Source organism: Streptomyces sp. NPDC048257 (genome assembly GCF_043201855.1).
Classification (GTDB): Bacteria; Actinomycetota; Actinomycetes; order Streptomycetales; family Streptomycetaceae; genus Streptomyces.
Genome location: NZ_JBICZI010000022.1, coordinates 1 through 57,671 on the forward strand (window position 1 = coordinate 1; position 57,671 = coordinate 57,671).

Sequence of the window (57,671 nt, forward strand, 5' to 3'; positions counted from 1 at the left end):
GAGACCCGCGAGGTGCTCGTCAGCGCCCTCGCCATGCTCCGCAACAAGCACGCCGATCTGCCGTCCCGCAAGCACGGCAACCCGCCGCAGTAACCCCGCCGAGTCCGCTCGCACCCCCACGTATCCGGGCCGCCTGAGCGGGTCCGGCGTACCTGATCGCCCCTCTGTGGTCCGGCCCGGCCGCCGGGCCGCCGTACCCATGGAAAGGCACTGATCGCACCATGACCGCGCACCCCAACGGAGTGACCCCGCCGCTGCCGCCGACGGAGACCGACCGGACGCTGCACTTCGCGGGCCCCGCGACGTTCGGCCGCGTCCCGCGGCTCGACCAGGTGGAGAAGGCGGACATCGCCGTGGTCGGCGTGCCTTTCGACAGCGGCGTCACCTATCGGCCGGGGGCCCGCTTCGGCGGCAACGCCATCCGGGAGGCGTCCCGCACCCTGCGCCCCTACAACCCGGCGCAGAACGTCTACCCGTTCCACTACAGCCAGGTCGCGGACGCCGGCGACATCAGCGCCAATCCCTTCGACCTGAACGACGCCGTGGAGACGATCGAGGCGGCCGCCGACGACCTGCTCTCCAGCGGCGCCCGTCTGATGACCCTGGGCGGCGACCACACCATCGCCCTGCCGATGCTGCGTGCCGTGGCGAAGAAGCACGGTCCCGTCGCCGTCCTGCACTTCGACGCCCACCTGGACACCTGGGACGACTACTTCGGGCAGCAGTACACCCACGGCATGCCCTTCCGGCGCGCCGTGGAGGAGGGCATCCTCGACACCTCTGCTCTCTCCCACGTCGGCACGCGCGGCCCGATCTATGGCAAGAAGGATCTCGACGACGACGAGAAGCTGGGCTTCGGCATCGTCACCTCGGCCGATGTGATGCGGCGCGGTGTGGACGAGGTGGCCCAGCAGTTGCGCGAGCGCGTCGGCGACCGTCCCCTCTACATCTCCATCGACATCGACGTCCTGGACCCGGCGCACGCCCCGGGCACCGGCACTCCGGAGGCGGGCGGCCTGACCTCCCGCGAGCTGCTGGAGATCCTGCGGGGGCTCGCCGACTGCCACCTGGTCTCCGCCGACATCGTGGAGGTCGCTCCGGCCTACGACCACGCTGACATCACCTCGGTGGCGGCGTCCCACGCGGCCTATGAGCTGATCAGCATCATGTCCAAGCAGATAGCCCCGATCCGCTGGGGTGCGGCGCAGTAACCCCTGTCGTGCCGAAAGCCGGAACCCGGCCCCGCGGACTGCGGTGCCGGGTTCCGTCGTACGCACAGGTCGAGGCCGTGACCGCGCGGCAGGACCCGGCGTGGGGCGTGCGGTCCTCGCAGGTCACGGCGATCGCAGCCGGCCGGCACAGGTTGTCCCACCCTCCACAGACGGCCAGACCGTACCCGCCGACCTCATGGCCCGGACGCCGGATGCCGTAGCGGGGTACCCGATCGGCTACCCCGCCTGGAGATGCCGATTCGGTGCGCCATTCCGGCGGGCCGAACGTACTCACACCCCGCCCCTCCACGCGAACAGAATGGAAACCGAGCCCGGACCAGTGGATCGCTCTCCGGGAGCAGGAATTGAAAGGGAGAATGTTGTGACCTCGCAGGATCATTGGTGGAGCGCAAGCGACAGTTACGCCTCGGACATCCTTTCGGTGTTTGCGGCGGCGCCGGATCGCCCCGCTGTGAATTGGCGAGGCGAGACGGTCTCCCGCGGTGAACTGCTTCGGTCGGTGACCGAGGCATTCCACGCACTGCACGACAGTGGCGTGCGCGCGGGCGATGTCGTGGCCATTTTGGTGGCGCCCAACAGCCCGGAGATGCTCACGGCACGGTATGCGGCGCACCTGCTCGGCGGCGCCGTGTGCTATTTGCGGTCCACCAACCCGGGAAGCAGCCAGGTGGCCCTTCCGCTGGACCAGCAGATCAAGATCCTGCGGGACACCGAGGCCGTGACCGTCTACACGGACGCCGAGAACGCGCCGCGCGCGGCTGAACTCGCCGAAGGCGCCGGGGGACTGCCCGTGACGCGCGTGGCGGGTGACGCGCGGAGGACGGACAGTGCGGATGTTGCTGCGCGCACTGCGCCGTGGGCCCCGGACGCGCTGGCCGTCATCACGTTCACCAGCGGCAGCACCGGACAGCCCAAGGGCATCCGGCTGGCGGGCCGGGCGTGGAACGGCCTGGTCCGGGGGCAGGTGGCCGCCGGTGGCGAAGCCGAGGGCGTCAAGCTCCTGGTGACCACGCCGCTGAGCCACACCGTCGGCACCATGGCGGACACCTCCCTGGCGCTGGGCGGCGAGGTCTACCTGCACGAGAACTTCAACGCCGAACAGTTCGTGAACGCCGTGGCCGACGAGGGCATCGCGTGGACCTTCATGGCGACGGTCCATCTGTTCCAGCTGCTCGACTACTTGGAGGAGCGCGGACTCAGGGATGTCGAGGACGGGCGCCTGGCCCCGCTGCAGCGGCTCATCTACAGCGGCAGCGCGGCGGCACCCGCCAGGATCGCCCAGGCCGCGAAGACCTTCGGTCTCATCATCGTGCAGGCGTACGGCACAGGAGAGACCGGCCGGCTCACCACTCTCTTCCCCCATGAGCACCTCGACCCGTGGCTCTCGACCACGGTCGGGCGGCCCTTTCCCGACGTGGAGGTCGTGGTCGGCGACCAGGAGTCGGGGGCGCCGCTCACCACCGGAGAGGTGGGTGAAGTCCGCGTGCGCTCCCCGCACATGATGGACGGCTACACCGGGGACCCGGCGGCGACCGCGAAGGTCCTGCGTGACGGCTGGTACTACACCGGCGACATCGGCTACACCGACGAACACGGCTATCTGCACCTCCTGGGCAGGGTGGCCGACGTGGTCAAGGTCAACGGCGTCAAGGTCCACCCGACGGTTGTCGAACGGGAGATCCTCTCGCTCGCGGGTGTCCGGCACGCCGCGGTGTACGGCATGCGCGACCAGGACGGCGTGGAACACCTGCAGGCCACGATCGTGTGTGACCCGGCGGTGCCGGTGGAGACCGACGCCATCCGCGCCCACCTCGCCCAATCCCTCTCCGTGCTGCACGTGCCCGAGACGATCAGCGTCGTCGACGATCTGCCGCTGAACGACAACGGAAAGCCCGACAAACTGCGGCTGCAGCTGCTCGACGCCTGATCCAGGCGTCCAGACTCTTCGCTTCCCCTCCCCTCCCCTTTGTTCTCCGCATTGAGAAGGTAAGCCTGATGAACCTGCACCTGGATTCGTACTCAACCGGCGTGACCGCCAAGGAACTTGCCGAACGGCGGCGTGAATTCCTGGAGATCGGACGCCGCTCCGGACACTTCCCCAGTGCCAGCGCGCGCCAGGACGGCGTGGACTCCCAGATCAGCGTCTGGTGCAGCAACGACTACCTCGGTATGGGGCAGAACCCCCATGTCATCGAGGCGATGAAGAAGGCCATCGATACCCACGGTGTGGGCTCCGGCGGCTCGCGGAACATCGGCGGCACCAACCACTACCACGTGCTGCTCGAACAGGAGCTGGCGGACCTCCACGGCAAGGAGGCGGCGCTCCTCTTCACATCCGGCTACACGGCCAACGACGGCGCCCTCACCGTCCTGGCCGGGACGCCCGGGGACACGGTCGTCTTCTCGGACGAGAAGAACCACGCCTCGATCATCGACGGGCTGCGGCACAGCGGCGCACAGAAGCACATCTTCCGGCACAACGACGTCGCCCACCTGGAAGAGCTGCTCGCGGCCGCCCCTGCCGACCGTCCGAAGCTGATCGTCCTCGAGTCGGTCTACTCGATGTCGGGCGACATCGCGCCGCTGGCCGAGATCGCCGAGCTCGCACGCAGGTACGACGCCACCACCTACATCGACGAGGTGCACGCGGTCGGCATGTACGGCCCGCAGGGCGCCGGCATCGCCGCCCGGGACGGCATAGCCGACCAGTTCACCGTCGTGATGGGTACATTGGCCAAGGGCTATGGCACCGTCGGCGGCTACATCGCCGGTCCTGCGGCCCTCGTCGACGCCGTGCGCACCCTGTCGCGCGCATTTGTCTTCACCACCTCGCTGCCGCCGGCCGTCGCGGCAGGGGCGTTGGAGGCGGTGCGCTACCTTCGGTCGTCCGACGTCGAGCGGAAGACCCTGGCGGAGAACGCCCAGCTGCTGCACCGGCTGCTCGATGAGGCCGACATCCCGTTCATCTCGGCGGACTCACACATCGTCTCCGCCTTCATCGGGGACGACGAGACCTGCAAGCAGGCGTCGCGGCTGCTCTTCGAGCGCCACGGGATCTACGTCCAGTCCATCAACGCCCCCAGTGTGCGCGTCGGCGAGGAGATCCTGCGGATCGCGCCGTCCACCGTGCACGAGCGCGCGGACGTCGAGAACTTCGCCGAGGCTCTCCGGGAGATCTGGAAAGAGCTGAACATCCCGACGGCCACGGACAGGAACTGGCTTTCGTGACCCGGTCGGTGGCCGCCGTCCTCGCCGAGTCCGCAAGGCGGCGGCCATCCCACCCCGCCCTGGTGTGCGGGGCGGAGCGGATCTCCTACGCGCAGCTGTGGGACCGGGCCCGCCGGTACGCCGCCGCCCTGCGCGGCCAGGGCATCGGGCCCGACGACAAGGTCGCCCTGCTACTGCCGAACACACCGGAGTTCGCGGCGCTGTACTTCGCGGTTCTCGCGCTCGGCGCCGTCGTCGTCCCGGTCCACACCCTGCTGAAGCCCGCGGAGATCTCCCATCTCCTGCGGGACTCGGGAGCGCGGGCCCTCGTATGGGCGGGGATGCTCCCGGAGGAGACCGCACGGGACGCCGAGGCGGCCGGGGCCCTGCTCCTGACCGTGGGGGAGGCTCCCCACGGCTCTGTCCTCCTCGACGAGGGTGTCGAGCCCATCGACACGTATGCCGAGCGGGGACCGGACGACCTCGCGCTGGTGCTGTACACCTCCGGTACGACGGGCAGGCCGAAGGGCGCGATGCTCACGCACGGCAACGTCGCGACGAACATCGCCGTGACCGCCGTGTCCCCCTTCGCCTTCGGCGAGGACGACGTGCTGCTCGGCTCGCTGCCGCTGTCGCACACCTTCGGCCAGATCTGCGGGATGGCCGTCACCTTCTACGCCGGCGCCACGCTGGTGGTCATGGAGCGCTTCGAGGCGCACGACGCCCTGCGGCTGATGCACGAGCACGGCTGCACGGTCTTCATGGGCGTACCGACCATGTACCACGCGCTGCTCGAAGCGGTCGCGGCCGGGGCGCCGGCGCCGCGTCTCACCCGCGTGTACAGCGGTGGGTCGGCTCTTCCGGTGCCGGTGCTCGACCGGGTGCGGTCGGAGTTCGGCTGCGAGGTGTACGAGGGGTACGGGCTCACCGAGACCTCCCCCTGCGTGGCGTACAACCAGCCGGGCATCCCCTGCAAGCCGGGCACGGTGGGGCTGCCCATCGAAGGCGTACGGGTGGCCGTCGCCGACCCGGAGGTGGAAGGGCGCATCGAGCTGCTGAAGCAGGGCGACACCGGCGAGATCGTCGTGCGCGGGCACAACGTGATGGCGGGCTATCTCGGCCGGCCGCAGGAGACCGCCGAGGTACTGGTCGATGGCTGGTTCCGGACCGGGGACATGGGCGTGCAGGACGAGGACGGCTATCTGTCCATCGTCGACCGGAAGAAGGACATGATCGTCCGCGGTGGCTACAACGTCTACCCCCGTGAGGTGGAGGACGTACTGCTGGGCCATCCCGCCGTGGCTTCCGCCGCCGTGGTCGGCGTGCCGAGCGCGAGGCACGGCGAGGAGGTGTGCGCCGTGGTCGTGGTGAAGCCCGGTCAGCCTGCGAGCGGTGTGCTCGGGGACGAGATCGTGGCGTGGAGCAAGGCGCACATGGCGGCCTACAAGTACCCGCGTCGCGTCGAGTTCGTGGAGAGCTTCCCGCTGGGATCGAGCGGCAAGGTCCTCAAGCGGGAGCTGGCACGCCGCTACGCGTGACGCCGCTGCGGGGGTGAGTCCTTATGAACTCGCCCCCGCAGCGGCGCTTGGTGTGTCCTTGGGCCCGGGCACGGGTGTGCGTGGCCTTCTCGCGGGCCCAGGTCCCGTGTGTGGGGCGGACGGGCGGCACGAACGGCAGGCGGGCCTCGCGCAGCGTGGCGCGGAAGTTGTCGATGTCGCCCTCAGCGCAGCCGCCGGTGACGGCCCGGAAGGCGAAGCCGTCCTCCGCGGTGCGCAGGGCGAGATCGGTGGACACCCACCACTTGGTGTGGAGGGCCGCGTCCTTCGTGCCGCCTTCCAGCCGCGGCGCCGGGCAGTACAGCCGGGCGTGCACCGGGTAGTACACCGGCTCATCGGCGCACACCGCGGTGACCGTGACGCTCCCGTTACCGGTCTTGCCGTGGCGGGCGGTCGCGCAGACGCTGCGGCGTCATGACCCCGCCGATCTGATGCGGGGCCTCCGCCACGGCCTCCGCCACGTCCAGTACCGCAGCGACATCATCGACGGACGTCTCACCGCGACCGGACTCACACTCACGACACCACGCCCATAACCTCAGTAATCACCAGCCGCGAAAGCCGCCTACCCACCCAATCTTTGACCTAACGGACGACCGCTAGGGGGGGACGTACAGAGATTAGGGGTGGTCGGCGGTGTCGGGCCCATCCCCCGGCCGCTTGAATGACTGGGTGTGGGCCTTCGGCGCACACGGAATCGCAGAGTCGCCCGTACCACCGGGCCGGGGTGGGGATGGTGCATGTCGACGATCCAGGAGAGTGCGTGGAGTCGTGCAACGAGGGCGTAGTGCCCGGGAACCGGCTGCACACAAGGTGGTCGACGGCATGCCATTGAGCGCGTACGGCCCGGCTCAACTCCCCGCGGTGGTCGTGCCGCACGGCCTTGAGGACTCCACGACCGCCAACTGCGTTCTGCAGTTGCCGGCTTCGGGCGGTCAGCGAGAACTCGACGCCGCCCGGTCGTTGTCACCCTGCCGCCGCACGATGGGCACCTCCGTCGGAGGAACCGCTGGCCCTCTTCGGTCTCGACGAATTCTGCGAGATCAATTCAATTCAACGATCGGCATGAGTGTGACGGTCGCTGCAGGGAAGTGAGGTACCGTGCCGACCCGCACTCTCGAGGAAGACATCGAGATAGTCCTGATCATCCGCGACGACATGCGGCGCTACGGCGTCGAGGGAATGTTCCGTTCGCTCGACACCCCCCTTGAGGCGCAGTCCTACGCGGAATTCGATGGTCTCGCCCCCTTCTCTGGAGGCCAGCTGGTCATCCTCTCCAGTGATACCGTGGGTCCCCTCTCCGCCGAGACCGCCGAAAATTTCCGCACGCATGAGATACGCGTGTTGATCCTGGTCGACTCGGCCGCCCCGGTCGAGCAGTCCTGGGCCGATCACGCGGGCGGCTTCCTCGACTGGGCGGATCTGCGCCCCGATACCTTGCGCGACGCGATCGCCGATGTGGCGGCCGGGCGCTTCTACGCGTCGGAGACCTTGGCGCGCCGGTCCGTGACGGCAGCGGAGCAGACGGACGGCAGCGCGACTCCGGCGCGGGCCCCGATCACGCTGACGGCACGCGAACTCCAGGTCCTGCGTCTGATCGCAGGCGGTCTGAGTAACCGACAGATCGCGCGTTCACTGAACATCTCCGAGCATGGAGTCAAACGCTTGGTCGGCATCGTCCTGGCCAAGCTCAACTGCCCGAACCGCACGCTCGCCGTGGTTCGTGCCATTGACGCCGGGCTCCTCACCTTGTGAACTGCCCCCGATCGGTCGGACGTCATAGCGTCGGCGTCGAGGGATGCTTCGCATTCCGGTCGGTGTTCGGCATGGTCACAGTGCCGCGGGCGCACCCGTAAAGCCAAGGGCTGTCCCGCAATCCCGGGCGGACGCGCGCGAGATGCACCGCATTTGAGGCCGCGCTGATCCACCCGGGATGACGGGACAGCCCTTAGCTTGACGTTTACTACGGGGCATCGAACTTGGGGGATCGTGGGGCTGGTCGAGCACAGCACCCACCGAGACTCGTTCACGACGGTGGCGGAGTTCCGAACGCAGCTCTACGCGTGACTGGTTTCCCGGAGCGACGCGCTCTTCGAGCTGTGCGACGCGCTGTTGTGCACCGAGAGCCCGGTTCGCACACTCGTGGACTTGGCACTCGCGCGGCGCGGCCACGGGGTCCTGTACGCCGGGATCAACCGGGGCAGGACCGGCGTCGCCCGGCTGCGGCGGGCCCCGGCTGGCGTGCCGCTGCCGCGGGCCGCCGATGGCCGGCTGGTGAGGGCAGTGGACGTCTCCCCATGCTTGCGGCCCGATGCCGACACTTCCTCGGACCGCTCGTTCTGCCATACGTTCGGCCGGGGCCTGGGTAAGCACCAGATGGTGCCCGGCCGGTCGTACTCGATCGTCGCCGCGCTGGAGACAGGCCGGACGTCGTGGACGGCACTGTTGGACGCGATCCGGCTGGAGCCCGGTGCGGACGTCGCCGCGGTCACCCCTGGCCAGGTCCGTGACGTGGTCGAACGCCTCGTGGACGCCGGACAATGGCGGGACGGGGACGCGAACATCCTGGTTGTGCTGGACGCGGGCTACGACGCGCCCCGCATTGCCCGCCTCCTGGCCGACCTCCCCGTGGAGATCCTGGGACGGCTCCGCTCGGATCGGGTGATGCGCAAGCCGGTCCCGGTGCCGTGGATCTGCCCGCCACAGGGCGGCCGTCCGCCCAAGCACGGCGGCGAGTTCGTCTTCGGCGATCCAGCCACGTGGGGCGCGGCCACCCACGGGGCGGCGACCGCACAAGGCTGGGACCGGCTCCACCCCCGGCTGACGCGCCGAGCCGCGTGCCTCGACCGCGAGGGCCCGTTGCCGATCATCGAGGGGACCGTGATCCGGTTGACGGTCGAGAAGCTGCCCGGTGGTGGAGTGAACAAGCCCGTCTGGCCCTGGTGGTCTCGCATGGGCGCCACCACGCAGGACGTCGACCGATGCCGGCAGTCCTTCCTGCGGCGTTTCGACCTGGAGCACGCGTTCCGGCTGCTCAAGCGGATCCTCGGATGGACCCGGCCGCGACTGCGGGGCTCCGGGGCGGCTGACCGCTGGACCTGGCTCATCCTGGCCGCACACGCCCAGCTCCGTCTCGCCCGCACCCTCGCGTGTTGCGTTCGCAGCTGGATCTACAGGGCGCAGCGGCAGTGGCCGTGGCCGGGGCACCGTCCGATCGGCCTACGCCGCAATATTCGGCATGGCCAACAGGACCTGAGCTCTTCGCTGCCCGCCCCTCCACCGAGGCCGGAGGTTAAACGTCAAGCTCAGAGGTTGTCTCACGTGGCAGGTTTCGCGAGCTAGCAGGTCAGGGCGGCGGCCATGGCCAGGCCTCGGCTCTGCCTGTCGTTGCGGACCACGTACGGGATCTTGAGACCACGAGCAGCCCATGGCAGGCTCATGCCGCATGATCGATGAATTCGCGAAGGACAACCTGTACGGGAGACTGCGGCGGGACCGCAAGGCGCTGCTCTGGAAACTCGACGGCTTGTCCGAATACGACGCCCGCCGGCCTTTGACAGCGACCGGGACCAACCTCCTCGGCCTGGTCAAACACGTGGCCACCGTCGAGGCCAGGTACTTCGGCGAGGTCTTCGACCGCCCTTCCCCGGAACCGCTGCCCCGGTGGCAGGACTCCAACGGCAGCGATCTGTGGGCGACCGAGGACGAGACCCGCGCTCAGATCATCGGGTTCTACCGGCGCACGTGGGAACACTCGGACGCGACGATCAACGAGCTTCCCCTCGACGCCCCCGGCCACGTGCCGTGGTGGCCGGAGCCTTATGCCGACACGAACCTGTTCGCCATCATGGTCCATGTCCTCGGCGAGTCCATCCGGCATGCCGGGCAGGCCGATGTCCTGCGCGAGGGCCTCGACGGCCGGACCGGGTTGCGCGCCGAACTCGAGATGCAGATCGACGAGGAGGCCCGTGCAGCCTACTGCGCGAAGATCGAGCAGGCCGCCAGGTCGGCCGCACCCATCACGGCTTAGAGGTTGTCTCACGTGACGTGATGTTCGTGAGGCATGATGCCGGTCGTGGGTGCTGATCTATCGAAGCGTCTGGTTCCTGATGAACTCTGGGAGCTGGACGCCCGTTGCTGCCGTCGTTCGCTGCTCGCCCGCAGGTGGTGGGACCGCTCCTTGTGACGAGCGGGCGGTGTTCACGGCAGTGGTGTACGCGCTGACCAGCGGCTGTGCCTGGCGGCATCTGCCGCCGACGTTGGGCACGTCGCCCGCCACCGCGCATCGCCGCTTCACGGTATGGACCGAGGCCGGCCTGTGGCGTCGGCTGCACCGGGCGGTGCTGGACGAACTCGGGGCCCGGGGCGAAGTGGACTGGACCTCGGCGATCGTCGACGCGTCCTCCGTTCGCGCCAAAGGAGGGATCGCTGACCGGGCCGGACCCGGTCGATCACGGCAAGAAGGGCAGCAAGTTGCATGTGCTGTCCGATGCCCAGGGCATCCCAGTCGCCCTCGCCGTGTCCGGCGCGAACATGCACGACAGCCCCGCCCTCAAGCCGCTCATCCGCGGCATACCCGCCGTCCGGTCCCGCCGGGAACCACGGCGGCGCCGACCCGTCAAACTCCGCGCGGACAAGGCGTACCTCTCCGCCGAACACCTGGTGTCGACGTATGACCCAAACTGGCTCTGGCAAGTTTTTCGTAGGCGGAGATCATCTCGGTGACACGGTCGGCCGACCCGCAGCGTGGGCAGCCTCTGACTGTGCTCTGTTGAACTGGTCAGCCTGTTACCGCAGTTGTCTGATGTGCTGGTGATCTCGGTCGAGGTCTCCGATGCTGTGGTGGCGGTCCGTGCCTGCACGAGATCCACTGTTCCTGCGGGCTGTACCGGGTGCGGACATCTCAGCACGTGGTGCCACAGCCGCTATGCACGGCGCCTCTCCGACGTCACGCTCGCGGGCCGGCCTCTGCACATCGACTTGTCCGTACGCCGTCTGTACTGCGAGAACACGACCTGCCCGAAGGTGACCTTCGCCGAACAGGTGCCGGGGCTGACCGTCCGCTACCAGCGGCGCACACCTCAGCTGCAGCACGTGGTGGAGGACGTCGGTGTGGTGCTGGCCGGCCGCGGCGGTTCCCGGATCCTGCGGATCTTGAACATCAGGCTCTCGAGGGTCGCCGTCCTGTCCCAGCTGATGCGAGTGCCGTTGCCGCCACTGGTTACGCCCCGGGTGCTGGGGGTGGACGACTTCGCTCTCTACGGCGACACCTACGGAACTCTCCTGGTCGACGCCACCACCCGGCTCCCGCTCACGCTCTGGGAAGGACGCGACGCAGAACAGCTCGGCCGCTGGCTCCGCGAGCACCCAGGAGTTGAGGTCGCCTGCCGCGACGGTTCCCTCGCCTACCGGCAGGGCATCACCTCCGGTGCCCCTGATGCCGTGCAGGTCAGCGACCGTTTTCACCTTTGGCAGGGGCTCTCCCGCCGAGTCCAGGACATCGCCTCCACCCACCGCGGCTGCCTGCCCGCAGCACTGCCTCCGATCAGCGACACAGCTCCCGCAACGGTCCAGGAGTCCGTCGAGAACACCACCGAGGACACGCCGGCCGAGCATCACGCTCGAAGGCTTTTCGAAGCCGTTCAGGCTTTGACCCGCTCTGGTCGGAGCCACAGCTCCGTGGCCCGGGAGCTCGGCCTGAACCGCCGCACCGTCAGCAAGTACGCCCGAGCCCGCACCTGGCAGGAGGTCGTGCGGCGCCCTCCACGCAAGTTCTCCACCCTGGATCCCTACCTCGACTACCTGCAGCAACGCTGGGACGAAGGACAGCACAGCGCGAAGATCCTGCACGAAGAACTGCAGATCAAGGGCTACCTCGGCCACTACCAGCGCGTGAAAATGGCCGTCGCACCGCTCAGGCGGGGCCTGCCCATCGACGAGCCCCGCGAGCGGCCGCCCTCACCACGCGAAGCCGCCCGATGGATCACGACCCACCCTCACCGGCGCAGCCCGCACATCAACGACCGCCTGCCCCGCATCCTCGACCATTGCCCTGAACTCAGGACCGCCCACGACATGGTCCGCCGGTTCGCCGCCATGCTCGACAACCGCGACGCGACATCCCTGCCTGAGTGGCTGGACGACCTCGCGAACACCGGACTCGCACCGCTGACCGGCCTGGCCAGAGCCCTGCGCGAAGACCGAGATGCCGTCACCCAGGGCATCACCACCCCCTACAACTCCGGGGTCAACGAGGGCCGCATCACCGACGTCAAGCTGCAGAAACGCATCATGGCCGGACGCGCCGGCGTCCGTCTCCTCAGACACCGCGTCGTCCTCATCGCCCACCTCCGACGACGCTATGCCGACCAGCCGACCATCTCACCGAGATGATCTCCGCCTACGAAAATCTTGCCAGAGCCCCCAATCTGCCCAGTCGCGTACGAGCGAACGTGCTCAGGCTCTGCTGCTCTGAACCCATGGCCACATAGACACAGAAGGTGTCATGATGGCATCGTGGGTGTCGATGAGCATACGAAGGATGTGCCCCCGTTGGGGCCTCTGCTGTACGAAGTGATCCGCAGCCTGTGGCCGCTGCACCGCACGGTCGTGCGTTCCGTGGAGCGGGAGCTGATGGGCACGGGGATGACAGCTGGTCAGCATGCGGTGATGGACGAACTGCGCAGGGGCGGCCCTCGAACGGTTCCTCAACTGGCCCGCCTGCTGGGCCTGGACCGGCAGCCGGTCCAGCGTCTGGTGAACGATGCGACAGCCCTGGGGCTGGCTGAGAGCGCCCCGAACCCGGAGCACCGGCGCTCGCGCTTGATCCGGCTCACCCCGAAAGGGGAAGCCATCATCAGGGGCGTCCAGGAAGCCGAGGAAACCGAACTGCGGCGCCGGCTGTCCGATCTGACCGCCGGTGACGTCACGACGGCTCTGCACGTGCTCCGTCGCCTTGGCGAGGAGTTCAAGGACCTTGCACAGGATTCCCCGCCGCACCCCACGGATCGAGGAGGCGATCCACGATGACGCATGCGCGGACACACGCGGTCACAGCCACCACCGTACCGTCGACGCGGGCGAGCTCTTTTGCGAGTCGGCCGGCGAAGGACCCCCCGTCGTACTGCTCCACGGCGGCATGCTCGACCTGAACATGTGGAACGAGCAGTTCTCGTGGCTCGCGAGCCTGGGGTACCGCGTCATCCGCTACGACTCCCGCGGCCACGGGCGTTCCTCCACCGTGGCTGGGGACTACGCCAACCAAGACGATCTGCACGCTCTGCTCACCCACCTCGATGTCCCGTGCGCCACGCTCGTAGGGCTTTCCCTCGGGGCGCGGACCGCCGTCGATACGGCGATAGCTCATCCGGAGTCCGTGTCGGCACTGGTCCTTGCCTCGCCGGGAGTGAGCGGCCGGCCCTTCGCCGACCCCTACGTCGCGCACCACACCGCACAGCAGGGTTCGTGGAGCACTTTCTCCGGATGTGGGTGGACGGGCCGTACCGTGAACCGTCCCAGGTCAGCCGTAAACTGCGCGAGCGGCTGCTTGCGTCGGCGTCCGCCAACGTCATGCGGCACGCCCGCGGGCTCGGGGCGGGGATGCCGAGAGAAATCGGTGCAGCGGACCGGCTGGCCTCCATCGGCGTGCCCACCCTGGTTCTCGATGGAGAACTCGACAGCAGTGACATCTCGTCAAACGCTCAGGCCATCGCCCAAACCGTTCCCGATGCCAGGCACCAACGGTTCGCCTCGGCAGCCCACATGGTCAACCTCGAGAGCACGGCACTCTTCAACCTCGCGGTCAAATCCTTCCTCGTGTCCACGACCGACCTCAACTGAGCACGTTCACCTGTACCGGCGTGAGCACATCCGGGGTCCGCCGACACCTGGCCTGGCTGCGCACGAGCGCGGGCTCGTCGCGCGCATCGTGCGGCCCGGCATCGAGTCCGGCGAACGCCCCGGTCGGCACCGCTGGAAGATCGAACGGTCGATCGCTTGGCTCTTCGGCTACCGCCGCCTCGCCGTCCGATACGAACGAAAGGGCTCGCACTTCCTCGCCTTCCTCGGCCTGGCCGCCGCTCTGACCTGCTACAAGAAGCTCGCGAAACCTGCCACATGAGACACCCTCTGAGTCTTCGTCGGCTTCCGCGCCCGCCGAGAATCGCCCGATAGGGGCTTCCGGCCGGATTCTTCGTCCGGGAGCGTCCCGCCGCCTGGAGGACATGACACGACACGCGCGCACCGGGAGGGACTCCAGCGCGATCTTCAGGAACGGCCCGACGCTGCTCAAAACCAGGATGGGTCACCAACCGGGGCTTGCGAGTGGAGAAGCCGGCCGCTCCGGGCTCACCGGCCTGACGTCGACCTCACCCGCCGCCACCTCGGCCTGGACCTGGGCCGGCTCAACCTGATTGCGCATCAGCGCGAGGAGCGGGGAGACGATCACGGTGGGGGCAGGCGCCGGCGGCCCGCAGCAGCGAGGTCGCGGCGAAGTACGCCGCGGACCTGCCCCAGCCCGTGTGCTGCACCACCGGGCCCGCCGCCTGCGCGCCACGAGGATCTCGATCGCCCGCCACTGGTCCGCGCGCAGCCTGGCGGCGCCCGTGGGGTCGTCGCCCACGAGACGGGCTGGTACGGAGTCGGCCTGGGACCTCAGGTCTGCGTTCATACCCCCATGAAACCCGATGCCTCTGACAGCACGCCCAGGCCGCTCCGGCCCTGTGGACAGTGGTTCCGGGAGTTATCCACAGGGCTTTCGGGATCGGATCATGCGCGGGACCTTCGTGGCATGACGAACAACCACGAATCACGCACCCCGTCCGACCGGCCTTCCATCAGCCCGGCCGGAGCCGCCACCGGACCCCAGATCACCCTGCGCAGCCCGGCCGAACTGGCCGACGCGCTGCCCTACATGCTCGGCTTCCACCCGACCGACTCGCTCGTGATGGTCGCCGTGCACGGCGAGGGCGGACGTTTCGGCGGCCGGCTCCGGGTCGGCATCCCGAGCACGCCCGCGGAATGGGAGGACACCGCCCGACAGGTCGCCGACTGCCTGATCCGTGGCAGTGAACGGCGCGGGGGCAAGCCGGACGGCATCGTCGTCTACCTCTGCCAGGAGCCGAGCGGGGAGGAGACCGCCCGGCGGGTGATGACCCGGCTGCGGCCGCTCGCCCAGCGGATCCGGCTGGCCTGCGGCGCCCTCGACGTGCCCGTACTGGAGGCCCTGTGCCTGTCCGCGGGACGGTTCTGGTCCTACGTCTGCCCCGACGAGCGGTGCTGCCCTGCCGAGGGCAGTCGGCTCGCCGCGGTCGGCACCTCGGTGCTGGCCGCTACGGCCACCTTCGCGGGGCTCCAGGTCCGGGGCTCCCTCAAGGAGATCGAGGGCAGGCTGGCACCGCTGCGCGGGGCCGTGGCGGAGGAGGCGGAGCGGGCCCTGGACCGGGCCGCCGCCTCCCTGGTGCCGAGGATCCTCGACGGCGCCACCCGCGAGGAGGTCGGCGCCGAGACCATCGCCCTGGCGCGGGCCTTGATGCGGCGCATGACCCTGGCCCCGCCCGTCGAGGGCGGTCCCCACGCAGACGACTGGGACGACGCGCTGCTCGGCCACGACGAAGCAGCCTCGCTGATCCTCGGCCTCCAGGACCGGGAGATCCGGGACATCGCGGCCGAGTGGATGGAGGACGAGGAGGCGGCCCCGGCCCTGCGGCTGTGGCGGGCCCTGGCCCGGCGCTGCGTCGGGGCCTACGGCGAGCACGCCGCGGCCCCGCTCACCCTCGCCGGCTGGGTCTCCTGGTCCACGGGGGACGAGCCCACGGCCCGGATCGCCTTCGGCCTGGCCCTGCGGGCGGACACCGCGTACCGCTTCGCCCAGCTGCTTCACCACGCCTGCAACGAAGGGATCGACCCCGAGGGGCTGCGGCAGTGCCTGAGGGAGGAGCGCTCGCGCCGGGAACCCCGGCGCGAGCGCTCCGCGGGCGGTACCCGACCTCCCGGCCGACGGGGCCGCACGGCACCCCGCCGCCGGTCCCGCCGCACCGCGGGGAGCGAACAGTGAACGCGCACCCGCCTTCGCGCAGGGGTCCCGGAGGGCTCCTCCGGTGCGCCTCGGTCCTGCCCCGGCAGCGCGGGCATCGCCCCGGGCACGCCCGGTCGGAGCCGCGGCCCGTGACCCGGGCGGGGGTGGGGACGTTCAGCTGGGGGGTGGTGGGGGCCCGGCCACGCCGCCACCCAGCTGAACCGACCGGAGCGCAGACAAGGCGACACATGTCTCACCCCGCACCTCCCCGCCCGTCCGGCGTGCCCGCCGCCCGCAGGTCCGAACTGCCGCCCGTGCACGGCGCGGTCATCTGCGTCGCCGCGCCCTGTCTGGTCATCTCTCCGGAGCACGGCCAGCTGACCGGGCAGGGGATCGACGGGATCTACCGTTCCGGGCGCCGGCTGCTCTCCCGCTGTGTGCTGCGGGTCGGCGGCCGGGATCCGGTCGCCGTGCTGGGGCGCAGCCTCGGCGCCGACCGGGCGGCCTTCACCGCGACCGTGCGCACCGGGGCCGAGCCCGGACCCGACCCCGACATCGGAGTGGAGCGGGTCCGGCACGCGGACGGCACCGAGCGGATCACCTTGCGCAGTTTCACAGCCCGGCCGGTACGCCTGCCCGTGGAGGTGCTGCTCGGTACCGACCTGGCGGAGCTGGCCGCGGTGGCCGCCGGCCGGGCCGGGCCGGAGCTGCCCGCGGGGGTGCACGCGGCCGGGCTGCGCTGGAGCACCGGCGAGGCGCAGGCCGTGACCGCCGCCGAGCCGCCGCCCGACGACGCGCTGGCCTCGGCGGGGCTGCTGCGCTGGCAGCTCGACCTGGCCCCCGGCGAATCCCGCACCATCGAGCTGCGGACCACGCATCACCGGGTGGGGCGGGCTCCCGCCGGACAGGTGGCCAACCCGCTCGCCGACGCCCGGGCCGAAGGGGACGACCCGAGGGCCGAGGCATGGCTGCGGACCAGCGTCGAGGACCTGGGCGCGCTGCTCCTGCGGGATCCGGAGGACCCGGGCGACGCCTTCGCCGCGGCGGGGGCCCCGTGGCGGCTGGGCCTGGCCCCGGCGGAATCCCTCTGGGCCGCCCGTATGGCGCTGCCGCTGGGGACCGGTCTCGCCGCGGCCACCCTGCGCATCCTCGCCCGGACCCAGACCGAGGAGCGGGGGCCGGACCCAGGGAAGATCCCGGGCCCGCTGCGCGGAGCGGGCGCACAGCTCCCACCGGGATGCACGGGCACCGAGGCGACCCTGGCCTTCCCCGTGGTGCTGGCCGAGGCCCGGCTCTGGGGCATGCCGGAGGACGAGGTGGCCCGGCTGCTCCCGGCCGCCGAGCGATGCCTGGACTGGCTGCGCGGCGCGCTGGGGGAGGACGGGTTCCTGGCCGACCCCGACCCGGGTCCGCGGCGCTGCGAGACCCAGGCCCACGCGCATCGGGCCGCCGAGCTCGGCGCCGATCTGCTCGCCGCCTGCGGGCGGCCCGGCGCCGAGGAGTGGCGGGAGTGGGCGGCCGTGCTGCGGGAGCGGTTCCGGGACCGGTTCTGGATCGACGGTCCGGACGGCGGCCGGCCCGCCGCGGCCCTGCATCCCGACGGCCGGCCTCTGCCGCGGCTGACGGGGGCCGCCGCCCACCTGCTCGACACCGGACTGCTCAGCGGCGGCCGAGTCGCCCCGGGGCTCCTGGACCGGACCCGCGCCGAGCAACTGGCCCGGCTGCTCGGGGCCCCCGCCATGGATTCCGGATGGGGGCTGCGGAGCATGGCCGTGAAGGAGCCGGGGCACAACCCCTTCGGCCACCGCTCCGGGGCCGTGCGGGCGTACGAGAGCGCGGTGGCGGTCGCGGGCCTCGCCCAGGGAGGCTTCGAGAAGGAGGCCGCGGGCCTGCTCAGAGGCCTGCTGGATGCGGCGGAGTCCTTCGGGTACCGGCTGCCCGAGATGTTCGCGGCCGAGCAGCGCACCGCGGGCAGCGCCCCCGTCCCGCACCCGGCGGCCTGTCGCCCGGCCGCCGTGGCCGCGGCAGCCGGGGTCCATGCACTGACCGCCCTCGCCGGAATCCGCCCCGACGCCCCCGCGGGCACCGTCGCCCTCGCGCCCCTGCCCGGCGCCCCCCTGGGCGGGCTCAGACTCTCCGGCCTGCGGGTGGCGGGGGAGCCCTTCGCCGTCCGGATCAGCCGGCTCGGCCTCGGCATGGTGGAGGAGGCGGCCGATGCGCTCCAATTGGGAGGCTGATCAGGCGCGCCCCGCCCGGCCCCGACCATCGACCCGGCCAAACGCCTCCAGCCTGCGGGACAGAGTCTTCGAGGTCACCAAAGCGCTGTTTATCGTCAGGCAGACGACTATGATCGCGGCATGTCGCCCTACGACCCGTCGGCCTATCCGCCCTTCGCCGTCACCGTCGACCTGGTCGTGCTCACCGTGCGGCGCCACGCGCTCTGTGCGCTGGTCGTCCGCAGAGGTGAGCAGCCGTTCCAGGGCCGCTGGGCGCTGCCCGGAGGATTCGTCCGCGAGGACGAAGACCTGGCGGGGGCCGCCGCCAGGGAGCTCTCCGAGGAGACCGGCCTGTGCGCGCACGACCCCGCCCTGCCCGGCGCGGGCAACGGGGCGCATCTGGAACAGCTGGCCACCTACGGTGATCCGAAGCGGGATCCGCGGATGCGTGTCGTCAGCGTGGCGCACCTGGTGCTGGCTCCGGACCTGCCGGCGCCCCGGGCCGGGGGCGACGCCAACAGCGCGCGCTGGGCCCAGGTCGACGAGGTACTGGCCGACACCGAAGAGGCCGGCACGGGGCTCGCCTTCGACCACGCCCGGATCCTCGCCGACGGTGTGGAGCGGGCCCGCTCGAAGATCGAGTACTCCTCGCTGGCCACCGCCTTCTGCCCGCCGGAGTTCACCGTCGGCGAGCTGCGCCGGGTCTACGAGGCGGTCTGGGGCGTATCCCTCGACCCGCGCAACTTCCACCGCAAGGTCACCGGCACTCCCGGATTCCTGGTGCCGGCCGGGGGGACGACGACCCGTCAGGGCGGCCGACCGGCACAGCTGTTCCGCGCGGGCGGGGCCACCCTGCTCAACCCGCCGATGCTGCGTCCGGAAGTCTGACACCGCGACACACGACGCGACGGCGAACGCGACGGCGAACGCGAACGCGACCGTATCGGCATTCCATCGGACCGGTTGCGTCGAAAATCGGACATATCGCAGTATCTTGCTTGGGGTACCCACCCTGCCGCTGAGCGGTCTCACCCCCCGCGAGAGAAGCGATGCTCCAGGCCATCGGACTCACCAGCAAGCCCCGCCACGACGCCCCGCCCCTCGTGGACGACCTCACCTTCGAGGCCCGCCCGGGGCATGTGACCGCCCTGCTCGGCGAGCCGGGATCGGGCAAGACCACCGCGCTGCGGCTCATGCTCGAACTCGAACCGGGCCGCGGCGTCACCTACTTCCGCGGCCGCGCGCTGCACCGGATCCCGCATCCCGGCCGTGAGGTCGGCGTGCTGCTCGGGGATGTGCCCGGCAACCCCGCACGGACCGTCCGCAACCAGCTGCGGATGCTCTGCGCCGCCGCCGGGGTGCCGGCCTCGCGGGCCGACACCATGCTGGAGGTCGTCGGCATCGCGGGCCTGCGGGACCAGCGGCTCGGCTCGTTGTCGCTCGGCATGGAACGCCGGGTCGCACTGGCCTCGGCGCTGCTCGCCGATCCGTGCACCCTGCTGCTCGACGAGCCCGGCGCCGGGCTCTCTCCCCGCGAACGCGGCTGGCTGCACGGACTGCTGCGCGGCCATGCCTCCCTCGGGGGAGCGGTGCTCTTCACGACCGATGACGCCAAGGAGGCCGCCCGCAGCGCCGACCGCGTCGTCAGCATCGGGGCGGGCCGGCTCGTCGCCGACCAGGACGCGGCCGAGTTCGCCCGTACCCGGCTGCGGCCACGGGTCGCCGTGCGCACCCCGCACGCGGCCCGGCTGGCCGACGTACTGGGCCGGGAGGCCCGGGCCGCCCAGCGCTCGGTGGAGATCGTTGCGGAGAGCGGCAGCCGCCTGTCGGTGTACGGCAGCAACTGCGCCGAGGTCGGCGAGGCGGCCTTCCGGCACGGCGTGCTGGTCCACCAGCTCGCCGACGAGACGGGCGACGCCGGCGCACCGACGACCCCCGTCCCGGCCGCCCGCAGCGGAGCCGAAATCCTGCCGGAGCCCGGCGCGGTCCCCGCCGAGCCCTCCGGCGAACACCCCCGCCAGGTACGTTCCGGCCGCCCGGCCTCGGCCGTGCGCCGCGTGGGCGGCCCGCTGCGGCCGTTGCGCTACGAGCTGCTCCGGGTCTTCGGGACCGCCACCCCCGTTCTCACCGCCGCCCTCGTCGTCGCCGTCTCCGTCCTCACCGCCCTGGTGCTGGCCCGGGCCGGACAGACCCCGCAGAACCGGCTGCTCGCCGCCTGGCCCGAGCTGCTGCCCCTGCCGCCCGCCGCCCTGGGCGCGGGACTGCTCGGCGCGCTGGCCTTCGGTGAGGAGTACCGCTACCCCGCACTCGCCGCCGACCGCGGCACCGTCCCCCGCCGGATGGGGCTGCTCGCCGCCAAGCTGGGCATCTGCGCCGCCCTCGCCCTGTTGCTGGGCGCCCTGACGGTGGCCGCCGATGCCGCCGCCCTCGCACTGGTCTTCGACAGCGGCCCGCTGCGCACCCCGGCGGAGTGGCTCTCCCCGGCCGCGAGCTGGGCCGGGCTGCTGATCGGCTGCGCCTGGGCCGGCGTACTGGCCTCCGGTGTCTTCCGGTCCGCCACCGCGGGACTGGCCGCGGTGCTCGCCGTCCCGGTGATGGTGGTCCCGCTGGTGCGCAAGGCGCTGGAGGGCTCGTCCGCGTATCCGTCGACCGGGCTCGGCTCCCGGTTGAGGGCCCTGACCTGGGGACAGTGGCCGCCGGAGGTCGATCGCCTGCTGGTGGGGGCCCTCCGGGTGATGGCCCAACCCGTCGGGACCGCGCTGGTGTTGTCGCTGATGGTCCTGTTGTGCGCCTATGGGTTCACCGGACTGCGCAGCCGGGTCCGTTGGTGATCGTTCGGGGGCGGGAGAAGTCGAGGTCGGGACCGTTGCGGTCCGTGTCACGTCAAACGGACCGCAACTCCCCGCAAAAGGCCCGGTTCTTTACGATAAGTCGTCAATTGAGTAGGTGGCACCGATCACCCTTTCGTGTGCTTTTCACCAAAGACCTCAAGGGTCATGGAGGCACGGCCGACAAAGGATTCGTGAGTACCCTTGCGCACACCATGATGACCGCCGCCCGCCACGCCGACTCCGGCCTCGCCGGCCCGGGCGATCTCGACCGCTACCCCTACGCGGAGACCCCCGGGTCCGACCGCGTCGGAGCACCCCACTGGGACGGTGCCGACGTCGAGTTGAGCCGAGTAGGCCGCCGCGCGGCAGGCAGCCGCGGACGCGGACTGCACGGCCAACTCGTCCAGCAGCTCGGCCAGATGATCGTCTCCGGCGACCTCGGCGCGGACCGCCCCCTGGTCCCCGAGGAGATCGGCCAGCGTTTCGAGGTCTCCCGGACGGTCGTCCGCGAATCCCTGCGGGTCCTCGAGGCCAAGGGCCTCGTCAGCGCCCGCCCCAACGTCGGTACCCGGGTCCGTCCCGTCGCCGACTGGAACCTGCTCGACCCCGACATCATCGAATGGCGCGCCTTCGGGCCCCAGCGCGACGACCAGCGCCGCGAGCTGGGTGAGCTCCGCTGGACCATCGAGCCGCTCGCCGCCCGCCTCGCAGCCGGCCACGGCCGGCCGGACATCCAGCAGCGCCTCGCCGACATGGTCGAGATCATGGGCCACGCCCTCGGCCAGGGGGACGCGCTCACCTTCGCGCGCGCCGACAACGAGTTCCACGCGCTCCTCATCCAGGTCGCCGGAAACCGCATGCTGGAGCACCTCTCCGGCATCGTCTCCGCCGCCCTCCAGGTCTCCGGCAGCCCGATCACCGCCTGCGACCGCCCGAGCGAGACCTGTGTCGCTCACCACGCGCGGATGGTCGAAGCCCTCGCCGCGGGTGACGCGCTGGGCGCCGAGAACGCGATGCGGCAGCTCCTGACGGTTCATCCGGAGGTCGAGCGCGTGGTCCCCGCCCCGCGCGAGCACTGACGGGCGGACGCGCGGGGGCGCGGGGGTTGCAGGACGTGTCGCCGGGCCCGGTCGGGTCCGGCGACACCGGCGTGAGGGCCTCTTTCGCGGCGGTGCGGACCTGGCGGAACGCCGGGCAGGACCCGATGACCGGCACCGGTTTCCACGGGATGTGATTCGGGCCACGAATATTGGGCGTAACGCTCTGCGAGGTCACGCGATGACTTAAGAGGTGATGGCCGACGGAGGGAAGACAGCAGCCCTTGGGGGTGCTGTGCAGCTCCCCGGCCCCTGCCCGCGCCGCCGGCCCATCCCCGGTCGGTGGTCGTCGGCTCCGGTCCAGCACCACCAGGCCCGGGGTCGGAAGCCGTTCCCATCGTTCCGAGAGGTTGTTCGTGTCGGCCAGCACATCCCGTACGCTCCCGCCGGAGATCGCCGATTCCGAGTCTGTGATGGCGCTCATCGAGCGGGGCAAGGCCGAGGGGCAGATCGCCGGCGATGACGTGCGTCGGGCCTTCGAGGCTGACCAGATTCCTGCGACCCAGTGGAAGAATGTTCTGCGCAGCCTCAACCAGATCCTCGAGGAAGAGGGTGTGACGCTGATGGTCAGTGCCGCGGAGTCGCCCAAGCGCGCCACCACCCGCAAGAGCGTCGCAGCCAAGAGCCCTGCCAAGCGGACGGCCACCGAGACCGTCAAGAAGACAACGGCCAGGACGACGGCGGCGCAGCCCGCGGCCCCCGCGGTCCCGGCCGCCGGGGCAGCGGATCCGGAGACCGCGGACGCCCTCGCGGGAGAGCCCGGAACGGAGCCCGCCGTCAAGAAGACGGCGGCGAAGAAGACAGCGGCCAAGAAGGCCGCACCCGCCAAGAAGACCGCCGCCAAGAAGACGGCGGCGAAGAAGACCGCCTCCAAGAAGGACGCGGACGAGGCCGGCGAGGACGAGACCCCGGACGAGGGTCCCGACGCTGCCAAGACCGAGACCGACGAAGAGGAGGAGGGCGGGGAGAACAAGGGCTTCGTCATCTCCGACGACGAGGACGACGCCCCCGCCCAGCAGGTCGTGGTGGCCGGCGCCACCGCCGACCCGGTCAAGGACTACCTCAAGCAGATCGGCAAGGTCCCCCTCCTCAACGCCGAGCAGGAGGTGGAGCTCGCCAAGCGCATCGAGGCGGGTCTGTTCGCCGAGGACAAGCTGGCGAACTCCGACAAGCTGGCGCCCAAGCTCAAGCGCGAGCTGGAGATCATCGCCGAGGACGGCCGCCGTGCGAAGAACCACCTGCTGGAGGCCAACCTCCGCCTCGTGGTCTCCCTCGCCAAGCGCTACACCGGCCGCGGCATGCTCTTCCTGGACCTGATCCAGGAGGGCAACCTGGGTCTGATCCGCGCGGTCGAGAAGTTCGACTACACCAAGGGCTACAAGTTCTCGACCTATGCCACGTGGTGGATCCGCCAGGCGATCACACGCGCCATGGCCGACCAGGCACGCACCATCCGCATCCCGGTGCACATGGTCGAGGTCATCAACAAGCTCGCCCGTGTCCAGCGCCAGATGCTCCAGGACCTGGGCCGCGAGCCCACCCCGGAGGAGCTGGCCAAGGAACTCGACATGACCCCCGAGAAGGTCATCGAGGTCCAGAAGTACGGCCGCGAGCCGATCTCCCTGCACACGCCGCTCGGCGAGGACGGCGACAGCGAGTTCGGTGACCTCATCGAGGACTCCGAGGCGGTCGTCCCGGCCGATGCGGTGAGCTTCACGCTGCTGCAGGAGCAGCTGCACTCGGTGCTGGACACCCTGAGCGAGCGCGAGGCGGGCGTGGTCTCGATGCGCTTCGGCCTCACGGACGGCCAGCCCAAGACCCTCGACGAGATCGGCAAGGTCTACGGGGTCACGCGCGAGCGGATCCGCCAGATCGAGTCGAAGACGATGTCGAAGCTCCGGCACCCGTCCCGCTCCCAGGTTCTGCGCGACTACCTGGACTGACCGGGCGGCTTCCCGCGGCGCCCCGGCGCCGTCGGGAGGCCGATGGGGACGACAGGGCGACGGTGGCCGCGCGGGTGCGCTCGGCCACCGGGCAACCCACTCTGGGTGGAGTCATGCACACTCGGAGTCAGGAGGCCTCATGCGTCGTCCCTTTGCCCGTGCTCTGGCGGGAGCGCTGACCCTGGCGGCGGGAGCGGCCGCGGCGCCGCTCGCCCAGATGCCGCAGGCGGCCGCGGACAGTGTGGTGATCGGCGGGAAGCCGGTGAAGGCGGCCGACAGCCCCTGGGTCGTGGCGCTCGCCAGCCGTGACCGGTTCGGGGGTACGCGGGGCGGGCAGTTCTGCGGGGGTGTCGTCGTGGCCCCCACCCGGGTCCTGACGGCGGCGCACTGCCTGGGCAGCCAGGTGCTGGGCGGCCCGGTCGAGTCCGTGGCCGACTTCCGGGTGATCGCAGGGCGTACGGAGCTCCGGGCGGCCGACGGCCGGGAGATCGCGGTGCGCGGGGCGCGGGTGAACCCGGCCTACGACCCGGTGAGCAATGCCGGTGACCTCGCCGTGCTGGAGCTGGCCGAGGCCCTGCCGGCGCGCCACGTGCTGCCCATGGCGGAGGCCGGGCACGCCGCCTACGGGGCGGGGACCGAGGCGGCCGTGTACGGCTGGGGCGACACGAGCGGATTCGGTGACTACGCGTACGCACTCCGTGCCGCCGGAGTGACGGTGCTGGCGGACGAGGTCTGCGCGCGCGCCTACCCCGGGGACGCGGACGGCCAGTACCGCGCGGAGTCCATGGTGTGCGCCGGGGACGGCGGGGGCGGCAAGGACGCGTGCCAGGGCGACAGCGGCGGGCCGCTGGTGGCCCAGGGGCGGCTCATCGGGCTGGTCTCGTGGGGGCGGGGCTGCGGGCGCGCCGACAGCCCGGGGGTGTACACGCGCATCGCCCCGTTGGTCGACTTCGTGCTGGCCCCGGAGACGGCCGCACAGCCCGAGAGGGTCCAGGATGTCCGGTGGGGGGCCGCAGGGCCTCCGAGCCGGTCACAGGGCCCGTACAGGGGCATCGCACGCTCTGGGCGTGGGTCCCGGACGTGAGGACGGGCGGCACCCCTGGGTCTCAGGGGTGCCGCCCGTCGACCGGCCTTGCCGGTCCTGGCTCGTCGGATGCGAGGTGCAGGCCTGTGTCAGCGGTCCTCGGGTTCGGCATTGGCAGCCGGAGCGGACGTGAGCCGCTCGGTCTCATCCTGTATTTCCGCGGCGATCTTCTTGAGTTCCGGCTCGAACTTGCGACCGTGGTGGGCGCAGAAGAGCAGTTCACCGCCGCTCAGCAGGACGACGCGCAGATATGCCTGGGCGCCGCAACGGTCGCATCGGTCAGCGGCCGTCAGCGGGGTCGCGGGTGTCAGAACAGTAGTCACGTCGCCTCTTCTCTAGCTCGACGAGCTGTCGTACCAGGGTCAACATCCAACCAGGCCGAAAACGTTCCCGCTCGCGGCTTTTCCTCGAAACTTCCTTCCGAAGCTGGCCGGCTGTTGCCGGTTGGCGGCGAAGGAGCCGTATTGCGTTGCTTTACGGTTTCGCGTTGTCAGTCGTGTGCTTGTTGCAGTTCCATCCTCCCCCGGCTGAGTGCCGGGGTTGTGCATGAGGACGTGCCCGAACACTAAATGGTTCATGCGCGGAAGGGAACGTGATGTTTCCCTTCACCCACGCGGGGGATCGAACATTCGTGCGGATCTGGACTAGGCTGAGGAACGCGCGAGGGTGGCGTTGCATCGGCTCTACCTGGCCTCGGTACCCTTCGAGCGGCACCCGAGCCACCCCTGCGCCCTACCGGGCCAGAAAAGAAATTCAGCGAGGAGCGAACTGCGTGACCGCCGACACGTCCGTGCCTTCCAGCGCGCTGCTGTCCGGAGCAGACCGGGACGGTTCCAACTACACCGCGCGGCACCTGCTCGTCCTCGAAGGGCTGGAGGCCGTCCGCAAGCGTCCCGGCATGTATATCGGCTCGACCGACAGCCGGGGCCTCATGCACTGCCTCTGGGAGATCATCGACAATTCCGTCGACGAGGCCCTGGGCGGCTACTGCGACCACATCGAGGTGATCCTCCACGAGGACGCCTCCGTCGAGGTCCGGGACAACGGCCGCGGCATCCCCGTGGACGTCGAGCCCAAGACGGGCCTGTCCGGCATCGAGGTCGTCATGACCAAGCTGCACGCCGGCGGCAAGTTCGGCGGCGGCTCGTACGCTGCCTCCGGCGGCCTGCACGGCGTCGGCGCCTCCGTGGTCAACGCCCTCTCCGCCCGCCTCGACGTCGAGGTGGACCGCAACAGCGCGACCCACGCCATCAGCTTCCGCCGCGGCGTCCCGGGCATGTTCACCGAGCAGGGTCCCGAGAGCCCCTTCGACCCCGCCAACGGCCTCCGCAAGGTCAAGCGGGTCGCCAAGGGCCGCACCGGCACCCGGGTCCGCTACTGGGCCGACCGCCAGATCTTCCTCAAGGACGCCCGGCTCAACCTGGAGACGCTCTACCAGCGCGCCCGCCAGACCGCCTTCCTCGTCCCCGGCCTGACCCTGGTCGTCCGCGACGAGCGGGGCATCGACGGGGCCGGCAAGACCGAGGAGACCTTCCGCTTCGACGGCGGCATCAGCGAATTCTGCGAGTACCTCGCCCAGGACAAGGCCGTCTGCGACGTCCAGCGCCTGAGCGGCACGGGCACCTTCAAGGAGACCGTCCCGGTCCTCGACGACCGCGGCCACATGACCCCCACCGAGGTCACCCGCGAGCTCGGCGTGGACATCGCCCTGCGCTGGGGCACCGGGTACGAGACCAACCTCAAGTCCTTCGTGAACATCATCGCCACCCCCAAGGGCGGCACCCACGTCTCCGGCTTCGAGCGCTCGGTCGCCAAGACCGTGAACGAGGTCCTGCGCTCGGCCAAGCTGCTGCGCGTCGCCGAGGACGACGTGGTCAAGGACGACGCGATGGAGGGCATGACGGCCGTCGTCACCGTCCGCCTCGCCGAGCCGCAGTTCGAGGGCCAGACCAAGGAGGTGCTCGGCACCTCCGCCGCCACCCGGATCGTCGCCGCCGTGGTCGCCAAGGAGCTCAAGGCCTTCCTGACCTCCACCAAGCGCGACGACAAGCAGCAGGCCCGCGCCGTGATGGAGAAGATCGTCGCGGCCGCCCGGACCAGGATCGCGGCCCGTCAGCACAAGGAGGCGCAGCGTCGCAAGACGGCGCTGGAGACCTCCTCGCTCCCCGCCAAGCTGGCCGACTGCCGCAGCGACGACGTGGACCGCAGCGAGCTCTTCATCGTCGAGGGCGACTCCGCCCTCGGCACCGCGAAGCTCGCCCGGAACTCGGAATTCCAGGCACTCCTGCCCATCCGCGGCAAGATCCTCAACGTTCAGAAGTCCTCGATCTCGGACATGCTCAAGAACGCCGAGTGCGGGGCGATCATCCAGGTCATAGGAGCCGGCTCGGGCCGGACCTTCGACATCGACGCCGCCCGGTACGGCAAGATCGTGCTGCTCGTCGACGCCGACGTCGACGGCGCGCACATCCGCTGCCTGCTGCTCACGCTCTTCCAGCGGTACATGCGGCCGATGGTCGAGGCGGGCCGGGTCTTCGCGGCCGTACCGCCGCTGCACCGGATCGAGCTGGTCCAGCCGAAGAAGGGCCAGGACAAGTACGTCTACACGTACTCGGACAACGAGCTGCGCCAGACCCTGCTGGAGTACCAGCGCAAGAACATCCGGTACAAGGACTCGATCCAGCGCTACAAGGGCCTCGGCGAGATGGACGCGGACCAGCTGGCGGAGACCACCATGGACCCCCGCTTCCGCACCCTGCGCCGGATCAACATCGGCGACCTGGACTCGGCCGAGCAGGTCTTCGACCTGCTCATGGGCAATGAGGTGGCCCCCCGCAAGGAGTTCATCACGAGCTCCGCCGCGACCCTGGACCGCTCGCGCATCGACGCCTGATCCGGGTGCTGCCGGCCCCCGGCGGCGGCTGACACCGAAGGCGCCACGGCATACCGGCGCTCTTCCCTCCATCACCTGTTGGAGTGAAGAGCGCCGGTACACCAGTCCGGAAAGCGCCCATTCCGCACATCCTTGTGGGTACGCGGCCAATGCGGCAGCGGACAAGGAGAGTTCGGTGGACAAGCACGAAGGTCGTGATACCGGAACGATTCGGCTGGACGACCCCTGGTACGACGCGTTGGCCGTCGGGTGGGGCGAGGGTGAGGAAACGTCCCAGCCGGCCCCGGTCCCCGGTGGCGGAGGTCCCGCGCCCGGCGCAGCCGACATCTACCTCGAAGTGCAGCGCAGCGCCGCCTTCCAGGAGGTCCGCAGCCGCTACCGCAGGTTCGTCGTCCCCGCCACCGCCGGGTTCTTCCTCTGGTACGTCGCCTACGTGGTCGCCGCCACCGCCGCGCCCGGCCTGATGGCCCGGCCCGTGGTCGGCGCGGTCAACGTGGCCATGCTGGCGGGGCTCGGCCAGTTCCTCAGCACCTTCCTGCTGACCTGGGCGTACGCCCGGCACGCGCGGCTGCGCCGGGACCGGGCCGCGCTCGACCTGCGCTGGACCGTCTTCGAGCAGGAGCGCGGCCAGGAGCGGACGCGGGCGAGGAGGGCCGGCCGGTGACCACCGAGCACCAGACCCTCGCGCTGATCCTGTTCAGCCTCTTCATCGCGGTGACCCTCGGCATCACCACCTGGGTCAGCCGCAACCGGCACGGGTCGGCCGAGGAGTTCTATGCGGGCGGGCGGTTGTTCTCCCCCCTGGAGAACGGTTTCGCCATCGCGGGCGACTACATGTCCGCAGCCTCCTTCCTCGGGATCTCCGGGCTGATCGCCCTCTTCGGCTACGACGGCCTCCTCTACTCGGTGGGCTTCCTCGTGGCCTGGCTCGTGGTGCTGTTCCTGGTCGCCGAACTGGTCCGCAACTGCGGGCGCTTCACCCTCGCCGACGTGGTCGCCGCGCGGATGAGCGAGCGGCCGGTGCGGATCGCGGCCGGCACGTCCTCGGTCGTCGTCTCCGTGCTCTACCTCATCGCGCAGATGGTCGGCGCGGGCAGTCTCGTCGGCCTGCTGCTCGGGAGTTCGGGCGCCGTCGCCCGGACCCTCACCGTGGTCGGGGTCGGGGCGCTGATGGTGGTCTACGTGTCCTTCGGCGGGATGCGGGCCACCACCTGGATCCAGATCGTGAAGGCCGTACTGCTGATGGGCGGGGCGATCACCCTGACCGTGCTCGTACTGCTGCGCTTCCACGGGAACTTCGACCAGTTGCTGACCAGCGCCGCCGACCGCAGCGGGCACGGGCGGGCGTTCCTGAGCCCGGGCCTGAAGTACGGCGGGGACTGGACCGCACGCATCGACTTCATGAGCCTCGGACTCGCGCTTGTCCTCGGGACCGCCGGGCTGCCGCACATCCTGTCGCGCTTCTACACCGTGCCCACCGCGCGGGCGGCCCGCCGCTCGGTGGTGTGGGCGATCGCGCTGATCGGCGGCTTCTACCTGATGACCATCGTGCTCGGCTTCGGGGCGGCCGCGCTGGTCGGCCCGGACGAGGTCCGGGCCTCCAACGCCTCCGGGAACACGGCCGTTCCGCTGCTGGCGGCCTTCCTCGGCGGGGGCGCGGGCTCCACCGGCGGAGCGGTGCTGTTCGCCTTCGTCGCCGCCATCGCCTTCGCCACCATCCTGGCCGTGGTGGCCGGCATCACCCTGGCCTCCTCGGCCTCCGTGGCACACGACCTGTACGCCTCCCTCAAGCGCCGGCACGCGCGCCAGCGCAGCGAGGTCGCGGTGGCCCGGGTCGCCGCGGTGGGCATCGGGGCGGTCGCGATCGCCCTCGGGCTGCTCGCCCAGAACCTCAACGTGGCGTTCCTGGTGGGGCTGGCCTTCGCGGTGGCGGCCTCGGCCAATCTGCCGGTGCTGCTCTACTCGCTCTTCTGGCGCGGTTTCACCACGCGCGGGGCCGTCTGGTCCGTGTACGGCGGGCTGATTCCGGCGGTGCTGCTCGTGCTGGTCTCGCCGGTGGTGTCGGGCAGCCCGGAGTCGCTCTTCCCCGGAGTGGACTTCCAGTACTTCCCGCTCCAGAACCCGGGGATCGTCTCGATCCCGCTGGGCTTCCTGGCGGGCTGGCTGGGCACGGTCACCTCGGGCGAGGAACCGGACGAGGCGAAGCACGCGGAGACGGAGGTCCGCTCCCTGACCGGGGCCGGAGCAGTCTGAAAGGCGTCAGGCCGGCCCTTCCGAGGGGAGCCAGGTGTAGCGGTGCTCGGGACGGCCGGTCTCGCCGTAGCGCAGGGCGAGGCTGACACGGGCGGTGCGTTCGAGGAGCTTGACGTAGCGCTGGGCGGTCTGGCGGCTGATGCCCGCGCGGTCGGCGATCTGCTGGGTGGACAAAGGGCCTTCGGCGGACCGCAGGACCTGGCGGACCAGTTCCGCGGTGGTGACGGAGTGGCCCTTGGGGAGCTCGTTCGCGGATCCCGCGGCGGCGAGGGCTCCGAAGATCCGGTCCACCTCGGCCTGTTCGGCCTCGCCACCCGTGTCCAGGGTGCGGCGCAGGGCCCCGTACGCCTCCAGCCGGGTGCGCAGCCCTCCGAAGGTGAAGGGTTTCACCAGGTACTTCAGGGCGCCGAGGCGCATGGCGGCCTGAACGGTGGCGAGGTCGCGGGCGGCCGTGACCATGATCACGTCGGTGCGGTGGCCGAGCTGGCGAAGTCGGCGCACCAGGTCCAGGCCGTTTTCGTCGGGAAGGTAGTGGTCCAAGAGGACGAGGTCCACCGGATGCGTGGTCAGGAACTCCAGGGCCTCGGCCGCGGAATGGGCCTGCGCCGTCACCCGGAAACCGGGAACCTTCCCGACGTACGCCGCGTTGATCCGGGCAACACGCATGTCGTCGTCGACGACCAATACGTGAATCGGGGTCTCGTTCATCGCAGGGCCTCCGGGAGTACGACGGAGAATTCCGCCCCTCCGTCCGCTGCTTCACCGGCCCGGGCTGTGCCGCCCTGCCGCTCCGCGAGGCGGCGTACGAGGGCGAGGCCCAGCCCGCGCTCGCGGTGGGCCCTGGGCTGCTTGGTCGACCAGCCCTCGGTGAAGATCTCCTCGCGGCGCGCGGCAGGAACCCCGGGGCCGCTGTCGCGCACCCGCAGCACGGCGGTGCGGCCCTCGGCGCGCAGCTCCACCTCGACCAGGGGCGCGGCCGAACCGGCCGCCGCGTCCAGGGCGTTGTCCACGAGGTTGCCGAGGATCGTGACGAGGCCGCCCGGGTCCACCACGCGGTCGGGCAGGAGCGTGGTCCCGGCCAGTCGCAGGGGAACGCCGCGTTCGGTGGCGACGGTCGCCTTGCCCACCAATAGGGCGGCCAGTAGAGGGTCGTGGACCTTCTCGGTGACCTGTTCCGCCGTCGTGCGGTGCACCCCGGCGACCTCGGTCACGAACTCCACCGCCTCCTCGTGCAGGCCCAGCTCCAGGAGGCCGAGGAGGGTGTGGAGACGGTTGGCGTGCTCGTGGTCCTGAGCGCGCAGGGCATCGATCAGGCCCCGCGTGGAGTCGAGCTCGCGGCCCAGGTGCTCCAGCTCGGTGCGGTCGCGCAAGGTGGCGACGGCGCCGCCGTCCTCGGTGGGCATGCGGTTGGCCACCAGCACCCGGGGGCCCTGGACGGTGAGCAGGTCGCGGCCGGTGACGCGACCCGACAGGACGTCCGCGGTGCGGCCCGCGCCGAGTACGTCGTCCAGCGGGCGCCCCGGGAAGCTGCCGGTGGCGTCCGGGGCGAGGCCCAGCAGGCGGGCGGCCTCGTCGTTGACCAGCCGGACCCGGCCGTCGGGGGCGAGGGCGATCACGCCTTCGCGGATGGAGTGCAGCATGGCCTCGCGTTCGGCGAGCAGGCCGGCGATGTCGGAGAAGGCCAGATCGCGGGTCTGCCGCTGGATCCTGCGGGAGAGCAGGTAGGCGGCGAAGGCTCCCGCCGCGAGGGCGCCGCCCGCGTACGCGAGCAGGCCGGGGATGGCGCCGAGCAGCCGGTCGCGGACGCTGTCGTAGGCGATGCCGACCGAGACGGCGCCGACGATCTCGCCGTCGGCGGCCAGGAGCGGGACCTTTCCGCGGGCGGAGCGGCCGAGGGTGCCGTCGTCGATCTCCATGACCTCGCGCCCCGCCAGGGCATCGCTCGGGTCGGTGGAGACGGGCAGCCCGATGCGGTCGGCGCTCGGGTGTGAGCGGCGGATGCCGTCCAGGTCCAGCACCACCACGTATTCGGCGCCGGTGGCCCGGCGGATCCGCTCGGCCGAGGCCTGTACGGGGCCGTCGGCCGAGGCCCCGGAGTCCAGGAGTCCGGCGGCCAGCGAGGGGTCGGCCGCGGCGCTCTGCGCGATGGCCAGGGCGCGCCGCATGGCCTGGTCGTCGAGCTGGGCGCTCAGCGGCGCCAGGAACAGTCCGGTCGCCAGTACGACGACCCCCGCGGCGATGGCCAGCTGGGTCAGGAGGATCTGGGAGACGGCCCGTCTGGGCAGCCCGAGGCGCCGAGCGCTCATGAGGGGGAACCGCATGGGCAGCAACGGTAGGTCGGCCCCGGCACGAGCGGAATGCCTACGGCCGGCTTGTCGGGTTCCCCACTCCCGTCATGCCCGGACCGTGTTCGACCCCTCACCGCGGGTCGAGCGGGTCCGCACCGTCACGGCGTGGGCATGGGCATGGGCACGGGCATGGGCATCGGCTGCGGTGGGCGGGGGCCGTGGTACTGCCCGCTCGGTCGCATGCGCAGCGGCCGCTCCTGGTACTCCTCCAGGGCGTGCGCCATCCAGCCGGCCGTACGGGCCACCGCGAAGACCGTCTCCCCGGCCTCGGCCGGCATCCCGCACGAGACCGTCAGCACGGCCAGCGCGAGGTCCACATTGGCGTGCAGCCCGCCCTGCCGGGCCATCACCGCGGCCACCTCGCGGGCCGCTGCCAGCGCCGGACCGGCCTGCTCCAGCCGTTCCAGCCGGGCGAAGAGCGCCCGCGCACGGGGGTCCTCGCCCTCGTAGAGCCGGTGGCCGAGCCCCGGGACCCGGCGCCCCGCCCGCAGGTACTCCGCCACCACCGGCGCGGCCCCGCCCTGTTCCAGCACCTCCACCAGCATCCGGTGCGCGAGCCGCCCGGCCGCGCCGTGCAGCGGGCCCTCCAGGGCGCCGAGGCCGGCGGACACCGCCGCGTACGGATGGGCCCGTGCCGACGCGGCCACCCGTACGGCCAGGGTCGAGGCCGCCAGGTCGTGGTCGACCAGCAGTGCCAGCGCCAGGTCCAGCACGGCCAGCGCGTCCGGGTCCGGCTCCCGCGCCGTCAGCCGCGACCACAGCTGCCGGGCGATCCGGCCGTCTCCGGCCCACTGTTCCGGGCCCGCCGCGGGCAGGGCGCCGACCAGCGTGGGGATCAGAACGCGCGCGGAGCCCAGTACCGCCTCCTCGGACAGGTCGAAGCGCAGCGGATTCGCCACGGCAGCCGCGGCGACCGCCACCCGCAACCGGTCGATGGGGCCGCCGTGTTCCGGCAGCGCGGCGACCGCCCGCCGGGCCGCCGTCAGGGCCTGCGGGGGAGCGGTGAAGCGTGTCCCCGGCCTCACGGCACCCGTCCAGAGCCACTCGGCGACCTCCTCGTAGCGGTACCGGGAGGCCAGCTCCACGGCGTCCACACCGCGGAAGTAGTACCGGTCGGGCTCGATGAGGGTGAGCGCCGTGCGGACGGAGAGCTCCCCGGCGGGAGCCGCCGCCTCGCGCCGGCTCCGCCGGGCCAGCGCCTCCACCTCGGCGGCGTCGAAGCTGCTGCCCCGCCCGGCCGGATCGCGGCGGCTGGTGAGCTGGCCCCGGCTGACGTACGCGTACACCGTCGCCGGTTTCACCCCGAGTGCGCGGGCCGCCTCCTGCGTGCTGAGCCTGCGCCCGCCGTCCGTCTGCTCGCTCATGACGAACACCCTACAGATGAACAGTGATATTGATTCAATCAACATTGACACGTATCGAATCCATCATGGATGGTCGATCCATGAACACCATCGACAGCACCACCGAAGTACCACGTGGCCTCGCGGGAGTCGTGGTCACCGAAACCGGGCTGGGCGACGTCCGGGGCCGGGAGGGCTTCTACCACTACCGCCAGTACTCCGCCGTAGAGCTCGCCGCCGGCCGCAGCTTCGAGGACGTGTGGCACCTGATGTTCCGCGGCAGGCTCCCGGCGGACGCCGCGGAGCGCGCCGCCTTCGCGGCCGAGATCGCCCCTCTGCGCCGGCTGCCCGAGGAGGTACGGGCCGCCCTGCCGGGACTGGCCCGGGCCACCCGGCTCTCCGGGCCCCTCGCCGGGCTGCGCACGGCGCTCTCCCTGCTCGGCGCCTCCGCGGGCTTCCGCCCGGTCTACGACCTGGAGCCCGGCCGCCGGGCCGCCGACGCGCTGGCCGCCTGCGCCGCCGTACCCACCCTGCTGACGGCCCTGCACCGGCTCGGGCAGGGCCTGGAGCCGGTGGAGCCGCGCGAGGACCTCCCCTACGCCGCCAACTACCTCTACATGCTGACCGGCCGGGAACCCGAGCCGGCCCGGGCCCGCGCGGTCGAGCGGTACCTGATATCGACCGTCGACCACGGCTTCAACGCCTCGACGTTCACCGCCCGGGTGATCGCCTCCACCGGCGCCGATGTCGTCGCCTGCCTGACCGGGGCGATCGGCGCGCTCTCGGGCCCCTTGCACGGAGGCGCCCCCAGTCGCGCCCTGGACACCCTCGACGCCATCGGGACCGTGGACCGGATCGGGCCGTGGATCCGCGAGCGGGTTCTGGCGGGCGACCGGATCATGGGCTTCGGCCACCCCGTCTACCGCACCGAGGACCCCCGCTCACGCATGCTGCGCGAGATCGCCCTGCAGTTCGGCGGGCCCCTCGTGGACTTCGCCGTCGAGGTCGAGCGCCAGGTCGAGGGGATCCTCGCCGAGCTCAAGCCGGGCCGGGAACTGCACACCAACGTGGAGTTCTACGCGGGCGTGGTCATGGAGCTGTGCGGGCTCCCGCGCGAGATGTTCACGCCCACCTTCTGCGCGGCCCGGGTGGTCGGGTGGAGCGCGAACATCCTCGAGCAGGCCGCCGATCCGAAGATCATCCGTCCGGCCGCCCGGTACACCGGCCCGACCCCGCCCCAGCCGGTGCCGCCCCTGCACTGACGGAGCCTGACTACGATCTACCGGGTGAACAGCAGGCAGCCCATCCCCGTCGTCGTCCTCGCCGGATTCCTCGGATCCGGCAAGACCACCGTGCTGAACCACCTTCTCGCCGGCCGCGGGGGCACCCGTATCGGAGTCGTCGTCAACGACTTCGGTTCGATCGAGGTCGACGCGATGTCGGTGGCCGGCCAGGTCGGGGACTCCATGGTCTCCCTCGGCGGTGGCTGCCTGTGCTGCGCCGTCGACGGCAGCGAACTCGACGCGTACCTGGAGAAGCTCTCCGCCCCCGTCCACCGGATCGATGTGATCGTCATCGAGGCGAGCGGGCTGGCCGAGCCCCAGGAGATGATCCGGATGCTCATGGCCAGCGAGAACCCCGCCATCCGGTACGGCGGCATGGTGGAGGTGGTGGACGCCGCCGAATTCGACGCGACCCGGGCCCGGCACCCGGAGACCGACCGCCACCTCGCCGTCGCCGACCTGGTGGTGCTCAACAAGACCGACCGGGTGGACGCGGCCGAACGGGCCCGGATCGAGAAGGAGCTCGCCGCGCTCTGCGGGCCGGGCATCCCGGTCGTGGGCGCCGACCACGGGCGCATCGACCCGGAACTGCTCTTCGACCGCCGCCCCTGGACCGAGACCCGCGGTCAGCTCTCCTTCGAGGACCTGCTCGCGGAGGCCGACGGCCACGACCGCTGCGACCACGCGCACACCGCGTACGAGAGCACGGAGTTCACCTCCGAACAGGCCCTGTCCCCGCGCCGGTTCATCGACTTCCTCGACCGGCGCCCGGCCGGGCTCTACCGGATCAAGGGCTTCGTCTACTTCGGCGTACCCGGGCACGAGGAACGCTACGAGGTCCACGCGGTCGGCCGCTTCCTCCGCTTCGCCCCGCGGCCCTGGGGGCGGGGCGAAGCGCGCCTGACACAGCTGGTCCTGATCGGCTGCGGCACCGACGGGGCGGGTCTGCTGCGCGACCTGGAGGCCTGCCGGGAGCCGGCCCCGCACGAGGCGCGCCCCGAGAGCATGTGGGGCGTACTGCGGTACGTGGCCCGGCCCCTGGAGCCCGGGACCGACACCCCCTAGGCGACCTCGACGCCGTACTCGCCCAGCAGGTCCTCCAGGCCACCGCGGTAGCCCTTGCCGCCGATCACGAAGTCCCAGTCGCCGTTGGAGCGGCGCCGGAACGAGCCGAGGACCAGGGCGGTCTCGCCCGAGCGCCCGTCGGAGACGTCCAGGCGGCCGAGTTCCTCACCGCCGGCGGACAGCAGCCGGATGTGGGCGTCGGTGAAACCGGCGAGGTCGGCGTGGGGATCGACCTCCGGGTCGATCGCGGCCACCAGGACCAGGCGGTCGGCGGATTCGGGGAGGGCGTCGAAGGAGACCTCCAGGGCCGCCTTGTCGGGCGCCGCGTGCTCGCGGGACCGTACGGAACCGTCCGGGGTGCGCGGGTTGTTGAAGAAGACGAAGTGGTCCTCGCTCAGCACCCGGTTGCCGGTACAGACGAGGGCGCACACATCGAGGGCGACCCGGCCCGACCAGGACATCCCGAGCACGTTGTGCTCCGCGGGCGGGGAGGCGGGCGCGGTCTCCCGCCGCGCCGGACCGCCGCCGAGCCGGCCGCGCAGCCCGTACTGGTGGAGCAGCTCGACCAGGTCCGCGCCGGGAACCAACTCCAGCGGCTTGCCGTTGGCAAAGGTGTACGACCCGGGCCCGAAGGACGCGGTGGTGACCAGCACCCCCTTGTTCGCCCCCTTGTCCTGGACCGTGCCGTACAGATCACGCACGGCCGTAGGCGGCACCGTGTTCCGGTAGCGCTTGACCTGCACCACGATCCGCCCGCCCCGGATCGGAGCCGGGTCCACCGCCTCCACGTCCACCCCGCCGTCGCCCGACCGCTGCGTGGTCACCGCCTCCATGCCCATCGCCCGGAACAGCTCGGCGACCAGGTTCTCGAAGGCGATCGGGTCCATCACGAAGAGATCCGGCTCGTCCGCGTCCGTGTCGCCCGCGTGCCCGCCGTGGCTGACCACCCCGCCGCCGACCTCGTCGGGCCGGCGCCCGGGGCGCACCGCCGTCAGCTGGTCGGGCCGCGCCGACAGCAGCCCGCCCAGCCCCGAGACCAGACAGTCCACCGCGCTGACCTGCTCCAGCCGCAGCCCGGCGAAGGCGTCGCGCGCCGCCGGCACCGTGGCCAGCACGAACCGCGCCTCCTGTCCCGTCACCGGATCGTGGCAGTCCACGAATCCGTTGACCACGACCGACTCCAGCACGCCGAACTCGTCGGCCGCGTACAGCTCGCGCACCACCAGCAGCACGCACTGGGCCAGCAGGTCCCGGTAGAGACCCCGCCGTTCCGTGACCGGGCGGGGCTTCACCTTGTCCTGGTCCGTGCTGGGCAGGTACTGGATCGCGCGGGCCTCCGGCACCACCGCGTAGCCGGGCAGCTCCCAGTCCAGCACCAGTTGGCGCGCGGCCGGGTCGTAGGCGGCCGCCACCTGCCTCGGCAGCCCCTCGGGCCATGCCGTCGAGGCGTACAGGGCGGCCGAGAAGTACTCCACCGCCGCCTCGGCGTCGCCCGCGCGCAGGGCGTCGGCCAGCTCGGTGAGCCCGCTGTTGTGCGTCCGTACCCCGGCGAGCTGCTCCGCCGCCCACCGGTCGTACTGCTGTCGGTACGCGGCCAGTTGCTGCTGGCGCTGCGCCTCCGCGGCGTTCGCGGCCTGCCACGCCTGCGTGTACCGGGCGTGCGCCTCCCGCTCGGCCTGTGCCCGGTGGTTGGAACCGAGCGTCCAGCCGCTGCTCTGCCGCTGGAAGTCCTCGATGCGCGGCATCGGCACCGGGTGCGCCAGCGCCCCGGGGTCGAAGGGCTGCAGCTGGTCGGCCTGGGCCAGGGCGGACATCCGGAACGCCGGTGCCCGGCAGCCCGCCACCAAGAGGCCCTTGAGGACATCGACCTCGGCGTCGAGCTGCGCCGTGCGCCGTAGCGCCTCGGCCTCGCGGTACTGCCGGTGGCTCCGGTTCGCGTCCCGTTCGTAGACGCGTTGCCGGCGCTCGGCCTCCCGCTGCTGGACCAGCTGCGTCTGCTGCTGCCGGCGCTGCGCCTCCGCCCAGTTCCCGATCAGTCCGCTGCCCGCTCGACGGCTCATCAGCTGCGTTCTCCCCCCACCACGTCCTGGGGGAAAACACTAGTCGGCATTCGGGTGGTACGTCCCCCCGGTCGTACCACCCGAATGCCGCCGTACGTCCTACAGTGCGGCCCCCGCGAGCGCCGCGACCACCGCCGGCAGTGCCGTCCCCGAGCCGTCCCGGCGCGGGTCCACGGCCGGGAGTTCGGCCGGAGTGCCGTTCGCCGCCGCCGCACGGACGGGGGAGCCGCCCGCCCAGGCGAGCACCAGAACGTCCTCGCCCTTCAGGAACCGCTGGCAGCGCACGCCGCCCGTGGCCCGGCCCTTGCGGGGGTACTGGTCGAAGGGGGTCAGCTTCCCGGACAGCACCGAGTCGTCCAGGGTGCCGTGCGAGCCCGCCACGGTGAAGACCACGGCCTCCCGCGCCGGGTCCACGGCCGAGAAGTGGATCACCTTGGCGTTGTCGGCGAGCTTGATGCCCGCCATACCGCCCGCCGGGCGCCCCTGCGGGCGGACCTGGCCCGCCGGGTAGCGCAGCAGCTGGGCGTCGTCGGTGATGAAGACCAGGTCCTCCTCACCCGTGCGCAGCTCGACCGCGCCGACGATCCGGTCGCCCTCCTTGAGGGTGATGACCTCCAGCTCGTCCTTGTTCGCCGGGTAGTCCGGCACGACGCGCTTGACCACGCCCTGCTCGGTGCCCAGGGCCAGGCCCTGCGAGGACTCGTCCAGCGAGGTCAGGCAGACCAGCTTCTCGTCCGCCTCCAGCGCGGAGAGGAACTCCGAGACCGGGGCGCCGCCCGCCAGGTTCGGCGCGGCGTGGGTGTCCGGGAGCTGCGGCAGGTCGATCACCGACAGCCGCAGCAGCCGCCCGTACGAGGTGACCGCGCCGACATCGGCCCGGGCCGTCGCCGCGACCTGCGAGACGATCAGGTCGTGCTTGGCGCGGGCGCCGCCCTCCTCCTCCGGCAGCGCGTCGCCGTTCGCCGTACGCGCCAGCAGGCCCGTCGAGGACAGCAGCACCCGGCAGGGGTCGTCCGCGACCTCCAGCGGAACCGCCGCCACCGCGGTGCCCGCGGACTCCAGCAGGACCGTACGGCGCTCGGTGCCGAACTTCTTCGCGACCGCCGCCAGTTCCGCGGAGACCAGCTTGCGCAGCTCGCTGTCCGACTCCAGGATCCCGGTCAGCTCGTCGATCTCGCCGGTCAGCCGGTCGCGCTCGGACTCCAGCTCGATCCGGTCGAACCGGGTGAGCCGGCGCAGCGGCGTGTCCAGGATGTACTGGGTCTGGATCTCGCTCAGCGAGAACCGCTCCATCAGCCTGGCCTTGGCCTGGGCGGAGTTGTCGCTGTCCCGGATGAGCCGGATGACCTCGTCGATGTCGATGAGGGCGACCAGCAGGCCCTCGACGAGGTGCAGCCGGTCGCGGCGCTTGGTGCGGCGGAACTCGCTGCGCCGCCGGACGACCTCGAAGCGGTGGTCGAGGTAGACCTCCAGCAGCTCCTTGAGGCCCAGCGTCAGGGGCTGCCCGTCCACCAGCGCCACATTGTTGATGCCGAAGGACTCCTCCATCGGGGTCAGCTTGTAGAGCTGCTCCAGCACCGCCTCCGGGTGGAAGCCGTTCTTGATCTCGATGACCAGGCGCAGGCCGTGCGAGCGGTCGGTGAGGTCCTTGACGTCCGCGATGCCCTGGAGCTTCTTCGAGCCGACCAGGTCCTTGATCTTCGCGATGACCTTCTCGGGGCCGACCGTGAAGGGCAGTTCGGTGACGACCAGGCCCTTGCGGCGCGCCGTCACGTCTTCCACGGCCACCGTCGCGCGGATCTTGAAGGTGCCGCGGCCGTTCTCGTAGGCGTCCTTGATGCCCGCGAGTCCCACGATCCGGCCGCCCGTGGGCAGGTCGGGACCCGGTACGAAGCGCATCAGCGCCTCCAGGTCCGCCTGCGGGTGCCGGATCAGGTGGCGGGCGGCCGCGATGACCTCGCCGAGGTTGTGCGGGGGCATGTTGGTGGCCATGCCGACCGCGATCCCGGACGCGCCGTTGACCAGCAGGTTCGGGTACGCGGCGGGCAGGGCGACCGGTTCCCGCTCCTGGCCGTCGTAGTTGGCGGTGAAGTCGACGGTGTCCTCGTCGATCGACTCCGTCATCAGTGACGTGGCGTCGGCCATCTTGCACTCGGTGTAACGCATGGCGGCCGGCGGGTCGTCGTTGCCGAGCGAGCCGAAGTTGCCGTGGCCGTCGACCAGCGGCAGCCGCATGGAGAAGGGCTGGGCCATGCGTACGAGGGCGTCGTAGATGGACGCGTCACCGTGCGGGTGGAGCTTGCCCATGACCTCGCCGACGACACGGGCGCACTTCACGTAGCCGCGGTCGGGGCGCAGGCCCATCTCGTTCATCTGGTAGACGATGCGCCGGTGCACCGGCTTCATGCCGTCGCGGGCGTCGGGCAGGGCGCGGGAGTAGATCACCGAGTACGCGTACTCGAGGAAGGAGCCCTGCATTTCGTCGACGACGTCGATGTCGAGGATCTTCTCCTCGAAATCCTCCGGCGGCGGGGTCTTCGTGCTGCGGCGGGCCATCGCTGCGCGGCTCCTTAACCAAAATGGGGTGTGCTGGGTGACTGGCGGGGTCTGGCGGGTCTGACGGTCTGGCGGGTTCTGCAGGTCCGGCGGGTTCCGGCTGTCTCGTGGTGCCCGGCGGTCTTGTGGTGTCCGGCGAGGGTACGACGCGGACCATTGTGGCCCGACGCACCGACAACGCCGACTCCGACCCCGGGGGTCCCCCGGACGGAGTGCGGGTGAGTGACCCGGGAACTTATCCGGCGGTCGGCGCGCTTGCATACAGTGGCAGGTCGATAAGAAATCTCTGCATCGCGATCGAAGGGACCACATGCCCATGGGTCACACGGCCACAGCCCAGGCCGGCTCCGGCGGCCTGACAGCGACCGAGCACCGGCTGGCCAACGGCCTGCGCGTGGTGCTCTCCGAGGACCACCTGACCCCGGTCGCCGCGGTCTGCCTCTGGTACGACGTCGGCTCGCGCCACGAAGTCAAGGGGCGTACCGGCCTGGCTCACCTCTTTGAGCACCTGATGTTCCAGGGGTCGGCGAGCGTACCGGGCAACGGGCACTTCGAACTGGTCCAGGGGGCCGGCGGTTCCCTCAACGGCACCACCAGCTTCGAGCGCACCAACTACTTCGAGACGATGCCGACCCACCAGCTGGAGCTCGCGCTCTGGCTGGAAGCGGACCGGATGGGGTCCCTGCTGGCCGCCCTGGACGACGAGTCCATGGAGAACCAGCGCGACGTCGTCAAGAACGAGCGCCGCCAGCGGTACGACAACGTTCCCTACGGCACGGCCTTCGAGCGGCTCACCGCCCTGGCCTACCCCGAGGGCCACCCTTACCACCACACCCCGATCGGCTCCATGGCCGACCTGGACGCCGCCTCCCTCGAGGACGCGCGCACCTTCTTCCGTACGTACTACGCGCCCAACAACGCGGTGCTCTCGGTGGTCGGCGACATCGACCCCGAGCAGACCCTCGCCTGGGTGGAGAAGTACTTCGGGACCATCCCTGCGCACGACGGCAAGCAGCCGCCCCGCGACGGCTCGCTGCCCGACACCATCGGGGAACAGCTGCGCGAGGAGATCGTCGAGGAGGTCCCGGCGCGTGCGCTGATGGCCGCCTACCGGCTGCCGCACGACGGCACCCGCGAGTGCGACGCCGCCGACGTGGCGCTGACCATCCTGGGCGGCGGGGAGTCCTCGCTGCTGCACAACCGGCTGGTACGCCGCGACCAGACGGCCGTCGCGGCCGGCTTCGGCATGCTGCGCCTGGCCGGCGCGCCCTCCCTGGGCTGGCTGGACGTCAAGACCTCCAGCGGGGTCGAGATCCCCGCCATCGAGGCGGCCGTGGACGAGGAGCTCGCGCGGTTCGCCGCCGAGGGCCCGACGGCCGAGGAGATGGAGCGCGCCCAGGCACAGCTCGAGCGCGAGTGGCTGGACCGGCTGAGCACGGTGGCCGGACGCGCCGACGAACTGTGCCGCTTCGCGGTGCTGTTCGGCGACCCGCAGCTGGCGCTGACCGCCGTCCAGCGCGTCCTCGACATCACCGCCGAGGAGGTGCAGGCCGTGGCCGCGGCCCGTCTGCGCCCGGACAACCGCGCGGTGCTCGTCTACGAGCCGCTCGCAGCCGACGAGAACGACGAGAACGACGAGTCCGACCAGCACGGCGAGTCCGACGAGAACGAGGGGGCGGAGCAGTGAGCGACACCGCAGCCGTCACGATGACCTTCCACCCGCGCCCGCAGGCCGGCGAGCCGCAGCCGTGGGCCTTCCCGGCCCCCGACCGCGGCCGGCTGTCCAACGGGCTGACCCTGCTGCGCTGCCACCGGCCGGGCCAGCAGGTCGTCGCGGTCGAGGTCAACCTCGCCGCCCCGCTCGACGCCGAGCCCGAGGGCCTGGACGGCGTGGCGACCATCATGGCGCGGGCGCTCTCCGAGGGCACCGACAAGCACTCCGCCGAGGAGTTCGCAGCCGAGCTGGAGCGCTGCGGCGCCACCCTCGACGCGCACGCCGACCACCCGGGCATCCGGGTCTCGCTGGAGGTCCCGGCCTCCCGGCTGGCCAAGGCGATGGGTCTGCTCGCCGAGGCGCTCCGCGCCCCGGCCTTCTCCGACGCCGAGGTCGACCGGCTGGTGCGCAACCGGCTCGACGAGATCCCGCACGAGCTGGCCAACCCGCAGCGCCGTGCCGCCAAGCAGCTCTCCAAGGAGCTCTTCCCGGCCACCCTGCGGATGTCCCGGCCGCGCCAGGGCACCGAGGAGACGGTCGCCCGGATCGACTCCGCCGCCGTACGCGCCTTCTACGAGGCTCACGTACGCCCCGCCACCGCCACCGCGGTGGTCGTCGGCGACCTGACCGGCATCGACCTGGACGCCGTGCTGGCGGACACCCTGGGTGCCTGGACGGGCAACACCGCCGCGGCACTGCCGGTGCCGCCGGTGACCGCGGACGACACCGGCCGCGTGGTCATCGTGGACCGCCCCGGCGCGGTCCAGACGCAGCTGCTGATCGGCCGGATCGGGGCGGACCGCCACGACCGGCTGTGGGCGGCCCAGGTGCTCGGCACGTACTGCCTGGGCGGCACCCTCACCTCCCGCCTGGACAAGGTGCTGCGCGAGGAGAAGGGGTACACCTACGGCGTGCGCGCCTTCGGCCAGGTGCTGCGCTCCACCGCGGACGGCAAGGGCGCCTCGATGCTCGCCATCAGCGGCTCGGTGGACACCCCGAACACCGGACCGGCGCTGGAGGACCTCTGGAAGGTGCTGCGCACCCTCGCGGAGGGCGGTCTGACCGACGCGGAACGCGATGTCGCCGTACAGAACTTGGTGGGCGTGGCCCCGCTGAAGTTCGAGACGGCGGCCTCGGTCGCGGGCACCCTGGCCGACCAGGTCGAGCAGGAGCTGCCGGACGACTACCAGGCGCAGTTGTACGCCCAGCTGGCGGAAACCGGCACGGTGGAGGCGACTTCGGCGGTCGTGAAGGCCTTCCCGGCGGACCGGCTGGTCACCGTCCTGGTGGGCGACGCGGCGCTGATCGAGGAGCCCGTACGGGCCCTCGGGATCGGCGAGGTCACGGTCGTCTCCAACTGACGCTCGGGTGACGGCCCCTTGAGGGCCGGCCGAAGGTTTCGGCAAGGGGTTCTGGTGACTTGTTCACCAGAACCCCTTTTGTCCGTTTAGTGGTGAGGTTGCTTTTATGTGGTGTGGCGTACGCAACAAAAAGCCGCGTCTGTTTGGCGATTGACTGATGATCCGCCTAGCGTCGGCCGTGCTGTTCGTCAGTCGTGCCCGCCGCACCCGCGGCACCGGACAGCGATCGCCGAGTCCCCGTCAGGCGCGAGCCTGGGGAGCCGGGGACCCACATGTGTCCCTGGGGTGAATCGGACCCCCTCGCAAGAGGAGGCCCGTAGGAGACCTTCCTGCTCCGAACCCGTCAGCTAACCCGGTAGGCGAGAAGGAAGGAAAGGATCAAACCCTTCATGGCGTTTGGCAGTCGTCCCGCTGGCTCCGGTAAGCACCGTGGTTCCAGCCGTCTGAGCCGCAAGACCGCCGGTTACGCCGGTATCGCCGCGATCGCCACCACGGGTGTCGTCGGCTCCCTCGCCGCCCCGGCCTTCGCCGCGGACAACCACAGCAGCAACCTCGGCCAGGACGGCGGCCTGGGCGCCGTGGTCGTCGCCGAGGACCTCGCCGGCGACATTGCCGACCAGGCCGACGCCCAGCACCGCGCCGCCGAGAAGGCCGCCGCCAAGGCGCAGGCCGAGGCCGACGCGAAGCAGCGGGCCGCGGAGGGCAAGCGCCTCGCCGAGGCCAAGGCGAAGGCCGAGCGCGAGGCCGCCGAGCGTGCGGCCCGCGAGGAGGAGCGCAAGCGCCTCAACACGTTCGTCGCCCCGGTGGACGGCTCGTACGTCAGCACGCAGTACCACGCGGGCGGCGGCATGTGGTCCTCCGGCAGCCACACGGGCATCGACTTCCACGCCGCCTCCGGCTCCTCGGTCCACGCGGTGGGCGTCGGCACCGTCGTCGAGGCCGGCTGGGGTGGCGCGTACGGCAACAACGTCGTGATCAAGCACAACGACGGTACGTACACCCAGTACGGGCACATGACCTCGCTCGACGTCTCCGTCGGCCAGCAGGTCACCCCCGGCCAGCAGATCGGCCTGTCGGGCTCCACCGGCAACTCCAGCGGCCCGCACCTGCACTTCGAGGCCCGCACGGGCTCGCAGTACGGCTCGGACATCGACCCGGTCGCGTACCTGCGCTCGCACGGCGTCGACCTCTGACCCTGCTTCGCCGCACCGCTTCACCGAAGACCCCGGCTCCCCGAGCCGGGGTCTTTGTGTTGTGCTGTTACGCCCCTGTGCAGATGTTTCGTATTTCCGGCGGCTCTCGGAAATCATCGTGTGTTGCAATAGAGTCGCAGTACGCGCGCTGGTGCGCGTAAAGAGGCTGGCAGTCGGAAATAGGCGGAGGTTCGGTCTTGCGTATTCCTGCGCACGCGGTATGCACAGCAATCCGCGACGACATCGTCTCCGGGGTCTTCGAGCCCGGCGGCCGGCTGACCGAGGAGGTGCTGGCCCGCCGGTACGGGGTCTCGCGCGTCCCGGTCCGCGAGGCGCTGCGGACGCTGCAGTCCGAGGGGTTCGTGACCACGCGGCGCCATGCCGGAGCCTGCGTGGCCGAGCCGACCGAGCAGGAGGCCGCGGACCTGCTGGAGCTGCGGATGCTCCTGGAGCCCCTGGCGGCCGCCAGGGCCGCCCGGCGGCGCACCGACGCGCACCTCAAGGTGCTGCGCGGGCTGGTCAGGCTGGGGCAGGAGCGGGCCAGGCGGGGTCAGGGGGAGGATCTGCGGTCCCTGGGCGGCTGGTTCCACGAGACGCTCGCCCAGGCCTCCGGCAGCCCCGGGCTGATCGCGTTGCTCACGCAGATGCGGCACAAGATCGCCTGGATGTACGTGGTGGAGGCGCCGGTCCGGCCGGTGGACTCCTGGGCGGAGCACGGCGCGATCGTGGACGCGGTGGCGCGCGGCGACGCCGAACGGGCGCGGTCGCTGACCGCGCTGCACGCCGACCGGGCGGCGGGGGCGCACCGGCTGCGGCTGCGCCCGGCGGTGAGCACTTCGCAACCTGCCGTAAACATGTCGAGCGGCCGGCATTAACAGGCGCCGTATACAAAGGATGGAATCACGCGAATTCGCTGCGCGGCGGCCGGCCGGTTTCTGCCCTGGCTCGATTCGCCGTGCCGAATTCCTGCGGAGCTTTATTTCGGCCCCGGGATTTCGGCCCCCGGGATTTTGGCCCGGGCCCTTTCTCTGCCGAGCCGGATTCCCTGCGGGCCGTCCCGTCATCGCGGGTGGATCGGCGCGCGGCGCCGTAGCCGGCGGCGCGCGCCCGCCCGGGATCGCGGGACAGCCTTCAGGTCCGCTTCCCCTGGGGCGGGGATGCCGCGGCGTCCGGCCCCGTGCGTGAACGACGAAGCCGCGGCCCCCGGGGGTGCCGGGGCCGCGGCTTCGCGCGTGGAGGTCGAACCCGAAGGGTCAGACGGTCTCGGGGAGCTCCTCGAGACCCTCGGCGACCAGCTTCGCGAGGCGGTCCAGTGCGACGTCCGCACCCTCGGCCTCGGAGGCGAGGACGATCTCCTCGCCGCCCTGGGCGCCCAGGCCCAGAACCGCCAGCATGGAGGCGGCGTTGACGGGGTCGCCGCCGGACTTCGCGATGGTCACCGGGACGCCGGAAGCGGTCGTCGCACGGACGAAGATCGAGGCGGGACGAGCGTGCAGGCCCTCGGCCCAACCGACGTTGACGCGGCGCTCTGCCATGGTGATGCCCTTCAGGTTCTTACGGTTGTCTAGACCAGTCTCTCACGACGCCCGGAATGCTCGGACCGACCTTCGGCCTGAATTTTTCGCCGTTCGACCTTCCCCAGCTTGCACTGATTTGCGCCATATTGCCTTACGCGCCGCGCGCGCACCGTCCGGCCCGATCCGGCCTGATCCGGCCGTAAGGTGGGCCCATGACCATCGAGTCGGACCCCTCGTACCCGGCCCACTGGGAAGCCGATGTCGTCCTCCGCGACGGCGGCACCGCCCGGATCCGGCCCATCACCACCGAGGACGCGGGCCGGCTCGTCAGCTTCTACGAGCAGGTCTCGGACGAGTCGAAGTACTACCGGTTCTTCGCCCCGTACCCCCGGCTCTCCGACCGCGACGTGCACCGCTTCACGCACCACGACTACGTGGACCGGGTCGGCCTCGCCGCGACCATCGGCGGGGAGTTCATCGGCACCGTCCGCTACGACCGCATCGGCCCGGACGGCCGGCCCGCCACCGCACCCGCCGACGAGGCCGAGGTCGCTTTCCTCGTCCAGGACGCCCACCAGGGCCGCGGGGTCGCCTCCGCCCTCCTCGAGCACATCGGCGCGGTGGCCCGGGAGCGCGGCATCCGGCGGTTCGCCGCCGAGGTGCTGCCCGCCAACGGCAAGATGATCAAGGTGTTCACGGACGCCGGCTACCAGCAGAAGCGCAGCTTCGAGGACGGCTCCGTCCACCTCACCCTCGACCTCGAACCCACCGCCGAGTCCCTCGCCGTGCAGCGCGCCCGCGAACAGCGCGCCGAGGCCCGCTCGGTCCAGCGGCTGCTCGCCCCCGGCTCGGTGGCCGTGGTCGGAGTCAGCCGCTCCGGCGCGGGCGTGGGCGCCGCCGCCCTGCGCAACCTGCGCGACAGCGGCTTCCACGGCCACCTCTACGCCGTCAACGAGGCCGTCACCCGCGACCTGCTCGACGGCGTACGGGCCTACCGCACGGTCGAGGCCATCGGCGCCCCGGTCGACCTCGCGGTGATCGCGGTCCCCGCCGACCGGGTCCCCGACGCCGTGGCCGCCTGCGGCGATCACGGGGTCCAGGGGCTCGTCGTCCTGTCCGCCGGATACGGGGAGAGCGGCCCGGCCGGACTCGCCCGCCAGCGCGAACTGGTGCGGCAGGTGCGCTCGTACGGGATGCGGCTCATCGGGCCGAACGCCTACGGGGTGATCAACACCGCGCCGGAGGTGGAACTCAACGCCTCCCTCACCCCCGCGCCGATGCCGACGCGCGGCCGCATCGGCCTGTTCACGCAGTCCGGGGCGATCGGGATCGCCCTGCTCGCCGCGCTGCTCCGGCGCGGCGAGGGCCTGTCCTCCTTCGTCTCCGCGGGGAACCGGGCCGACGTCTCCGGCAACGACATCCTCCAGTACTGGTACGACGACGAGGCGACCGACGTCGCCCTGCTCTACCTCGAAACCCTCGGCAACCCGCGGAAGTTCACCCGCCTCGCCCGCCGGACGGCGGCCGTCAAGCCGGTGGTCGTCGCCAAGGGCGGCCGCCACAGCCCGGCCGGGCACGTCGTCACCGGCACCAGGCTGCCGGAGGCCACCGTCTCCGCCCTGCTGCGGCAGGCCGGAGTCATCCGCGTCGACACGGTCACCGAGCTGGTGGACGTCGGCCTCCTGCTCGCCGCGCAGCCGCTGCCCGCCGGGCCCCGGATCGCGATCCTCGGCAACTCCGAATCCCTCGGGATCCTCACCTACGACGCCTGCCTCACCCAGGGGCTGCGGCCGCTGCCGCCGCTGGACCTGACGACGGCCGCCTCGCCGGCGGACTTCCGCTCCGCCCTGACCGACGCGCTCGCCTCGGACGACTGCGACGCGGTGGTGGTCACGGCCATCCCGTGGGTGAGCGAGGACGCGCCCGCGGACGATCTCGCCGGGGCGCTCCGCGCAGCGGTCGCCGAGCACCCCGGCAAGCCGGTGGCGGTGGTGCACGTCGAGCTGGGCGAGCTCGTCGAGGCCCTGTCCGCCGTGCGCGGCGTCCCGAACCCCGCCCCCGCCCGGAGCTGGGGCCCCGCCCCGGACCACGCGCCCCCCGCACCCGCCGGACTGATGTCCGCCGCGGGGGACAGCATCCCCAGCTACCCCGCCGCCGAGCGGGCGGTCAAGGCCGTCGCCGAAGCCGTCCGGTACGGGCAGTGGCGCCGGGCCGCGGCCGACGACGACGGGCGGGTCCCCGAGTACGAGGACATCGACGAGGCCGGGGCGGCGGAGCAGCTGGCCGCGCTGCTGGCCGACGTCGACCACGGCGCCGTGCTGACCCTGACCGACTGGGACGCCCGCGAGCTGCTCGCGCGCTACGGGATCCGCGTCCTGCCCACCCTGCCCGCGCCGAGCGCCGACGCGGCGGCCCGGGCCGCCGGGGTCCTGGGCTATCCGGTGGCCCTCAAGACCACCGCCCCGCACCTGCGCCACCGCGCGGACCTGGGCGGCGTACGGCTCGACCTGACGAACGAGGCCGACCTGCGGCGCTCGTACGAGGAGCTCACCGACGCGCTCGGCAAGCCCGCCGAGCTCCAGCCCGTGGTGCAGGCCATGGTGCCGCGCGGGGTCGACACCGTCGTCCGCTCCGTCATCGACCCGGCCGCGGGCGCCGTCCTCTCCTTCGGGCTCGCCGGGGTCGCCTCCGAGCTGCTCGGCGATACCGCGCACCGCCTCGTCCCGGCCACCGACCGGGACGCCGCCGGACTGATCCGCTCCATCCGGACCGCGCCCCTGCTCTTCGGCTGGCGCGGCAGCGCCCCCGTGGACACGCCCGCCCTGGAGGGCCTGCTGCTGCGGCTGTCGCGCCTCGTGGACGACCATCCCGAGGTGATCGGCGTCTCCCTGGAGCCCGTCGTGGTCGCCGCCGAGGGCATCTCCGTGCTGAGCGCCACGGTCCGCGTCGCCCACCCGCCCGCCCGCGGCGATCTCGGCCCGCGGACCCTCCCCAGTTACTGACCGGGTACGGCGCGGCCTGAGGGCCCCGTACGGGCCTTAGGATGGACCTCATGGCGAAATCCGGTACGACGACCCAGGGGCTGCGCACGGCGATCGAGCGCAGCGGCTACTACCCGGCCCTCGTGGCCGAGGCCGTGGAGGCCGCGGTGGGCGGCGAGCCGATTTCGTCGTACCTGGTCCACCAGGAGACGACCTTCGACTCCAACGAGGTACGCCGCCACGTCACCGTGCTGGTCCTGACCGGCAACCGCTTCATCGTCAGCCACACCGACGAGCAGGCCGCCGACGCCGGGTCCCCCTCCCCGTACGCGACCACCTCCACCGAGTCGGTCAAGCTGTCGAGCATCTCCTCCGTGGTGCTCAGCCGCGTCGTCGCCAACCCGGAGTCCTACACCCCCGGCACCCTGCCCCGGGAGGTCGTCCTGACCATCGGCTGGGGCGCGGTCTCCCGGATCGACCTGGAGCCGGCCGCCTGCGGCGACCCGAACTGCGACTCCGACCACGGCTACACCGGCAACTCCACCGCCGACGACCTCAGCCTGCGGGTCAGCGAGGCCGGCGACGGCCCGGAGGCGGTGCGCCAGACGCTGGTCTTCGCACAGGCCCTCTCCGAGGCGACGGCGGCGACGTCTTCCACCCCCGCCCGCTGATGGCGTACTCCGCGGCACAGGAGTGGCCCGAGCCGGAACTGCTGGACCTGGCCGGCGCCCCCGTCCCGGAGTACGGCGCCGGGTCGCTCGCCGACCTGCTGCCCACGCTCGTGGCCGGTCAGGGCGTCCCCGGTTTCACCGCTGCCATCACCGAGCTGACCCCGGCCGACCGGAACTGCGTGTTCCTGGTCGACGGCATGGGCTGGGAGCAGATCAAGGCCCACCCGGACGAGGCCCCGTACCTCACCTCCCTCCTCGGCAGTTCGCGCGGCGGCACCGGCCGCCCGATCACCGCGGGCTTCCCGGCGACCACCGCCACCTCGCTGGCCTCCGTGGGCACCGGCCTCCCGCCGGCCCGCCACGGCCTGCCGGGCTACGCCGTCCGCAACCCGGCCACCGGCGAGCTGATGAACCAGCTCCGCTGGCAGCCGTGGACCGCGCCGAAGCCCTGGCAGCCGTACCCGACCGTCTTCCAGCAGGCCGACAAGGCCGGTGTGGCGACCGCACAGGTGTCCTCGCCCGCCTTCCAGACCACCCCGCTCACCAAGATCGCGCTGAGCGGCGGCACCTTCCTCGGCCGGATGACCGGCGAGGAGCGGATGGACCTGGCGGCCGAGCGCCTCGCGGCCGGTGACCGCTCGCTCGTCTACACGTACTACAGCGAGCTCGACGGGGCCGGTCACCGCCACGGCGTGGACTCCGACGCCTGGCGCGGCCAGCTGATGTACGTGGACCGGCTCGTCCAGCGGCTCGCCGAGCAGCTGCCGGCGCGCACCGCCCTCTACGTGACGGCTGACCACGGCATGGTCGACGTCCCCTTCGACGAGGACTCCCGGATCGACTTCGACGAGGACTGGGAGCTGGGCGCCGGCGTGGCCCTGCTGGGCGGCGAGGGCCGGGCCCGGCACGTGTACGCGGTGCCGGGCGCGCAGCCCGACGTGCTGACCGTGTGGCGCGAGGTGCTCGGCGACCGGTTCTGGGTCGCGAGCCGCGAAGAAGCCCTGGAACTGGGCTGGTTCGGCCCGCCGGGGGAGTGCGACGAGCGCGTGCTCGGCCGTATCGGCGATGTGGTGGCGGCCGCCCAGGCCGATGTCGCGATCACCGCCTCGCGCAAGGAGCCGAACGAGTCCGCCCTCGCCGGAATGCACGGCTCCATGACCGCGGCGGAGCAGCTCGTGCCGCTGCTCGAAATCCGCACCTGACCCGCGTCGGCCCCCGGCCGCCCCACCACCACCCCCACGACCCGAAAGGTTCCGTACTTCCCATGCCCGAGCTGGTGTTCTTCTCCGGAACGATGGACTGCGGAAAGAGCACTCTGGCTCTCCAGATCGCCCACAACCGTGACGCGCGGGGTCTGCAGGGGGTCATCTTCACGCGGGACGACCGGGCGGGCGAGGGCAAGCTGTCCTCCCGCCTGGGCCTGGTGACGGAGGCGGTCGAGGCACCGGAGGGCATGGACCTGTACGCGCACCTGGTCGCGCAGCTGTCCAAGGGCGGCAAGGCCGACTACGTGATCGTGGACGAGGCCCAGTTCCTGGCCCCCGAGCAGATCGACCAGCTCGCCCGCATCGTCGACGACCTCGGCCTGGACGTCTTCGCCTTCGGAATCACCACCGACTTCCGCACCAAGCTGTTCCCGGGCTCGCAGCGTCTGATCGAGCTGGCGGACCGTCTGGAGCAGCTCCAGGTGGAGGCCTTGTGCTGGTGCGGCGCCCGCGCCACGCACAACGCCCGCACAGTGGGCGGCGAGATGGTGGTCGAGGGTGCCCAGGTCGTGGTGGGTGATGTGAACCGCCCGGCGGAGGAGATCGGCTACGAGGTCCTGTGCCGCCGCCACCACCTCCGCCGCATGACGAGCGGTTCGGCCCAGGCCGGAGCCCTCTCCCCGGACGTCCTCCCGGTCAACCACGCCTGAACCCTCTCCCTGACGCCCGTGCATTTCCCGTGTCCGCGACAGTGGGGCGAAGGCGCTCGGTGGGAGTTCCTCTCAGGGACGGATATGTGGCCCCGTCACAGCAGATCAGATGAGTCAGACATGACCATGAAGCTGACCTTCGACGGCGACTGGCGCGCGACGGTGACGGACGAACCGCTGGACATCACCGCCCGGTTCACCAGCGACGCCTCCGTAGCGGATGCGATGGAACGTGCGCGGTTCCTCGCGGACACCTTCGGCAGCCAGGACTGGCTGTGGGACGCGACTGGCATCCTTCGGTTCGACAAGGACAGCCGAGAGCCGGTCGGGGCACGATCCCACTGGCCGGAAGAGTCCGCCTCCGCCGAGGAAGCCGCCCGCCTTCCCCTCGCGCCGGCGGTACGCCCTCCCCGGCAACCCGCCGCCTGACCGACCGCACTGGCCCGCCTCCGGGCCGCCGACGAGGCCCTGCGCGAACAGCGCGAGGACCGGCCCCGAGCCGACGCCTTGCTCCAGCTGATCGCCACCTATGTGGATCCGCTGTGGCCATCCAGTGATCCTGTGGCTGGTTCGCGGCTGGCCTTCGCCGTAGTGGTCGAGCGGCTGAACGGTGATCGCCGGGACGAGCGCCGCCCCCACCTGAGCCATCGTCTCCCGCCATGCATCCCGTACGGGGCCCTCCGGTCGCCGTCGGGGCGGACCGGTGGGCTGCGCGGCTCCCGGCCATCGGCGAATCCGGGGGCGACCCATGGGCCGTACACTCGGCCCATGGGTCGCACACGTTCCCCGAGGCAGTGCCTGCAGCAGGCCGCCTCCGGTATGCGCCCGGCCGCCGGGGTTCCGACCGTCGTCGACCCGGCCGGCGCGGCCCTCGCCGTACCGTCCAAGACGCGCCGTACGGCCCTGCACGGCCACGGCTAGCGCTTCGCGCCTCCGGCTCCTCCGCTCCACATCACCACCGCAGCTTCCCGGCATGCCGCCGGCGCTGCCGCCTGGCTACGGCCGCACGCCCGGGCCCGAGCCCCCTCGAAGGGATCATTGTGAAGCTGAGCGCATTGCTGGCCGGCCAGGAGCACCACGTCCTCCAGGGCGATCCGGACACGACGCTGATCACCGCGGGAACCACCTTCGACGCCGACCGGGTGACGCCGGGCTCGCTCTTCATCGCCGTACCCGGCCACCGGGCGGGCGGCCCCGGCTCCGTCTCGCCCGCCCTGGCCCGGGGCGCCGCCGCCGTACTCGTCGACGGGAGTGAACCCGCCCTGCCGGCCGCGGTATGGCCCCCGGGCACCTGCGTCGTCCGGGTACCGAACACGCGGACGGCCGCCGCGGTGGTGGCCTCCCGCTACTTCGGCGAGCCCGGCAGGCAGATGGACATGGTGGCGATCACCGGCACCAACGGCAAGACCTCCGTCTCGTACATGGTCGAGTCCGTCCTGCGGATCGCCGAGGGCTCCAGGACGGGGGTGATCGGAACCGCCGGAAGCAGGATCGGCGATGAGCCGATCCCCATGCCGCCATCGGTGCTGACCACTCCGGAATCGCCCGACCTGCAGTACCTGCTGGGGTACATGCGCGACCGCGGGGCCGCCGGCGTGGTGCTGGAGGCCACCTCGATGGCGCTGCTGACCCACCGGGTGGACCGTACGTTCATCGACGTCGGGGTCTTCACCAACCTCACGCAGGACCATCTGGACGACCACGGGACGATGGCGGACTACCGGGACGCCAAGCTGCGGCTCTTCCAGGGCCTGTGCCGGCGCGCGGTGGTCAACGCCGACGACCCGGTGGGCGCGTCCATCGTGTCGATGATGCCGGGTGAGGTGACCACGTACGCCTTGGACCGCCCGGCCGACTACCGGGCCACCGACCTCGTGGTGAGTGCCTCGGGCACCCGGTTCACCCTCCACCACGCTGGACGCGCGTACCCGGCCTCGATCCCCGTCCCCGGCCGGTTCTCGGTGGCCAACGCGCTGGCCACGGTGGCAGCCTGCCACGTCCTGGGCCACGAACTGGGCCCCCTGGTCGACGCGCTCGACCGGATGCCGCCGGTCCCGGGCCGCCTGGAACGCTTCCGGACCCCGCTGGGCACGTCGGTGATCGTGGACTACGCCCACTCGCCGGACTCCCTGGACAAGGTCCTGACCACCATCCGGGGCTTCGCCCACGGCCGGGTGATCACGGTCTTCGGCTGCGGCGGGGACCGCGACACCACCAAAAGGGCCGAGATGGGCCAGATCGCCGGGACCCATTCCGACCTCTGTGTCCTGACCTCGGACAACCCCCGCAACGAGGACCCCGAGGCCATCCTGGACCAGGTCTCCCTCGGCCTCACGGCGACCGGCACCCCCTTCCGGCGCTACGCCGACCGCCGCCGGGCGATCGCCTTCGCCCTGTCCGCGGCCGGACCCGACGACACGGTCCTGATCGCCGGCAAGGGCAGCGAACCACACCAGATCGTCGGCGAGGAGCTGCTCCCCTTCAGCGATATGGCCACGGTGCGCGAACTGGCCCAGACCTAGGCGGTCGTCGCATGTGATGCCCGTCATGGCACGTCCGGGTGGTACCCCTCCTGAAGATGGCGATCACGCCGGTGACCTCTGCTTGGTCCCGAACGGGGTCCCGTCGGGGAGGCGGTCCGTCGCGGTGGCGTTCGGTCGGCCCGCATGGCCGGGGGCCCGGGGGCCCGGTTCCAGTGCATCCGGGACCAGGGGAGCGCGAGTTCGGCCCGGTCCGTGACCTGCCGCGGAGCCAGGGTGCCGATCGCGGCCGCCTCGTGGTGGCGGGCGTACACGGTGTCCACGTAGCGGTGGCCGGTGTCGGCGGCGATGAAGAGGACCGTACGTTCCGGGGCGCGGGAGCGTTCCCAGCGGGCGGCGAGGTATCCGGCCCCGCTCGACAGGCCGGCGAACACCGCGTGCCGCCGCAACAGGTCGACGCTGCCGGCCAGGGCGGCGTCGAAGGAGATCCAGTGGAGCGCGTCGTACGACGCGTGGCTGACGTTCCCGAAGGGGATGGAGCTGCCGATCCCGGCGATGATGATCTCGGGGTCGGCGACGTGCTCCGCGCCGAAGGTGACGCTGCCGAACGGCTGCACGCCGACGAGTTGGACATCGGGGGAGCCCTCCCGGAGGTAGCGCGCGAGGGCTCCGGTGGACGCGCCCGAGCCGACCCCGCCGACCACGGTGAGGCCGTCCCCGCCCGTGGCCCCCCGGATCAGCTCGGCCACGGCCCGGTAGCCCAGGTAGTGGACGTCGTCGTGGTACTGGCGCATCCAGTGGTACTCGGGATGCTCGGCGAGGATCTCGTGGATGCGCTCGACCCGCCGCTTCTGGTCCAGCTTCAGGTCGCTGCAGGGCTCCATCTGCTCCAGTGTCACCCCGAGGACGGCGAGTTGGGCGCGCAGCGTGCGATCGACCGTGGCCGAGCCGACGATGTGACAGTGCATGCCGTGACGGTGGCAGGCCAGGGCGAGGGCGTACGCGTAGATCCCGCTGGAGCTGTCCAGCAGGGTGTCTCCGCGCCGCACCACCCCGGCGTCGAGCAGGTGACGGACCGCCGCCAGGGCGGAGACGGCCTTCATGGTCTCAAAGCGCAGGCAGACGAGCCGGTCGTCGAGGCGAATCAGGTCCGGTCGGCCGATGGCCTCCGCGATGTGCTGGTCCACTCGGGAACTCCTTGGTCGTCGGGAAGGATGGCGGGGAGGACGGCGGGAAGGACGGCGGGAAGGATGCCGGGGAGGCCGGCCGGGGCAGGAAGCTCGTGAAGGTGCGGGTCGCGGCGATGCCGTTGCTCTCCAGGGCCCGTACGCAGCTCCGGACCCGGTGGCGCAGCCCCGGAGCCGCCGGGTCGAGGAGCAGACCGGCCACCGCGCCGCTGTGCGCGATCTGGACCCCCACGGCTCCTAGCCGCCGGGCGATGTCGGCCAGCGTGTCGAACTCCGGGTGACCGAGCAGCCGTTGGCCCTGCCGTGCGCTGGCGCTCGCGACCCGGCCCAGCAGGGCCGCGTCTCCTGTGGCCACGGCCCGCCGCAGCAGGCCGCGCAGCCGCTCGAAGGCGCGTACGTCGGTGTCGTCGTACGCGCGGACCGGCAGGGACAGGGTGTCCACGGGCGCGCCCCCGCCCAGGGCGCAGCCCACGACGACGAGCGGCGGCAGGCAGGGCCCGAGGACCTCCAGCACCCGGCCCTCGCGCTGGGCGAAGAGCACCGGGCGGGCGTCGAGCATCAGCGGGTCGCAGGCCAGTTCGGCGCGTACCGCGAGCCGGGCGACGGTGTCGGGCGCCAGCCGCATCCCGTAGGAGTCCGCGACCGCGCGTACGACGGCGATGACATCGCTGGTGGAGCTGCCCATGCCCAGGCCCACCGGGATGTCGCCGGTGATCCGCAACTCCCCTCCGCAGGGCGGCTCCCGGCGCCGCAGGGCGCACTCCGCGACGGCGAGGGCCGCCGCGCGGGCGGCCTTCGTACGGTCACCCGGCAGGACCGTGAGCTGTTCCGGCGGGGTGCCGGGGCGCCGGGTGAACTCGGCCCGGCTGCCCAGCCCGGACATCGGCAGGGTGACGAGGCCGGCGCACCGGCGCCCGCCGGCGTCGAGGAAGACGCCCTGGAGGATCTCGCCGTGGTGGCAGGAGGCGCGCCCGGCGCCGCGGCGGACGGTGGGCGGGATCACGGCCGCCCCGCCGTCCGGTAGCGGTACAGAGTCGTCGGGTCGGCGCTGAACTGGGAGAAGGGGAAGGGCTCCGCGGACAGGGCGGTCACCCCGGAGCCGAGGAAGGCGCGGGCCACCGCGCTGCCGCTCTGCGCGTAGACGACCAGCGGGATGCCCCGGGTGCGGCAGCGGTCGAGAACGGTGTCGAAGGAACCGTTGCCGAGGGTCATGCCGGTGGCGACGACGGCGTCGGCGCGCTCCAGTACCTCGTGCATGTCGGCGGTGACGGGATCGCCCCACCGGGTGGCCCGGAGGTTGAAGTCGCACGGCAGCGGTGCACCGCCCCGCTCGCGGATGGCCGCGACCAGCGGGTCGACCACGCCGATCAGGCCGACGCGGGCACCCGCGTCGATGTCCAGCAGCCCGGCGATGGCCGCGTCACGCGCCCGGGCACGTACCTCGGGGGTGCCGGCGGGGAGGACGACCGGCTCCGCCCCGGCGTCGCGGTGCGGGAGCTGCCCGGCCAGGTACGCGTCGAGGGCGGCGATCCGCAGCGGCCGCGGTGCCTCGCGCAGCAGGACGTCGAGCGGGGAGCCCGAGGAGTCGCGGCAGATCGCCGGGTCGATCTCGCCGGCCTCGAAGGCGCAGCCGCCGAAGGAGTCGCCGAGCCGCACCAGGACGTACTGGT

At 71.7% G+C, this 57,671-nt stretch carries 45 protein-coding genes, 4 pseudogenes and 1 riboswitch (1 of these 50 running past the window's edge); of the genes and pseudogenes, 37 read left to right on the top strand and 12 right to left on the bottom strand.

All coding sequences use genetic code 11. The annotated features are described in order from the left end of the window. Nucleotides 1-221 precede the first annotated feature (221 nt). From speB to ACGFZK_RS29800, 4 genes are all read left to right on the top strand, one after another. The gene (speB, locus tag ACGFZK_RS29785; RefSeq protein ID WP_393851957.1) at nucleotides 222-1,211 is read left to right on the top strand and encodes an agmatinase; all 990 of its coding nucleotides are present in this window, start codon (nucleotides 222-224) and stop codon (nucleotides 1,209-1,211) included. Between the two features lie 382 nt (nucleotides 1,212-1,593). Then, nucleotides 1,594-3,159 (top strand): class I adenylate-forming enzyme family protein, encoded by a 1,566-nt coding sequence (locus tag ACGFZK_RS29790; RefSeq protein WP_393851958.1) that lies wholly within the window; start codon nucleotides 1,594-1,596, stop codon nucleotides 3,157-3,159. Nucleotides 3,160-3,227: 68 nt separating this feature from the next. After that, a complete protein-coding gene (gene hemA / locus ACGFZK_RS29795; protein WP_393851959.1) occupies nucleotides 3,228-4,460 on the top strand; it encodes a 5-aminolevulinate synthase in 1,233 nt (410 codons plus the stop codon). Further along, nucleotides 4,457-5,977, top strand: coding sequence for a long-chain fatty acid--CoA ligase (locus ACGFZK_RS29800; protein WP_393851960.1), 1,521 nt, complete (start codon nucleotides 4,457-4,459; stop codon nucleotides 5,975-5,977). The genes hemA and ACGFZK_RS29800 overlap by 4 nt, the downstream gene beginning before the upstream one ends. Here ACGFZK_RS29800 and ACGFZK_RS29805 read toward each other — a convergent pair. Beyond that, a complete protein-coding gene (locus ACGFZK_RS29805) occupies nucleotides 5,946-6,341 on the bottom strand; it encodes a hypothetical protein (RefSeq protein ID WP_393851961.1) in 396 nt (131 codons plus the stop codon). The two genes, ACGFZK_RS29800 and ACGFZK_RS29805, sit on opposite strands and share 32 nt — an antisense overlap. Nucleotides 6,342-7,096: 755 nt before the next feature. On the opposite strand from ACGFZK_RS29805, the gene ACGFZK_RS29810 reads away from it, so the two are divergent. The 10 genes and pseudogenes from ACGFZK_RS29810 to ACGFZK_RS29855 all read left to right on the top strand — a co-directional run. Then, the gene (locus ACGFZK_RS29810) at nucleotides 7,097-7,750 is read left to right on the top strand and encodes a response regulator transcription factor (RefSeq protein WP_393851962.1); all 654 of its coding nucleotides are present in this window, start codon (nucleotides 7,097-7,099) and stop codon (nucleotides 7,748-7,750) included. Nucleotides 7,751-8,062: 312 nt separating this feature from the next. Then, complete coding sequence (locus ACGFZK_RS29815) at nucleotides 8,063-9,337, top strand: transposase (protein ID WP_393852047.1); 1,275 nt, start codon at nucleotides 8,063-8,065, stop codon at nucleotides 9,335-9,337. Nucleotides 9,338-9,440: 103 nt separating this feature from the next. After that, nucleotides 9,441-10,025, top strand: coding sequence for a DinB family protein (locus ACGFZK_RS29820; protein ID WP_393851963.1), 585 nt, complete (start codon nucleotides 9,441-9,443; stop codon nucleotides 10,023-10,025). 79 nt (nucleotides 10,026-10,104) lie between these two features. After that, a pseudogene (locus ACGFZK_RS29825) lies at nucleotides 10,105-10,317 on the top strand (transposase); the annotation flags it as partial. Beyond that, complete coding sequence (locus ACGFZK_RS29830; protein ID WP_393852048.1) at nucleotides 10,229-10,720, top strand: transposase; 492 nt, start codon at nucleotides 10,229-10,231, stop codon at nucleotides 10,718-10,720. The pseudogene ACGFZK_RS29825 and the gene ACGFZK_RS29830, both read left to right, overlap by 89 nt. An 87-nt stretch (nucleotides 10,721-10,807) precedes the next feature. Continuing rightward, nucleotides 10,808-12,388 carry an ISL3 family transposase gene (locus ACGFZK_RS29835; protein ID WP_393852049.1) on the top strand — a complete coding sequence of 527 codons (1,581 nt, stop codon included), beginning with the start codon at nucleotides 10,808-10,810 and terminating at the stop codon, nucleotides 12,386-12,388. Nucleotides 12,389-12,511: 123 nt separating this feature from the next. After that, nucleotides 12,512-13,024: a MarR family winged helix-turn-helix transcriptional regulator gene (locus tag ACGFZK_RS29840; RefSeq protein ID WP_393851964.1), complete on the top strand. Its 513-nt coding sequence runs from the start codon at nucleotides 12,512-12,514 to the stop codon at nucleotides 13,022-13,024. Between the two features lie 124 nt (nucleotides 13,025-13,148). After that, a pseudogene (locus tag ACGFZK_RS29845) lies at nucleotides 13,149-13,481 on the top strand (alpha/beta fold hydrolase); the annotation flags it as partial. Then, nucleotides 13,460-13,834 (top strand): alpha/beta fold hydrolase, encoded by a 375-nt coding sequence (locus tag ACGFZK_RS29850; protein WP_393852054.1) that lies wholly within the window; start codon nucleotides 13,460-13,462, stop codon nucleotides 13,832-13,834. The pseudogene ACGFZK_RS29845 and the gene ACGFZK_RS29850, both read left to right, overlap by 22 nt. Before the next feature lie 82 nt (nucleotides 13,835-13,916). Beyond that, nucleotides 13,917-14,114: pseudogene (locus ACGFZK_RS29855) on the top strand (transposase); the annotation flags it as partial. 204 nt (nucleotides 14,115-14,318) lie between these two features. On the opposite strand, the pseudogene ACGFZK_RS29860 reads toward ACGFZK_RS29855, so the two are convergent. Next, nucleotides 14,319-14,663: pseudogene (locus ACGFZK_RS29860) on the bottom strand (recombinase RecQ); the annotation flags it as partial. 120 nt (nucleotides 14,664-14,783) lie between these two features. On the opposite strand from ACGFZK_RS29860, the gene ACGFZK_RS29865 reads away from it, so the two are divergent. The 7 genes from ACGFZK_RS29865 (at nucleotide 14,784) to ACGFZK_RS29895 (ending at nucleotide 25,181) form a co-directional block, all read left to right on the top strand. Then, nucleotides 14,784-16,049, top strand: coding sequence for a DUF4192 domain-containing protein (locus ACGFZK_RS29865; protein WP_393851965.1), 1,266 nt, complete (start codon nucleotides 14,784-14,786; stop codon nucleotides 16,047-16,049). Nucleotides 16,050-16,258: 209 nt separating this feature from the next. Further along, on the top strand, nucleotides 16,259-18,247 hold the full coding sequence (locus ACGFZK_RS29870; RefSeq protein ID WP_393851966.1) for a glycogen debranching N-terminal domain-containing protein: 1,989 nt from the start codon (nucleotides 16,259-16,261) through the stop codon (nucleotides 18,245-18,247). Between the two features lie 120 nt (nucleotides 18,248-18,367). Then, entirely contained in the window at nucleotides 18,368-19,114 is a 747-nt protein-coding gene (locus tag ACGFZK_RS29875) for an NUDIX domain-containing protein (RefSeq protein WP_393851967.1), read from the top strand. A 161-nt stretch (nucleotides 19,115-19,275) separates the two neighbouring features. Further along, nucleotides 19,276-21,057 (top strand): ATP-binding cassette domain-containing protein, encoded by a 1,782-nt coding sequence (locus ACGFZK_RS29880; RefSeq protein WP_393851968.1) that lies wholly within the window; start codon nucleotides 19,276-19,278, stop codon nucleotides 21,055-21,057. 191 nt (nucleotides 21,058-21,248) lie between these two features. Beyond that, entirely contained in the window at nucleotides 21,249-22,136 is an 888-nt protein-coding gene (locus tag ACGFZK_RS29885) for a FadR/GntR family transcriptional regulator (RefSeq protein ID WP_393851969.1), read from the top strand. 374 nt (nucleotides 22,137-22,510) lie between these two features. After that, nucleotides 22,511-24,097: an RNA polymerase sigma factor gene (locus ACGFZK_RS29890; RefSeq protein WP_393851970.1), complete on the top strand. Its 1,587-nt coding sequence runs from the start codon at nucleotides 22,511-22,513 to the stop codon at nucleotides 24,095-24,097. 139 nt (nucleotides 24,098-24,236) lie between these two features. Further along, nucleotides 24,237-25,181 carry a serine protease gene (locus tag ACGFZK_RS29895; RefSeq protein WP_393851971.1) on the top strand — a complete coding sequence of 315 codons (945 nt, stop codon included), beginning with the start codon at nucleotides 24,237-24,239 and terminating at the stop codon, nucleotides 25,179-25,181. Nucleotides 25,182-25,270: 89 nt separating this feature from the next. Here ACGFZK_RS29895 and ACGFZK_RS29900 read toward each other — a convergent pair whose 3' ends face one another. Next, nucleotides 25,271-25,504: a hypothetical protein gene (locus tag ACGFZK_RS29900; protein ID WP_030016583.1), complete on the bottom strand. Its 234-nt coding sequence runs from the start codon at nucleotides 25,502-25,504 to the stop codon at nucleotides 25,271-25,273. A gap of 449 nt (nucleotides 25,505-25,953) precedes the next feature. Here ACGFZK_RS29900 and ACGFZK_RS29905 point away from each other — a divergent pair, with 449 nt between their 5' ends. The 3 genes from ACGFZK_RS29905 (at nucleotide 25,954) to ACGFZK_RS29915 (ending at nucleotide 30,327) form a co-directional block, all read left to right on the top strand. Then, nucleotides 25,954-28,074 carry a type IIA DNA topoisomerase subunit B gene (locus ACGFZK_RS29905; protein ID WP_393851972.1) on the top strand — a complete coding sequence of 707 codons (2,121 nt, stop codon included), beginning with the start codon at nucleotides 25,954-25,956 and terminating at the stop codon, nucleotides 28,072-28,074. A gap of 175 nt (nucleotides 28,075-28,249) precedes the next feature. After that, nucleotides 28,250-28,738, top strand: a complete 489-nt coding sequence (locus ACGFZK_RS29910; protein ID WP_393851973.1) for a DUF485 domain-containing protein — start codon at nucleotides 28,250-28,252, stop codon at nucleotides 28,736-28,738. Further along, complete coding sequence (locus tag ACGFZK_RS29915; RefSeq protein WP_393851974.1) at nucleotides 28,735-30,327, top strand: cation acetate symporter; 1,593 nt, start codon at nucleotides 28,735-28,737, stop codon at nucleotides 30,325-30,327. The genes ACGFZK_RS29910 and ACGFZK_RS29915 overlap by 4 nt, the downstream gene beginning before the upstream one ends. Before the next feature lie 6 nt (nucleotides 30,328-30,333). Here the strand turns inward: ACGFZK_RS29915 and ACGFZK_RS29920 are convergent, their stop codons facing one another. From ACGFZK_RS29920 to ACGFZK_RS29930, 3 genes are all read right to left on the bottom strand, one after another. Beyond that, nucleotides 30,334-31,035 (bottom strand): response regulator, encoded by a 702-nt coding sequence (locus tag ACGFZK_RS29920; protein WP_393851975.1) that lies wholly within the window; start codon nucleotides 31,033-31,035, stop codon nucleotides 30,334-30,336. Further along, nucleotides 31,032-32,633 carry an ATP-binding protein gene (locus tag ACGFZK_RS29925; protein WP_393851976.1) on the bottom strand — a complete coding sequence of 534 codons (1,602 nt, stop codon included), beginning with the start codon at nucleotides 32,631-32,633 and terminating at the stop codon, nucleotides 31,032-31,034. The genes ACGFZK_RS29920 and ACGFZK_RS29925 overlap by 4 nt, the downstream gene beginning before the upstream one ends. A gap of 140 nt (nucleotides 32,634-32,773) precedes the next feature. Beyond that, nucleotides 32,774-34,039 (bottom strand): citrate/2-methylcitrate synthase, encoded by a 1,266-nt coding sequence (locus tag ACGFZK_RS29930; protein ID WP_393851977.1) that lies wholly within the window; start codon nucleotides 34,037-34,039, stop codon nucleotides 32,774-32,776. A 65-nt stretch (nucleotides 34,040-34,104) separates the two neighbouring features. On the opposite strand from ACGFZK_RS29930, the gene ACGFZK_RS29935 reads away from it, so the two are divergent. Together ACGFZK_RS29935 and ACGFZK_RS29940 are read left to right on the top strand one after the other, a co-directional pair. Then, nucleotides 34,105-35,280, top strand: coding sequence for a citrate synthase (locus ACGFZK_RS29935; protein WP_393851978.1), 1,176 nt, complete (start codon nucleotides 34,105-34,107; stop codon nucleotides 35,278-35,280). A gap of 24 nt (nucleotides 35,281-35,304) precedes the next feature. Next, complete coding sequence (locus tag ACGFZK_RS29940; RefSeq protein ID WP_393851979.1) at nucleotides 35,305-36,366, top strand: CobW family GTP-binding protein; 1,062 nt, start codon at nucleotides 35,305-35,307, stop codon at nucleotides 36,364-36,366. Here the strand turns inward: ACGFZK_RS29940 and ACGFZK_RS29945 are convergent. Together ACGFZK_RS29945 and ACGFZK_RS29950 are read right to left on the bottom strand one after the other, a co-directional pair. Further along, nucleotides 36,363-38,426 carry a restriction endonuclease gene (locus ACGFZK_RS29945; RefSeq protein WP_393851980.1) on the bottom strand — a complete coding sequence of 688 codons (2,064 nt, stop codon included), beginning with the start codon at nucleotides 38,424-38,426 and terminating at the stop codon, nucleotides 36,363-36,365. The two genes, ACGFZK_RS29940 and ACGFZK_RS29945, sit on opposite strands and share 4 nt — an antisense overlap. A gap of 99 nt (nucleotides 38,427-38,525) precedes the next feature. Then, nucleotides 38,526-40,982, bottom strand: a complete 2,457-nt coding sequence (locus ACGFZK_RS29950; protein ID WP_393851981.1) for a DNA topoisomerase (ATP-hydrolyzing) subunit A — start codon at nucleotides 40,980-40,982, stop codon at nucleotides 38,526-38,528. Nucleotides 40,983-41,298: 316 nt separating this feature from the next. Here ACGFZK_RS29950 and ACGFZK_RS29955 point away from each other — a divergent pair, with 316 nt between their 5' ends. The 4 genes from ACGFZK_RS29955 (at nucleotide 41,299) to ACGFZK_RS29970 (ending at nucleotide 46,125) form a co-directional block, all read left to right on the top strand. After that, nucleotides 41,299-42,669: a M16 family metallopeptidase gene (locus ACGFZK_RS29955; RefSeq protein WP_393851982.1), complete on the top strand. Its 1,371-nt coding sequence runs from the start codon at nucleotides 41,299-41,301 to the stop codon at nucleotides 42,667-42,669. Nucleotides 42,670-42,689: 20 nt separating this feature from the next. Continuing rightward, nucleotides 42,690-44,057 carry a M16 family metallopeptidase gene (locus ACGFZK_RS29960; protein ID WP_393852050.1) on the top strand — a complete coding sequence of 456 codons (1,368 nt, stop codon included), beginning with the start codon at nucleotides 42,690-42,692 and terminating at the stop codon, nucleotides 44,055-44,057. 217 nt (nucleotides 44,058-44,274) lie between these two features. Further along, a riboswitch (cyclic di-AMP (ydaO/yuaA leader) is annotated at nucleotides 44,275-44,434 on the top strand. Nucleotides 44,435-44,446: 12 nt separating this feature from the next. Continuing rightward, nucleotides 44,447-45,250, top strand: a complete 804-nt coding sequence (locus tag ACGFZK_RS29965; RefSeq protein WP_393851983.1) for a M23 family metallopeptidase — start codon at nucleotides 44,447-44,449, stop codon at nucleotides 45,248-45,250. A 197-nt stretch (nucleotides 45,251-45,447) separates the two neighbouring features. Continuing rightward, nucleotides 45,448-46,125 (top strand): GntR family transcriptional regulator, encoded by a 678-nt coding sequence (locus ACGFZK_RS29970; RefSeq protein ID WP_393851984.1) that lies wholly within the window; start codon nucleotides 45,448-45,450, stop codon nucleotides 46,123-46,125. Nucleotides 46,126-46,503: 378 nt separating this feature from the next. On the opposite strand, the gene ACGFZK_RS29975 is transcribed toward ACGFZK_RS29970, so the two are convergent. Then, nucleotides 46,504-46,785, bottom strand: coding sequence for an HPr family phosphocarrier protein (locus ACGFZK_RS29975; protein ID WP_393851985.1), 282 nt, complete (start codon nucleotides 46,783-46,785; stop codon nucleotides 46,504-46,506). 194 nt (nucleotides 46,786-46,979) lie between these two features. Here ACGFZK_RS29975 and ACGFZK_RS29980 point away from each other — a divergent pair, with 194 nt between their 5' ends. From ACGFZK_RS29980 to ACGFZK_RS30010, 7 genes are all read left to right on the top strand, one after another. Beyond that, nucleotides 46,980-49,769, top strand: coding sequence for a GNAT family N-acetyltransferase (locus ACGFZK_RS29980; protein ID WP_393851986.1), 2,790 nt, complete (start codon nucleotides 46,980-46,982; stop codon nucleotides 49,767-49,769). A gap of 50 nt (nucleotides 49,770-49,819) precedes the next feature. Beyond that, the gene (locus tag ACGFZK_RS29985) at nucleotides 49,820-50,419 is read left to right on the top strand and encodes a DUF5998 family protein (protein WP_030009684.1); all 600 of its coding nucleotides are present in this window, start codon (nucleotides 49,820-49,822) and stop codon (nucleotides 50,417-50,419) included. Next, a complete protein-coding gene (locus ACGFZK_RS29990; protein ID WP_393851987.1) occupies nucleotides 50,419-51,621 on the top strand; it encodes an alkaline phosphatase family protein in 1,203 nt (400 codons plus the stop codon). Before ACGFZK_RS29985 ends, ACGFZK_RS29990 begins: the two co-directional genes overlap by 1 nt. A gap of 62 nt (nucleotides 51,622-51,683) precedes the next feature. Continuing rightward, nucleotides 51,684-52,334, top strand: a complete 651-nt coding sequence (locus tag ACGFZK_RS29995) for a thymidine kinase (RefSeq protein WP_393851988.1) — start codon at nucleotides 51,684-51,686, stop codon at nucleotides 52,332-52,334. Nucleotides 52,335-52,454: 120 nt separating this feature from the next. Beyond that, the gene (locus ACGFZK_RS30000; RefSeq protein ID WP_393851989.1) at nucleotides 52,455-52,763 is read left to right on the top strand and encodes a hypothetical protein; all 309 of its coding nucleotides are present in this window, start codon (nucleotides 52,455-52,457) and stop codon (nucleotides 52,761-52,763) included. Nucleotides 52,764-53,102: 339 nt separating this feature from the next. Next, a complete protein-coding gene (locus tag ACGFZK_RS30005; protein WP_393851990.1) occupies nucleotides 53,103-53,255 on the top strand; it encodes a hypothetical protein in 153 nt (50 codons plus the stop codon). Nucleotides 53,256-53,374: 119 nt separating this feature from the next. After that, a complete protein-coding gene (locus ACGFZK_RS30010) occupies nucleotides 53,375-54,856 on the top strand; it encodes a UDP-N-acetylmuramoyl-L-alanyl-D-glutamate--2,6-diaminopimelate ligase (RefSeq protein ID WP_393851991.1) in 1,482 nt (493 codons plus the stop codon). Nucleotides 54,857-54,879: 23 nt separating this feature from the next. On the opposite strand, the gene ACGFZK_RS30015 is transcribed toward ACGFZK_RS30010, so the two are convergent. The 3 genes in view from ACGFZK_RS30015 to ACGFZK_RS30025 are tightly spaced (each overlapping or abutting the next) and all read right to left on the bottom strand, a layout consistent with a single transcriptional unit that may run on beyond the window. Continuing rightward, on the bottom strand, nucleotides 54,880-56,001 hold the full coding sequence (locus ACGFZK_RS30015) for a pyridoxal-phosphate dependent enzyme (RefSeq protein WP_393851992.1): 1,122 nt from the start codon (nucleotides 55,999-56,001) through the stop codon (nucleotides 54,880-54,882). Then, the gene (locus ACGFZK_RS30020) at nucleotides 55,922-57,004 is read right to left on the bottom strand and encodes a GHMP kinase (RefSeq protein WP_393851993.1); all 1,083 of its coding nucleotides are present in this window, start codon (nucleotides 57,002-57,004) and stop codon (nucleotides 55,922-55,924) included. The genes ACGFZK_RS30015 and ACGFZK_RS30020 overlap by 80 nt, the downstream gene beginning before the upstream one ends. Further along, nucleotides 57,001-57,671, bottom strand: the 3' portion of a protein-coding gene (locus ACGFZK_RS30025; protein WP_393851994.1) for a Rossmann-like domain-containing protein. The gene runs 163 nt beyond the window's last position; only the last 671 of its 834 coding nucleotides appear in the window; its start codon lies off the right edge, out of view; the stop codon is at nucleotides 57,001-57,003. The genes ACGFZK_RS30020 and ACGFZK_RS30025 overlap by 4 nt, the downstream gene beginning before the upstream one ends.

What these genes read in the sequence shown, in the direction of transcription:
- ACGFZK_RS29950 (WP_393851981.1), bottom strand. Translation starts at nt 40,982, where the DNA reads ATGGCCCGCCGCAGCACGAAGACCCCGCCGCCGGAGGATTTCGAGGAG.
- ACGFZK_RS29870 (WP_393851966.1), top strand. Translation starts at nt 16,259, where the DNA reads ATGTCTCACCCCGCACCTCCCCGCCCGTCCGGCGTGCCCGCCGCCCGC.
- ACGFZK_RS29960 (WP_393852050.1), top strand. Translation starts at nt 42,690, where the DNA reads ATGACCTTCCACCCGCGCCCGCAGGCCGGCGAGCCGCAGCCGTGGGCC.
- ACGFZK_RS29880 (WP_393851968.1), top strand. Translation starts at nt 19,276, where the DNA reads ATGCTCCAGGCCATCGGACTCACCAGCAAGCCCCGCCACGACGCCCCG.
- ACGFZK_RS30000 (WP_393851989.1), top strand. Translation starts at nt 52,455, where the DNA reads ATGACCATGAAGCTGACCTTCGACGGCGACTGGCGCGCGACGGTGACG.
- ACGFZK_RS29990 (WP_393851987.1), top strand. Translation starts at nt 50,419, where the DNA reads ATGGCGTACTCCGCGGCACAGGAGTGGCCCGAGCCGGAACTGCTGGAC.
- ACGFZK_RS29895 (WP_393851971.1), top strand. Translation starts at nt 24,237, where the DNA reads ATGCGTCGTCCCTTTGCCCGTGCTCTGGCGGGAGCGCTGACCCTGGCG.
- ACGFZK_RS29935 (WP_393851978.1), top strand. Translation starts at nt 34,105, where the DNA reads ATGGATGGTCGATCCATGAACACCATCGACAGCACCACCGAAGTACCA.
- ACGFZK_RS29920 (WP_393851975.1), bottom strand. Translation starts at nt 31,035, where the DNA reads ATGAACGAGACCCCGATTCACGTATTGGTCGTCGACGACGACATGCGT.
- ACGFZK_RS29945 (WP_393851980.1), bottom strand. Translation starts at nt 38,426, where the DNA reads ATGAGCCGTCGAGCGGGCAGCGGACTGATCGGGAACTGGGCGGAGGCG.
- ACGFZK_RS30005 (WP_393851990.1), top strand. Translation starts at nt 53,103, where the DNA reads ATGGGTCGCACACGTTCCCCGAGGCAGTGCCTGCAGCAGGCCGCCTCC.
- ACGFZK_RS29925 (WP_393851976.1), bottom strand. Translation starts at nt 32,633, where the DNA reads ATGAGCGCTCGGCGCCTCGGGCTGCCCAGACGGGCCGTCTCCCAGATC.
- ACGFZK_RS29985 (WP_030009684.1), top strand. Translation starts at nt 49,820, where the DNA reads ATGGCGAAATCCGGTACGACGACCCAGGGGCTGCGCACGGCGATCGAG.
- ACGFZK_RS29975 (WP_393851985.1), bottom strand. Translation starts at nt 46,785, where the DNA reads ATGGCAGAGCGCCGCGTCAACGTCGGTTGGGCCGAGGGCCTGCACGCT.
- hemA (WP_393851959.1), top strand. Translation starts at nt 3,228, where the DNA reads ATGAACCTGCACCTGGATTCGTACTCAACCGGCGTGACCGCCAAGGAA.
- ACGFZK_RS29955 (WP_393851982.1), top strand. Translation starts at nt 41,299, where the DNA reads ATGGGTCACACGGCCACAGCCCAGGCCGGCTCCGGCGGCCTGACAGCG.
- ACGFZK_RS29865 (WP_393851965.1), top strand. Translation starts at nt 14,784, where the DNA reads ATGACGAACAACCACGAATCACGCACCCCGTCCGACCGGCCTTCCATC.
- ACGFZK_RS29965 (WP_393851983.1), top strand. Translation starts at nt 44,447, where the DNA reads ATGGCGTTTGGCAGTCGTCCCGCTGGCTCCGGTAAGCACCGTGGTTCC.
- ACGFZK_RS29980 (WP_393851986.1), top strand. Translation starts at nt 46,980, where the DNA reads ATGACCATCGAGTCGGACCCCTCGTACCCGGCCCACTGGGAAGCCGAT.
- ACGFZK_RS29930 (WP_393851977.1), bottom strand. Translation starts at nt 34,039, where the DNA reads ATGAGCGAGCAGACGGACGGCGGGCGCAGGCTCAGCACGCAGGAGGCG.
- ACGFZK_RS29875 (WP_393851967.1), top strand. Translation starts at nt 18,368, where the DNA reads ATGTCGCCCTACGACCCGTCGGCCTATCCGCCCTTCGCCGTCACCGTC.
- speB (WP_393851957.1), top strand. Translation starts at nt 222, where the DNA reads ATGACCGCGCACCCCAACGGAGTGACCCCGCCGCTGCCGCCGACGGAG.
- ACGFZK_RS29820 (WP_393851963.1), top strand. Translation starts at nt 9,441, where the DNA reads ATGATCGATGAATTCGCGAAGGACAACCTGTACGGGAGACTGCGGCGG.
- ACGFZK_RS29995 (WP_393851988.1), top strand. Translation starts at nt 51,684, where the DNA reads ATGCCCGAGCTGGTGTTCTTCTCCGGAACGATGGACTGCGGAAAGAGC.